This is a genomic window from Mesorhizobium sp. f-mel (genome assembly GCF_053850215.1).
Genome location: NZ_JBSPTO010000018.1, coordinates 55,339 through 113,009, shown reverse-complemented (window position 1 = coordinate 113,009; position 57,671 = coordinate 55,339). Strand labels below are relative to the sequence as shown.

The window sequence follows — 57,671 nt, the reverse complement described above, 5'->3', positions numbered from 1 at the left end:
TTTTCAGATCCCTGACCGACAGCAGGATGTCGCCCGGCCCCTTCGACGCCGGCGCCGTCTGCTTGCCGAGCAGGTTGCCGACATTCACCGGCACCTCGCGGAGCGCTTTTAGCCTTTCGCCAGGCTTCAGATCGAAATGCGGAACGGCTGCCATCAGGCCCTTCAGGTAAGGGTGACCTGGCCGGCGGAATATCGCCTCGACAGGTCCCGCTTCCATGATCTCGCCATGGTAGATGACCACCACCTCGTCGGCGACATTGGCGACCACGCCAAGGTCGTGCGTGATCAGTAGCATCGCCATGTTCAGCTTGGTCTGAAGCTCGCGCAGCAATTGCAGGATTTGCGCCTGGATGGTGACGTCCAGCGCCGTCGTCGGCTCGTCGGCGATCAACAAGGCGGGCCGGCAGATAAGCGCCATCGCGATCATGGCGCGTTGACGCAATCCTCCCGAAAGTTCAAAGGGATACATGTCATAGGCGCGCTTGGGATTGGGAAAGCCGACAAGGCCGAGCATTTCCTCGGTCCGCGCCTTGCGCTCCGCCCGAGCCATGGGCGTATGAATCTGCAGGGATTCGCTGACCTGGTTGCCGATCGTGTGCAGCGGCGACAGCGATGTCATCGGCTCCTGAAAGATCTTGCCGATGCGGCTGCCTCTCAACGCCCGGATATCGGGTCCGTCACGCGGCATCTGCAGGATATCCTGCGTCGTGCCGGGCTTTTCAGGATCGGAAAACAGGATACGGCCGCGAACATGGGCCGTGTTCGGCAAAATGCCCATCACTGCCTGGCTGATAACCGATTTTCCGGATCCGGACTCGCCCACAAGCGCGGTAACCTTGCCGGGCAGGACGCGAAGGTTTGCACGCCTGACGGCATGCAACGGTCCCCCGATAATGGCAAAAGAGATGCCAACATCCTCGATCCGTAGCAGATCAACGCCCGAATTCATTCTCACCAGCCCCACTCTGGCAGGTCCAAAAGGCGAGACTAGCGCATTGCCAGCCTAGAGCAACTTGGATTCGAAACAATCGCCAGTTCGCTGGCGGAACTGGCGACCGGACTGCATCAAAGGCGTTCGTATCAGATCGTGGCGGTTACTGGAGCTTCCTCGCGGCGCCCGCCGACAGCCGCGCTGCATCGCGATGAAGCAGCATGACCTGCTCGGCGTCGGATATTCGGTCGTAAATCGGCTCCAGCGTGCCGTCCTCATCGAGTGCGAGAGCACCCGACAGATCGGGTGAAAGCACCGTCAGCTTCTGTTTGATACCCGCCAGTCCCTCCTTGCCGAGCGTCAGCCAGCTGTTGGCGCCGCAATAGCCGGCGAAGTCCTTACTGGCGAGAATGCTGTGCGGATATTTCTTGGTCAGGGTCTGGAGGCGCTGGACCTCGTTTACGGCCGAGCCGAAGACAGAGAATGTTAGCCGGTCGGTAAGTCCGACATTGCCGAACATCACATTGCCGACATGCAGGCCGATGCCAAATTTTATGTCGCCCAATCCCTGCTCCTTTCTGCGCAGATTGAGATCCATCATGCGCGCGGTGGCCTTGTGCGTTGCCGCAAGAGCAGCCTGGCAGGCGATCTCGGACTGCGCACGGTGCCTTTCGCAAGGGAAGACGGCAATAAAACCATCACCTATGAAACTCATGATCTGCCCGCCTTTGCGATTGAAAGGTGCAGCAATGGCATCGAAAAACTGGTTCAGCGTATCGATGTAGATTTCGCGGCCGGAAGTTTCGGCAAGCCTTGTCGACCCGCGCATATCGGCCATGACCAGTGCGGCCCGGATTGTATCGCCCTCGCCGCGCTTGATCTGGCCGTCCAGCACGCGCCTGCCGGCGTCGCCGCCGAGATAAGTGGTCATCATGTTGTCGGCCAGCTTGGTGAGCACCGCCATCTTGGTTGCGATAGCGAGATGGTTCTGGATGCGCAGCAGCGCTGAAATCATGCTATCGCTGAAGCCTGAAGCGCTGTCGGTGGACCAGGACCCGATCATGCCCTGACTGGTATTGCCGTTGAAGGGATGGACGAAAGCCATGTAATCGGTCACGCCCATAAGCGTGAGTTCGTCGAAAATAGGAAATTCCGACGGCACCGACGGGTCGAGCCGGCGCCTCAGATGGTCGAGCTTGTTGCTGAGCAGATGGTAGTATGGGCTGGTCAGGAATCTGTCAGAATGAACGCCGTCCTTTTTGCGGAAGCCTTCCACTTCCATGCCCTGGCCGCGAAGCCAGGTGAAGCCAAGCGCGTCATAAAGCGGATGAAGCATCGAAAAGCTCAAATGCACCCGCTTCAACGGCAGGCCGGCAGCAGCCAGCCGTTCACAAAAGCCCTTTACCAATGTTTCCAGGTCGTCGCCCGCCAGCGCCGATTGGGTCAGCCAATCGGCAACCTTATCCATGAGAATGGTGGAAATTTCTGCTTGCGCTGTGCTCATGCTATCTCGAGACCCGTCGAAGACGAGCCATTCTCCTTTCTAACGACACCAAGATAAGACCCTCGAAGTCAATGGTGTCCTTTGGCGGCAAAAGCCGGCGAAGGGGCATTATGTGGCGAGGCTGCCGGCGGAGTGCAATCATGATCCTGCCATCAGGTAAAAAATTCGCCGGCTCAGACGCCGTCAGGCCTTCACCACAGTCTCTCGGGCTAGCCCGAGGCGGCCAAAAACATTGCGTGTGTCGACGATCAGAAGAGCGTGATCAGCGATCGCCTGATAGTCGATCGCGTCGTGGTCGGTTGCAATGACGACAGCGTCGAAATCCTTCAAGGCCGCCTCGGTCAATTCGACCGAGCGCCGCCCCTTGATCGCCATATGCTCCCGTGTGGTCGGGATCTCGGTAACATGCGGATCGTGGAATTCCGCCTTGCCGCCCCATTCCTCGATGAGTTCAATGAGCCGCAATGAGGGGCTTTCGCGGATGTCGGGCACATTCTTCTTATAGGCGAGCCCGATGATGAGAATGCGCGAGCGGCTGAGCGCCTTGCCGCAGCGCCGGTCCAGCGCCTTCGCCAGTTCATCGACCACATGACGCGGCATGGCCGTGTTGATCTCTGCCGCCAGTTCGATGAAGCGGGTCGGCAGTTCGTATTCGCGCGCTTTCCACGTCAAGTAGAAGGGATCGATCGGAACGCAGTGCCCGCCAAGTCCGGGGCCAGGATAGAAAGGCATGTAGCCGAAGGGCTTGCTCTTTGCCGCCTCGATCACCTCCCAGATGTCGATGCCCATCGCACCGAGCACGACCTTCAACTCGTTGACCAGGGCTATGTTGACCGAGCGGAAGATGTTTTCCGTCAGCTTGACCGCCTCGGCGGTCGCCGTGGTGGAAACCGGAACGACGGTCTTGACCACGCCCTGGTAGAAAGCCTGCACGAGCGTCGCCGCTTCAATGCCGTCGCCTGCCACGATCTTGGGGATCGTCGCGACTTCAAAGCTACGATTGCCGGGATCCTCGCGTTCGGGCGAGAAGCCGAGGAAGAAGTCTATCTTCGACTGCAAGCCGGTTTCTTCCAGTATGGGCTTGATCACGTCGTCGGTGGTGCCGGGATAGGTGGTCGATTCCAGCACGATGAGTTGGCCGAGACGCAGATGCTTCGCGATGGTGCCTGCCGTGTTCCTGACAAAGGAGAGGTCCGGCTCACGGTTTTTCGTCAGCGGTGTCGGAACGCAGATGATGATGACATCGCAGACGGCCAGTTCGGCAAAATCCGCAGTGGCGCGGAACCGTCCGTTCGCCACCTGGCCGGCAAGGGCTGTCGATGCCACCGCCTCAATGTAGGATTGGCCGTTGTTCAGGTTCTCGACCTTCTGGGCTTCGATATCGAAGCCGGAAACCGGGAAGCCGGCGCGTGCGATCGCAACCGCCAGCGGCAACCCGACATAGCCCAGTCCAATCACGCCGACTTGCGCGGCGCGCGTCGAAATCCGGTTCAGAAGACGGTCATATGTCGATCGTGAGGCGTCCAAAAATCTGCTTTCCGTCAATTCGGACAGGCCGTCCGCTCCCATGGCGAGGCTCACCTGGTTCCCCAAGAACCCCGAGGCATATTGCGGAAAATCGATTTCCGCAAGCCGTCGTCAGACCGGCACCTTCGCCTTCAGGCTTGCGGCGGCCATCGCATAGCCGCCGGCGGCGCCATCGATGAAATGAACGTGGTCGCGCTGCAGCGGCGAGGCGACCAGGCATGTCATCAAGGCCGATTTCTGGCGGTGCAGGCCATAGTTGCAGATGCCCGCCTCTTCCGCCTGTTTCAGCCGGTTCTCGATCCGTTGCAACACATCCGCGTCAACGTCGATGGTCATCTTCAAGCCGTCGTCGAACTTCCGGAAATCCGAATTGCTGGCCACGTCGCGTTTGTAGACCTTCGGATCGAAACTGCCGATCGTCCAGCCATACCTGTCGGTGACAGCCGTAAGCGTCATCAGAAACAATATCCACAGCTTCGACAGCCATCGCCATCCTGCCGGCGCCATGGCCCGCGCCTCGATATCGAGGCCGGCGGGCGGAAAACTGAAGCCCGGCCCGTTCACCGGCACCGGGTGGCCATCGCGTTCCTGCCTGCCGGCAAGAGCGATGATGTCGGAAGCCAGAAACTGAAAACCGCGCAAGTCGCGCGACGCCCCCGGTATGGCTATGATCGAGACGATTTCGCCATGCCGGGCTTCGATCGGGTCCCAGCGGCAGGAGAGGCCGGTCAGATCCGGCCGCGCGCCGGCTGGCGCAGGATCGACGCGGTAGCGCCCCGCTTTCATCTCGGCTTCCGCCCAACTGCCGCCACCGCCGGCGAACATGGCATAGAAGACCGCTTCGGAGGCCCGGAACCTCGCCACGCGAACGTCGAGGCCTTGCGCTCTTATATCCTTTATCGGCACGATTGCGGCTCGCAAGGTCAGGTCCAGTTCGTCCGCCACCCATCTCTGGACAACCGCCAGCGCGTTGCGGGTGATCTCCAGCGCCGAGCCGGGAAACGCCACGAGCGCGCCGTCGCCGCCGAAGACAAAGGGAAGATCTTGCCGACCCAGCGCATTGAGCAGCGCCGAAATGACGCTGGCGCCGGCCATATTGACGGTTTTATAGCGCCCAGCCCCGATCGCCTTGGTCGAGCCGACGATGTCGGCGGTGGCCAGCGCCCAGCCATCCGGGAGAGGCCGATAGTTATCGATATCGGCAACGCTTTCGAACTTTGCGAAGACCGGCAAGGAAGCGACAAACGGGTCGGACGCGGCAGCTGTTTCCATGAGCATCAGATAGCACATTCCACTGCTTGAGGGTGAAGTCGATCATGCTTCGAAATTGACTTGCACAGGCATTCCGATGATAGGGTCCGGCGATGCGAATTGCCTTCTACGCGCCGCTGAAGTCGCCCAATCATCCCGTTGCCTCCGGCGACCGCCAGATGGCACGGATGCTGGTCAAGGCGCTGGAGCATGGAGGGCATAGCGTCGAACTAGTATCCGAATTGCGCTTCTATCTACGCGAACCGGAGTCGAAAAGTTTCGCTGCGCTCAAGATCGAGGCCCGAGAGGAAGCCGCGCGGCTGACAAGGCTTTGGGATCGTGACGGCAAGCCCGATCTGTGGTTCTCCTATCATCCCTATTACAAGGCGCCCGACCTGATCGGACCCGAGCTGGCGTCGGCCTTTGCTATCCCCTATGTGACAGCGGAAGCCTCCTATTCGAGGCGGCGCAACGTCGGTTTGTGGGGCGATACCCAAGCGTTGGTGGCGCGAGCCGTCGAACAGGCAGCGCTGAACATCTGCTTCACGCAAAGGGATCGTCATGGACTGACAGATGCGATTCCCGACGCCGCTCTCGGTATGCTTTCGCCCTTCATCGACACATCGGAATTCCGGGAAATGCCGGCAAGGGGTTGTCCGACGCGCCTCGTTACCGTCGCCATGATGCGCCCGGGCGACAAAGTCGAAAGCTATCGCATGCTGGCGCAGGCGCTCGGTCCGATCGGCCACCTGCCCTGGACCATGTCGGTGGTCGGGGATGGGCCTGCCCGTGACGAGATCAAAGCGCAATTCGCCGGCTTGCCCGCCGACCGTATCGAATGGCTTGGCGCGATTGAGCCAGCCGCCGTGCCGGACGTCCTCTACGGTGGGGGAATTTACGTCTGGCCGGGTTACGGCGAGGCCTATGGTGTTGCCTATCTTGAAGCACAGGCCGCCGGTCTTCCGGTGGTGGCTCAGGACATCGCCGGCGTGCCGGAGGTCGTGCGGGATGGCCAGACCGGGTTTCTTACCCCGGCGGGCGATGTGGCGGCGTTCGCTTCTGCCATTGAAAGGCTTCTGGCCCGTAACGGCGAAAGAACCATCATGGCCGCGGAAGCCAGACGTTTCATCCTCGAAGAACGCTCCCTCGGTGTTGCAGCGGCGCGTCTGGCCGAACTTCTTGCGAGGATCCCGGTTTCATGACATCCGATCAGATCTGGCAGCCCTTGGTGGAAGAACTGGCGTGCCGGCAACGGGCGGACCGTAAGGCAGAGTTCTGGCTGCGTGACGATGACGCCGTGGAGCCGACGCCGGCGCTTGATCGGCTGCTCGACCTCACCGGTGAATTCGCGGTTCCGGTCACTCTGGCCGTCATTCCGGCCCTGACTGGTGAGAAGCTTGTCGCCCGGCTTAACGAGGCGCCGCATGCCACGGTCGCCATCCATGGTTGGACGCACCGAAATCATGCGCCCGAGGACCAGAAAAAGCAGGAGCTCGGCGCGCATCGGCCACGCGAGGTGGTGCTCGATGATCTGGCTCGCGGGCTGTCGCACGTAACCGGCCTGCACGGCGCACGTGCCGTTCCGATGCTGGTGCCACCCTGGAACAGGATCGACGCCGGCTTGGTGTCCGACCTTGGATCGATAGGATTTGCGGCATTGTCGGTCTATGGGCCGCCGAAGCCGGCTTCACTGGCGGTCATCAACAGCAATGTCGACATCATGGATTGGCATGGCACGCGCGGCTGCCGCGATCATGGCTCATTGGTTCAGGCTATCATCGCGCAATTGCAGCGTGCATTCGACGGCGGCGAACCGGTCGGCCTGCTCACCCACCATCTCGTACATGATGAATCGGCCTGGCTTTTCCTCGAACGGCTGTTCACAGTCACAGCACAGACTGAAGCCTGCGCATGGCTTCCGATCAGGACACTGATCGGGCGCAGCGCCGGTAGAGGAAAATAGCTCAGCGCTTTTTGTGCAATGAGACTGGAAATGTGAGCGTCTGGCCATCCCGCGCGGCAAAAGCGCCGGCAAACCTGTCTTTGGCCAGTTTCTCGATCTCGTCCAGTTCCTCGTCGGTGCGTGTCGGATCGTGGTGAAACAGCGCAAGCCCGCGCGCACCGGCCGCCTCACAGAGCTTGGCGCCCTGTTGCCATGTCGAGTGCCCGTAACCGCGGCGGCGTTCCATTTCCTCCTCGGTGTAGGTGCAATCGTAAATGACGAGGTCGGCATCTTCGATCAGGCCGAGCACCGCCTGATCGAGTTTGTCCGGCTCGTGCTCAGTGTCTGTTATCACCGCCACGACGCGGCCGCCCCATTCGACCCGGTAGCCTATGCAGCCGCCCGGATGGGTAAGACTGCCGGTTCGGACCACCACCCCTTCGCGCGGCCGAAGCACGTCTCCGGATACGAAATCGCGATAGTCGAGCCTTGCCTTGCAGAACTCCAGTTTCATCGGAAACCACGGCGGCCGCATGAACTTATCGACCATCTGCCGGGTCGTCATGTGTCCTGCAAGATGCCCGGACCAAAGCGTAACCTTAACGCTCCGGTCATAGATCGGCGCAAAAGACGGCAACCCGATGATGTGATCGTAATGGCAATGGGTGAAAAGCAGGTCGAAATCGGTCACGCCCAGAGCCTGAAGCGCCCCGCCGGCAGGTCGTAGGCCGGAGCCTGCGTCGAATAGAAGCGTATGCTTACCGCATCGCATCTCAATGCAGATTGTGTTGCCGCCATAGCGAGAGAATTCTGGCCCCGATACCGAAATGCTGCCGCGCACGCCCCAAAATCTGACCAGGAAAACGTCGTCGTCCATGCTACCCCTTCGCAGTCCCCGTCGCCCATCGTAGCCAAACAACTGCTGCTAGGCGAGACAGGTTTTCCCGGGTGACCTTCTCAGCAAGAGGCCGGTGCCATCACGACGGGGAGGATCGAGCGGACGTCATCCGTTATTTGGCGCTTCGTGCATCGATCAGATCCGCGGTCGTATGGCTTAGGCGATCGGCAAGAACCCGCAATATCTCGATGGTCATTTCCGGGAACTCCTTCATAAGCCTCAGGAAATGATCCTTGCTGATTCTCAACGCTTCCAGCGGACTTGCCGCTCTGACGGTGGCCGTGCGGGAGCTGTTGCACAATATGGCGATCTCGCCAACAATCGAATTTGGCTCCAGTTCGGCAACTTTTATCGGTCCGCTGTCGGAATCGACCAGGATATCCGCCCTGCCTGAAAGGATGACATAGGCGGCGTCTCCCTCGTCGCCCTGCCGGAAAAGGATCTGGCCGGCACTGTAGCTCACACGATCGGATGTGAACGCAAGCAGCTTGAGCTTTGTCGGCTCGATGGCAGAGAACAAGGGAACGCGTTGCAGCATTCCAACTTCGTCCTTGAGCAGCATTGTCGCAAACCTTCCCAAAATTCGCGTTTGCCAGACTAGAGCAACGGCCGCCCAGATGGAATTAGTTCTGTTTCCCGGAATGGCGAGACGACCACGCGAAAGGCGGCGAGCCCGATGTCGAGCGATCGGGCGATGCCGCCTGACAAATGGGCGCCCGCCAGCCGAAACCAGTAGAGCCGGTGAATTTGCGGCAAATGCTTCGGGTTTCGGCGCGGATGTATTCCCGCTACGCCCTTCGCTGAATCCCTCGACCTTGCAGCAAATTCCCACCGGCAGAATGATCCCATCTGAATGTCCGTTGCTCTATGACAGCAGTTCCTTGAAGATACCGTTCCCTGCCAAAAGTGTCTCGTGTGTTCCGTCTTCCACCAATTGACCCCCGTCGAAGACGATAACGCGATCGAACATCATTGCCATTGCCGGGTTCGTCAGGACCCACACAATTGCCGGTGAATGGCCGTCGCGCCTGGCTTCCTCGAGCACGTTTCGCAGCACCTTATCCTGCATGCGCTGGTCGAGCGCCGACAGCGGGCGGTTGAGAATGAGAAAATCGGGACGCTTGAGCAGGGCCCGGGCAACATCGAGCTTCTGTCGCTGTCCACCGGTCAGCCGCCTGCCGCCGGCTCCGACGTTGAAGTCCAGGCCGACATCCAGAAGTTCGGCGTAAAGCCCCAGTTCGTCAAGAATGTCATAGACGATGGTCCGTATGCCGTCCGGCGCGTCGGGATGGTTGTTGCCCACACGCCCGAACAGGACATTATCCATGACGGTGGCCGCCGCAATGTATTTGGCAGGATCATACCGTTCGATTGCATTTTGCAGCTCGGGCGGCAGGTTTTCATGGAACCGGTTGCGTGCAGCGACGATCTTGCTCATCAGCTCGTCGCTCAGCAGTCCGAAGCGGTGCCGGGGCTCGATATAGGCAAAGCTCAAGGAGACGATCATGGCGCGGTCGCTCTCCGAAACCGCCTCGTAGGGACGGTTCTTGAGCCGTTGCAGCAAGGTTTCGTAGGTGGGGATCTCCTCGGCGCTCATGAAGGCGAGCTGCTGGAAGAACTGGTGATCGGGCGGCAGGTCGGCAAACAGCTCGATCGCCTGTTCGGCGATCTCCATGCCCATTTCGTAGAGCGTGCGGTCGAGGCCGGCTTGCCTCAGCACAGAAGCAAAATAGGGATTGGCCGCTAGAGCCCTGTCGGCCAGTTCGGGGCCGGCGGCAGCGCCGAAGAGCAGGTTTTGGCCGATCGTTGCTTCCTTGTTGTAGGCGCCCGGTTCGAAAGGAACCACCAGTCCGCTCAGCCCTTCGCGTTCCAGCCGGCTTCGCAGCGCCGCACGCAGTTCGACGATCCGCCTGGCAAGCTCCGTATGACGCGTGAGGTCGGCCGAAGAGCGCAAGCCAAGATCCAGAATGTCGCGCGACAGAACAACTGCGTCGAGCACCCGGCGCACGGCTTCAAACAGGTCGTGCGGGCCGGTAGCGCCGGCGGCAGCATAGTCGATCCAGTCGCTGTGGATATCAAGTTCCGGATTGCCCGACCGGCGCGCCTCGTGGACGTTCCAGCGGTGCTGGTCTGCCGCAGCATCGTCATAAGTCACCGATGTCAGCGGCGCATGCTTCAACCCATAGAGCAGGTTATCGCGGAGGCTTGCCTGGAACAGGAAAACATCCGACGAGGCATAAGACATCCGCCGGCCGGTCACTGCTTCGGGGAGTTCAAGCAGGTCGTCGGCGCCCGAAACGACCCTTCCGCTGTCCGGCCAGTTCAACCGCGCGAAGGCTTCTGCAAGCGCCTCGGCTCCACCTGTTGCGGTACTGACCAGCGCCACCGTCTCACCCGGCTTGACCTGGAGGGAGATACGGTCGAGGAGCATTGCACCGCCATCGTCTGCAATGCACAGACCGATCGCCGACAGGGGTTTGGTCATCGGCTCGGGAGCGTCGATCGTCAATGCCCCGATTCTCGGCGCGATGAGACCATCGACGGTGAACTGTTCAACGACCTGCTGGTATTTGACCTGGACATCCTGCCGCGCCTGATCCCAGTCGATCAGTTCCTTCATCGGTCCGGGCAGTTCCTTGTAGGCGCTGATCACGGCCACTAGCTGGCCGACATCCAGCCGCCCCTGGATAACCAGGTACCCGCCTATCATGTAGAACAGAAAAGGCGTGATCTGCGCGAGAAAATTGTTGAGGAACTTTACCATGAATTTCCATTGGTAAAGATCGAAGCGGATCTTGAAGATGAGCCCGAGCCGGGCAGCTATGTCGGCGCGCTCGTAGTTTGATGTATCGTGGACGTGAACCGCGCCGATGCCGTCGACGATTTCGCCAATCCGGCCCGAAAGCGCGCGCGCCGTCAACTGCCGTTGGCGCCCGAGCACTATCAGCCGCCGCCGCATTCGCGGGATGAGCACGATCTGGAACGCCACGATCACGGCGGCTATCATTCCGAGCCAGAAGTTCTGGATCATGATGAACAGCATGGCCGTCAGCGCCTGGCCGCCGAGCAGCACCGGCTGCACGAAGGCATCGCCGATGAAGCCGCCCAGCGGCTCCACCTCGTCCTTCACCATGGTCGCCACTTCGGCGGATTTCACCCGCTTGAAGTAAACCGGCGGAAAGCGCAGCACACGATCGAGAAGATCGAAGCGGATACGCCGCAGCATGCGTTCGCCGAGGCGGCCCTTGTAGGTGTTGATGTAGAGTTTGAACAGGCCGTTGATAACGACTAGCAAGAGGAAGACAATGCTCAGGGCAAACAGCGTCTCCTTGCGGTCGAGCTGAAAACCGGAGAAGAACTGGACCTCTCCGATGAACGGCAGGTTGTAGTGCAGCCTCATGAACGGCTGGGTCGCGCCTGGTTGCTCGAAGCCGCTACCTTGGATCGGGCCGTTGACGATCAGCTTCGGCAGGTCGAAGGACATGAAATACGGGATCATCGAAAGCATGACGATCATCAATATCCAGAGCTGCTGCTTCTTGGTGTGCGTCCAGATATAGCGGGCTAGGCTGGGTTCCATATGCGGCTGTGGACCCTTCAGTTGAATGCATGCAGGATGTAAAAGCACCTGCTGGCGAATGGCGTATCGGCAATTTTTTCGTCGCCAACGACAAGCTCGAAGCTGCAGCGCACGGAGATTGTCCTGCGCTCGACGATGGCAGGAACCTGCGAGGCGGCGCGATCCAGTTCCGGCGCATGGTCGATGACAACGCCGTGGGCATTGTTGATCAGCGAAGAAAGCCTCTGGCCAAACGGTTCGCGGCTTCCGTAGGGTTCTGGCGAATAGCCGAGCAGCACGAGGCCGCAGCTGCGCCGCTGGTGCTGGCGGATGGACGCCGATGGTCCGGACAGATGCAACAGGCTCTCTCCGGCACCGGGCAATGGCGAAGCGGCTTGCTGCATAATCACGTCCGCGAATCAACAGCCTTGCGGGAGGCAAGATTGCGTTGTGTCGCCCGAAATCCCAACATACAAGACAAATATGATGGATGTCACGCAGCCACGCAATGCCGGCATGGACTGGCACGAGCAAGCCTTGGACCTCACGCGGGGAATTGCTGCCTATGTCAACTGCCCTCTCGTGGCAGGGCTGGCGCGCGTCATCGCCAAGCATCCGAAGGCCGATATCGCAAACGCCTTCAACCACAAGCAGGTCGCCTGCAAGATGTGGGCGCTCGACAGGTTGTTCGAAAGCTGCGGCGGTCGGTTCGGGCGCGTATGGGTTCTGGGCGGATGGTACGGCGTATTGCCTGCAATGCTTTTCAAGGACGCCCGCTTCGACATCGCGGCGGTCGACAGCATCGACATCGATCCCGAAGTCGCGCCGGTCGCGCGGACCCTCAACCGGGAAGCCGGCGACCGGTTCCGGGCGCTCACGGCAGACATGTACGTACTCGACTATGCGGCCGGGCGGCCCGACCTGGTGGTCAATACGAGCTGCGAACACATAGCCGACCTGCCCGCCTGGCTTGCTCTGCTTCCGCGGGGCACGAATGTACTGTTGCAATCGAACGATTATTTCAGCGAGCCGACGCACATCAACTGCGTGGCTTCACTTGCAGCCTTTGAAGCAATGGCGGCGCTACGGGAGGTGCGGTTCTCCGGCGAACTGCCGACAAAAAATTATACGCGCTTCATGCTGATTGGAACTGTTTGATGCATTTCGCCCAAAGCATGCCCTCGGGCCCGACCCGAGGGTGCGTAGCGGTTTTGGGACAACGATATGCATAAGACAACGACCTGAGCGCGTCGCGCGAATCTCACCAGACGCGACGGGCGTATGATCTATCGTCTGTTCGATCATGAACTTTTCCGAAACCGGGACCCACTTTTAGGGACCATTGTTCTATACCGCTCGCGCAGAATTTGCGCCGACCGACGCGCGCCTTCCAGATCGAGACGATGCGCGGATGGCGTCGGTCCCACAAGCGCCTGTTCGATCGCTTGCCCCAAACGTTCAGGCGTTAGGTCCTTTTCCATCAGCATGGTCGCAAGACCGAGTTCTTCGAGCATCAGGGTGCGAACCGTCTGTTCGGTTTCCCCGCCGGCGGCAAATGGAACGAGCAGGGAGCGACAACCTGCGCGCAGGACATCGCAGACCGTGTTGTAGCCCGCCTGCGAGACCGACAGGCGGGCGCCGGTCAGCAGGCTGGCGAAATCCTCGCGGAACCGGAAGATGGACAGGCCCGGCGAGGCATCCCGTGCGATCGCGTCGAACTCGTCCTTCGGCAGGTTTGGGCCGGTGATCAAACACCATTTCCAAGCGTTGTTGGCATTCCGCGCCGCTGCGATGGTGGAGCTGACAAGGCTCTTTCCGGCAGCCCCGCCGCCAACCGACACCAGAACGTCGAAGCGCTCGGAGGCCGCGGGCGATGGCGGCGCGGCAACGAGCCCTGTGTAGGTGACCTCGGCTTTGATCGCCCCAGCCAGTGGAAATGTCTTGTCGATGGTTGCGAAAGCCGGATCGCCGTGGATCATGACAAGGTCGAAATGCCTGTTGATGAGATCGACCGTTTCCTCGTTTCGGCCCGGCTTGACGCGCTCCTGAAGGATATCACGGACGGACGTCGCCAGCAGCGGTCTGGGTGACGTCGCGTCGATGGCCTCGATCAGCGGCAGGAGTTCGAAACGCATCTGCCGGCGTCCAAATGGAAACGCCTCGACAATGACGATATCAGGCCTGCAATCCCGGAATGCCTGCAGCAGCATCTCTGAACGCCATTTCTTGAAATCATCGTCGATGGGTTTGCCTTGCAGGTCGACAAGTCCGGAAAATCCTTCATCACCGGAGGTGACAGGCGGCAGGGTTACAGATTTTACACCCAGTCCCGGAAACCCCGCGATCGGCGCTCCGCCGGTCACGACGGTTACGTCAAACCCGTCATCGACCAGAGCCGCCGCAATGCGGCTGGCGCGCGCGAGATGGCCGATACCGAGCAGGTGCTGGACATAGAAGAAAGCGCGCAGCCGCTTCATTCGGCGGCCCGCCACTCCCGCTCGAACAGTTCCTTGAGCTGTCCAATACTTTCCATATGATCGAAATTGCCGCGCACGCGCCGCTCTGCGGCGTCGCCGAGGCGGGCGCGCAGCACGGGATCACGGATCAGGCGCTCCAGCGCCTGTGCCAGGGCAATTGGGTTTTCCGTCGGAACCAGCAGCCCGGTTTCATCCGGCGATAAAAGCTCCGGCACGCCGGAAATATCGGTCGACACGCAGGCAAGCCGCTGGCTAGCCGCCTCCACCAGAACATTCGGCAGACCGTCCCGGTCGCCATTTGCGGTGATCCTGCAGGCCAGGGCGAAGATGTCGGCGCAGCGGTAGTGCTCAAGCACCTCCTCCTGCGCAAGCGCGCCTTTCCAGGAGACGCGACCATCCAGTCCGAGCTTTTGCGCCAGCGTCCTGAACCGTTCCAGTTCCTCGCCGCCGCCGATATGCTCGAAACGCCACGCCAAATCACCAGGCAAGAGGGCAAGGGCCTCCAGCAACGTATCGTAACCTTTCTTTTCAACGGCGCGCCCGACACTCAGAACGATAACCGGTTCGTCCGGCGCCGAGCCGTCATGCTGTTTTCGCGCCTCGCCGAAACTGCCGAAGCGATCAAGGTCGAGCCCATGATAGCTCAGATGCACAGACGAGTTGCCGTTAGCGAGTTTTTTCAGACGGTCGAAGCCGGTTTTCGTGCAAGTGACCGTCCAGCGCGCCGAGGAAAGCTTGCCAGCCAGATCCCAGTCCGCCGAAGTCCAGATGTCCTTGGCGTGGGCCGAGCAGCTCCAGGGCAGGCCACGAAGCTGGCTGGCATAGCGCGTCACCGATGCCGGTGTGTGCGCGAAATGTGCATGCAGCCAGCCCGCGCCTTCCGGCCATTCGGCCGCCAGCACGAGCGCTTGCCCGAAGCGGCGCGCGCGATTGCGCGTAAAGTCGCGGCGGATATCGGTAGCCAGCGATCGGAGCGCGCGCCAGAAGCCCGGCCGCAGCAGATAAGCAAACAGCGAGCGAACCACGCGTAGCGGCTCTTCATGCAGATATTCCGGCAGATAATGGACGGGCGCTTTGATCTCGTCATGCACGGGGTGGCGTTTTGCGTCGGTCGGCCGCCTGAGCGAGACCAGTATCAGGTCGAACCCCGCACGCTCCAGACCGAGCAGTTCCTGCGCGATGAACGTTTCCGACAGCCGCGGATAGCCCTTCAGAACCACGACGATCTTGCGATGTTGCAACTCAGTTCATGCCTTCAATGACCGAAAGGTGATGGCCGCCCCGCCGGTCGAGCAGTTCCGCGACGATTTCGGAAATGTGAGGCAGCCCTTCCAGCGTCAGATGCGGATGGCTCTGCGATGGGCCGGGCCGGGCCGGCAGCACCTCCAGTGCATTGGCAAACCGCTGGGAATCCTCGGCTTCTTCCGGCAAAAGCATCTCGATAAGGCCGAGTTCGGCTGCGCGCCGTGCTCGGATCAGTTGTTCCTCGCGGGGCTTGACGCGCGGCACGATCAGCGCCGGCTTGTCGAACGACAGTATCTCGCAATAGGTGTTGTAACCGCCCATCGCCACGACCGCCTTGGCGCCGGCAATCAGCTCTTCCATGCGGTTGTCGAACTCGATGATCCTGATATAGGGGATCTTGGACCCCTTCTTGAGCAGCTTGTTGCGCTTGCGCGCCGGCATGTAAGGCCCAAGCACGATCAGAGCCCTATGCTGCAATTGCGGATCCTGCTGATAGGCATCGATGACGCTGTGGATCAGATCGGCGCCGTCACCGCCGCCACCGGTGGTAACGAGGATATAGTCGCCCTCGGGCCGGTGGCCGGGCAACTCGTTCTTCTGCAGGCTCCGTTGCAGAAAACCGACGAACTTCATCTTTGCCCTGACAGCCGGCGGCACATCCAAACCGGTCAACGGATCGTAGAAATCCGGCGGACCATAGACCCAGACCTTGTCGTAGAACAGGCCTATCTTGCGCATCACATCCCTGCGTGCCCACTCTGCTTCGAGCAGATGCGGGGCGTCCATCACCTCGCGCAGGCCAAGCACGAGCGTGGTGCCCCGCGTCTTGAGGTAGGACAGCGTGTCCTCGATCTCACCGCGCAGGCCGAGCGGTTCCTTGTCGACGATGAAGATATCCGGCCGGAAGGTCTCGGCCGTGTGGCGGATGATCGACTGGCGCATCCTTAGCGTCTCATGCAGATCGATATCCTTTTCCAGCGAGGTGTATTCGCCGTTGCGCAATTTGATGACGCTGGGGATCTTCACGAAGTCGACACGGGCGCGGTAGTCGAAGGCGCCAGCGATAGTCGCACCCGAAATGATAAGCACCTGAAGTCCACGGAAATCCTCGACCAGGGAATGCGCGATCGTCCGGCAGCGCTGCAAATGGCCGAGCCCGAACGTGTCGTGGCTGTACATGAGAATTCGAGCGTTTTGTACGTGCTGGGTCATTGTTGAACGTCTTTTAGAATTCTCGGCTTGAGGACCGTGGACGACCCCGCACGAAACCATCCTCGCGGGTCTACCGACCTGTTTTGAAACATGAGGGCGCAATTTTCAATTCGTATTACCCAAGAGGGTCCATATGCTGAAGCCAGGAAGCTGCGTCTGCTCAGCTGCCCGCTTGCCACGTGGTCCAGAAGAACCTGCATCATTTCATTGGTATTGATCATCTCGGATTCTGGTAGCGGAAATTCGGATAGGGCGGCGTTGGCAGAAATTGACGTTTTCAAGGTTGGGGTCGAGCGTTCGAATCACTTCACCCGCTCCAGTTTCCTTCCGGGGAATCAAACATCGAATAGCCGCGGTTCGGCGCGGCTTTTTGGTTTTTGGGGCAGCACCAAACTGGCTGATAGTGGACCTTTCATATTGGAGAGTCCTCACATTCCATGCTGGCGGGAGGGCGGCTCGAGAGGAATGGCTTCGCTCCTACCTTGGAATCGGGTCACAAGGAAGCGCCAGCGAGCTAAAGCCAGCGCATCCAATTGTGCAATGTCGATTCTTTCCTAACAAGCATGCGGACCGGCAGCCCTTTTTCCTAAAAGAGCACAGCTGCTCGCTTTGTGCTGCCGATAGCAGCGGCGGTCGCTACTACTGAGCCTCTTTTGGCTTGTCTACGAGTTTCTCGACCAGCCGCCGGAGCTCGGAAGGGGTAGTGTGCCCGGCAACAACCAGGGAGCGGAGCGTTTGAGCAGGGAATCAAGCATCGAAAAGCCGCGATTCGCCGCGGTTTTTTCGTTTTCGCGGCAGCACGGCATCACCCAGCAGACGGAGCGAGCTTGTCGCTTCGCCAGCTGCCCGTGGCCAGCAGGCGCTTTGTTCGCCGCGCCAAATACGTCCCCAAGTAGAGTCTAGGACCTTTGCCTTTCAATTTCGGACCAAGGTCCCTTGCGGACAGGTGGATTTAAATCAAACTGGCCGATAGTGGACCTTTCATATTAGAGAGTCCTCATATTCTTTCCTGGCGGGAGGGCGGCTCGAAGGAGGAATTTATGAAAACTCGAACCAGTCTGTTCGCAACGGTCGCCGCTCTCGCCCTTGTCGCGTCTCCAGTCCTCGCCGGACCCGGCGGCAATGGCGGCGGGAAGGGTAACGGCGCAAGCAACGGCAATGGCGGAAATTCGGCTGCGGCTGGATCGCAGGGACACGGAGCCGCAACGTCGGCGGCGGCCAAGGACAAGTCCACTCGGGGAATTGCCCATGCGATGGCTGTCGTTTCTACGACGCCGGCCTCACCGCAGGCCACCCTGTCCTTGCAGGCAGCCTTGGACAAGTTCCTGGCAAGAAAGGCCGATCCGGCAGAGACTTCCGACGACACCTCCGGCGAAATTCCTGACGCAGCCGAATAATATTGCAAATCATGCGCTGCTCGGCGGCGCATCGCACTGTCGAGATTCTTAGCCAGCTGGCAGGCTCCTTCATCTGTTCGGCCGATGCCATGGGTCAAGGAAAAGCCGACATTTGAGTCCGATCCTAAGGGATCCCTGGAACGGTCCTGCCCCTACAGACTGTCCAGAGAGCACCACCGGCTTCGGGCCGGTGGTGCGTTTTTGCGTGGGCGCTCAATTGGCCACTAACCGTGGCCGTTTTGGTTCCGGGCCGACCTGGCTGGGAACTACCTGGCGCCAGCGCCTCTGCGAAAATCCGACGGCGACATGCCGGCCAGCTTGCGAAACGATTTGTTGAAGGCGCTGAGTGAGCCGAAGCCGGAGTCCATGGCGACGCGCAGCACATTGGCGTCCTGGTGCATCAGCAGCGCCTGGGCGTAGCTGAGCCGCAACAGGTTGACATATTCGTTGAGCGTCATGCCGGTCGATTTCTTAAAAATGCTCATCGCGTATTTGGGATGGATATCTGCCGCCGCCGCGATATCAACGCAGTCGATATCGTAGAGAAAATTCTCCGCGATGAAGTCGCACATGCGCCCGACATTGCGCAGGGATTGCTGATCGAAGGGGCTGCCTGTCTCCTGCTCGATCGGAGTTTCGGGTACCAGCCGGTAAGGCTCGAAGCGCACCCGCTCCAGCCGCAGCAACAGCTCGTTGACGGCATGTTCGGCCTTGCCCGGATCGCCCGAGCGGACATAGCGGTTCCAGCGCTCGAAATTGTGGTCGTCCGACCGGTCGGTGGTGCCAGTCACTAGTGTCGCGCCCGTCATCAGCCGGTTGCGAACGTCCGCGGGCAAATGCAGCCGGAAGAAATGCACCAGCGGCAGATGCGCGCCGGCATAGACGGCATCGTCCGATGCGTCGTCCATCTGGTGCGGCAGGCCGCCCCAGAACAGGCACATGTCGCCCGCCGAAAGCGAGATCTCGTGCTCATCCATGCGGTAGTGCACGTTGCCGCGGACGATGAAATTCACCTCGACCTGGGCATGCCAATGCGGCTTCAGCATCACCAGAGGCTGGGTGTGAAACATCTGCAGCAGCAGCGGCAAGCCCTCCACGCTGCTGGCGCCAGGCTGGTAAAACGGTCTTTCCGGCATCTTACTTTCCGCCAATTTTTTATTCCCTTTGTCGCGGACAAGCCTTCGCCAGCGCCTAGTCTAGCCATGCTCGCGAAGAGAGAGCAAATGAAATGGGAGGATTTCAATGCGCATCACACTGACTTGCGCCGCGTTCGCGCTTGCCCTGGGCTCTGCCCCGGCCTTTGCGCAATCCGGCGAAATCACGATCTGGAGCTGGAACGTCGCCGCTTCATCGCTGAAGGCCACCATAGAAGGCTTCAACAAGCAGTTTCCCGACGTCAAGGTCACTGTCCAGGATCTCGGCAACCAGCCGACCTATGACAAGTCGATCGCCGGCTGCGCCGCCGGCGGCGAGGGACTGCCTGATATCGTGACGATCGAGAACGGTGAGGCCGAGAACTACTGGAGCCAGTTCCCGGACTGCTTCGTCGACCTTCACACGCTGGGCTACACGGCCGAAGACCAGGCAAAATTCCCCGATTTCAAGCGCACCGAGCTCGAAGTGGACGACAAGGCCTATGCGATGCCGTGGGATTCGGGCCCGGTCGCGATGTACTACCGCCGCGACTTCTACGAGAAGGCCGGCGTCGATCCCATCTCGATCAAGACCTGGGACGATTTTATTGCCGCCGGCAAGAAAATCCAGGCCGCCAATCCCGGCGTGACGATGACCAACGCCGATTTCAACGGCGACTCCGAATTCTTCCGCATGATTGCCAACGAGCAGGGTTGCGCCTATTTCGCCGCCGACGGCCAGTCGATCACCGTCAACCAGCCGGCCTGTGTGGCGTCGATGACCAAGATCAAGGAGATGAAGGACGCCGGCATCATCTCCTCGGCCGACTGGAGCACCAAGATCACCAACAACACCGCCGGCAAGGTCGCCAGCCAGATGTATGGCGGCTGGTTCGAGGGCACCATACGCACCGAGTCGCCCGACGGCAGCGGCAAATGGGGCGTCTACCTGATGCCGAGCCTTACTGCCGACGGCCCGCGCGCCGCCAATCTCGGCGGTTCGTCGCTCGCCATCACCTCGGTGTCCAACAACAAGGAGGCCGCCTACGCCTACCTGAAATACTCCCTCGCGACCAACGAGGGCCAGATAGCGATGCTGAAGGGCTTCGGCCTTGTGCCGTCGCTGATCTCGGCGCTCGATGATCCCTATGTCTCCGAAGGCCAGCCCTATTGGGGCGGCCAAGCGGTTTGGAAGGACATCCTCGGCACCTTGCCCAAGGTCGTCCCCAGCCGCGGCACGCCGTTCCAGAGCGACGCGGAACTCATCGTCCGCGCGGTGCAGACCAAATATCTGGGCGGCGGCTACCCCGACGCCAAGGCGGCGCTCGACGATGCCGCAAGCCAGATCGCCTCGGCGACCGGCCTGCCGGTCGAAGAGTGAGCTGAACGCGGCTCTCCCTTCTCCCTTTGTGGGAGAAGGCAAGACAGGGCCGGCGCCGACCTCGACACCAGGCCAGTAAACCTAGAAACGAGAAGGCAAGGAGGGCAACGATGCGCTATCAGAACGCCACGGCCTATCGCTTCCTCGCGCCCTATTTGCTGATCTTCTCGATTTTTTGGCTATGGCCGATCATCAGCTCCTTTCTGATCTCCTTCCAGGCGACGCGGACGGTGCCGTGGCGGTTCGCGCCGACCTTCAACTGGGGCCGGCTGATCGGCGATCCGGCCTTCTTCAACGCGTTGAAGAACACTTTCCTTATCCTCGTCATCCAGGTGCCGGTGATGATCACGTTGGCGATCGTGATGGCCGTGCTGCTCAACTCGCCGCTGCTGAAGGCCCGTGGCCTGTTCCGCTTCGCCTTCTTCGCCCCGGTCGTGGTCGGCGAAGTCGCCTATTCCGCGGTGTTCCGGCTGATGTTCAACCTCGATTACGGCATCATCAACAAGCTGCTGAACATCGTTGGCCTGCCCCACATCGACTGGTTTTCCAACGTCACGCCGGCGATGGCGGTCATCATGATCGCGGTGACTTGGCGCTGGGCCGGCTACAACGCCATCATCCTGCTCGCCGGCCTGCAATCGATCCCCCAGGATGTCTACGAGGCGGCGACGCTGGACCGTGTCAGTAAGCTCAAGCAGTTCTTCTACATCACCCTGCCGCTGCTCAAGCCGATCATCGTGTTCTGCGCCGTGCTGTCGATCATCGGCACCATGCAGCTGTTCACCGAGCCGTTCCTGATCACCGAGCGCGGTGGACCGGGCGGCGGCACCGAAACGCTCGGGCTGCTGCTTTACCGCCAGGGCTTCAGGTCTCTCAATTTCGGTTACGCCTCGGCCATCGCCTACACCATGGCCGGGCTGGCGATCGCCATCTCGCTGGTGCAACTGTGGCTGACGAGGGACCCGAAATGAGCTCGCATTCCCCTTCCCGTCGTTCCTCCGCCAGATTGGGACGCAGCATCGCGCTGCATCTCTTCCTGACCCCGCTGGCGCTGATCTGGCTGTTTCCGCTGTGGATGATGGTGATCTTTTCGACCATGCCCGACAGAGGCATCTTCAGCCCCAGCATCGAGCTTTTGCCGCACGGCAGTTTCCTCGACAATGTCAACAATTTGCAGCGCGACACGAATTTCATCGGCGCCATCGGCATCTCCGTCTCGGTGGCGGTGACCTATACGTTCCTGTCGGTGCTGCTCACTTCGATGGCCGGCTGGGCGCTGGCGCGCTACCAGTTCTTCGGCAAGGGCGTGGTCGTCGCGATCATCCTCGGCACCATCACGCTTCCCTATGCTGTCGTGCTGATCCCGCAATTCATCATGGTGGCGCGCGACTTCAAGCTCGCCAACACCTGGGTGGCGCTGATCGTGCCGCCGCTCTTCAATTCGCTCGGCGTGCTGTTCATGCGACAGAGCTTCTCGATGATGCCGGGCGATCTGTTCGACGCCGCTCGGGTCGAGGGGGTCAAGGAATGGCGGATCTTCCTGTTCGTAGCACTACCGCTGGCGCGGCCGATGCTGGCGGCTCTCGCCATCATCCTGTTCCTTGCCTCCTGGAACAACTATCTCTGGCCACTGCTCATCAATTCCAAGCCCGGCGCCATGACGGCACCGGTGGCGCTCGGCACGCTGATCGGCCTCACCAAAGTATCGTGGGGCGGCATCATGGCGGGCGCCGTGATGCTCACCGTGCCGATGCTCGTCGTGTTCGTGCTCTTGCAGCGCCATTTCGTCGCCGGCATCGCCGCCGGCGCCATCAAATAGGATCGGCATGGCCGCGGTCACACTCAAGAATGTCGTCAAGCGCTTCGGCGGCTTTCAGATCCTTCACGGCGCTGACATCGACGTCAATGACGGCGAATTCGTCGTCTTCGTCGGGCCCTCCGGCTGCGGCAAGTCCACGCTGCTCAGGATGATCGCCGGGCTCGAGGATATCAGTGGTGGCGAGATCGCCATCGGCGGCAAAGTGGTGAACGATGTCGAGCCGGCCGACCGCGGCATCGCCATGGTGTTCCAGTCCTACGCGCTCTATCCGCATATGAGCGTCGAGCAAAATCTGAGCTTCGGGCTGAGGATGAACGGCAATCCGAAGGCCGACACCGAGCGGCGGGTGAAGCGCGCGTCCGAAATCCTGCGCATCGCCGAGCTGATGAAGCGGCGCCCGCGGCAATTGTCGGGCGGCCAGCGCCAGCGCGTTGCCATCGGCCGCGCCATCGTGCGTGAGCCGCAGGTGTTCCTGTTTGACGAGCCGCTGAGCAATCTCGACGCCGAGCTCAGGGTGCAGATGCGGGTCGAGATCTCGCGTCTGCACAAGGAGCTCGGCGTCACCATGATCTATGTGACGCACGACCAGACCGAAGCGATGACGCTGGCCGACAGGATCGTCGTGCTCAACGCCGGAAATATCGAGCAGATCGGCGCGCCGCTCGACCTCTATGATGACCCCACCAATCGCTTCGTCGCCGGTTTCGTCGGTTCGCCGAAGATGAATTTCATGGCGGCAAAAGTGGTCGGGAACGACGACGTCGCCGTAACCGTCGAACTCGCCAACCATTGTGGCGCCAAACTACGGAAGCCGCTTTCGGGTGCCCCGCCTGCGGTCGGCAGCGAGGTCGTGCTCGGGGTCCGGCCGGAGCATTTCTTCGAGGCCGGCGAAGCCGATTGCGACATCGCCATCAAGGCAGATGTCGCCGAACATCTCGGATCGGTGAGCTACGTCTATGCCAATGCCGGACCGGAGGAACTGATCGTCGAGCGCGAGGCATCGCGGCAACGGGCGAACGGCGACCATATGGTGGTGTCGATCAAGGCCGACCGGTCGCTTCTCTTCGACAAGTCAGGTGCACGCATTCGCTAATGCATGTCGCCCAAAAGCATGCCCTCGGGCGGGAACCGAGGTGCGCAGCGGTTTTGGGACAACGACATGCACAAAACTAAGACACGCCAATTTTTCTTTCACCAACTCGCGACGCCGAAGCCACCCCAAGGAGATTTGAAATGACGTCCGAACCACGAAAAATCCGCTGGGGCATTCTCGGGCCCGGCACCATCGCCAAGGCGTTTGCCGGCGGCGTCGCCCATTCGCATACCGGCACTTTGGTCGCCATTGGCGCACGCAATCCCGGCAAATCAGGCCTCGCTGAAAACTTCCCCGGCGCGCGCATCCTCAACGGCTACGAGGCTTTGCTCGCGGATCCGGACGTCGATGCGATCTACATTTCGACACCGCATCCGAGCCACGCCGAATGGGCGATCCAGGCGGCCGAGGCCGGAAAGCATGTGCTTTGCGAAAAGCCGATGGGACTGACTGCCTTCGAGGCCGACGCGATGATACATGCAGCGCGCAAGGCCGGCACCTTTCTTGGCGAGGCCTTCATGTACCGGCTGCATCCGCAGACGGCAAAGCTGGTCGAGCTGGTCAGGTCCGGCGCGATCGGCGAGGTGCGCATGGTGAAGTCGAGCTTCGGCTTCGCCATGCCTGATTTCATGCCGGAGCACCGGCTTTATGCCAACGATCTTGCCGGCGGCGGCATTCTCGACGTCGGCGGTTATCCCGTTTCGATGGCGCGGCTGATTGCCGGGGCAGCATTGGGAAAACCCTTCGCCGAGCCGGACAAGGTGGTCGGCGCAGCCCATCTTGGCCAGTCCGGCGTCGACGAATGGGCCTCGGCGCTGCTGCACTTTCCCAGCGGCATCGTCGCCGAAGTCTCCTGCGGCATTTCGCTGGCCCAAGACAATGTCCTGCGCATCCTCGGCACCAAGGGCCGCATCGAGGTCGCGGATTTCTGGTATGCGGCCGGTAGGGAAGGCGGCACCGGCCAAATCTGCATCATCCGTCCGGACGGTGAGGAAGTGGTCGAGGTCAGGGAGGACCGCTGGCTTTACGCTTTCGAGGCCGACGCCGCCGGTGAGGCGATCCTGGCCGGAAAGCAGGAGTTCGCCTGGCCGGGCGTGGGCTGGGCCGACAGCCTCGGCAATCTGCGCGTGCTCGACAAATGGCGTGCCGCCATCGGCCTCGAATACGGGATCGAGAAGCCCGAACGACGCGTCAACACAATCTCCGGCCGGCGGCTGCGCTCCGGCGGCACCACCATCCCGAAGCGCGAAATTCCCGGCCTGCCGCGGCCGGCCTCGTGCCTGGCGCTCGGCTTCGAGGATTTTCGAACGTTCTCCTCGGGCATGATCCTGCTCGATGCCTATTTCGAAGCCGGCGGCAACGTCTTCGACACGGCCTATATCTATGGCAGCGGCTACACCGAAACGCTGCTCGGCCAATGGCTGAAAAACCGCGGTGTGCGTGAGCAAGCGGTGGTCATCGGAAAGGGCGCGCACACCCCGCTCTGCTATCCCGATGTTATCGGCAAGCAGCTCACCCAGTCGCTCGACCGGTTGCAGGCCGATCATGTCGATGTCTACTTCATGCACCGCGACGATCCGGACGTCCCGGTCGACGAATTCGTCGATGCAATGGATCGCGAGGTCAGGGCTGGCCGCATTCGCGGTCCGTTCGGCGGCTCGAACTGGACGAGGGAACGCATGGACGAGGCGATTGCCTATGCCGAGCGGACCGGCAAGCAAAAGCCGGGCGCGCTTTCGAACAATTTTTCGCTGGCCGAAATGCTGGTCCCGATCTGGCCGGGTTGCGTCACATCGTCGAGCGAGGAATGGAAGGCCTGGCTGACCGCCCGGCAGATGCCCAATTTCGCCTGGTCGAGCCAGGGGCGGGGGTTCTTCACCGGCCGTGCCGGGCGCGACCAGCGTGGCAATGAAGAGCTGGTACGGGTCTGGTACTCGGAGAAAAATTTCGGACGCCGCGACCGGGCGATCGAGCTCGCGAACAGGCTGGGCAAGAGCCCGATCCATGTCGCGCTCGCCTATGTCCTGGCCCAGCCGTTCCCGTCCGTCCCGCTGATTGGCCCGCGCACGCTCGACGAGCTGGACGACAGTCTGCAGGCGCTCGACATTGCGCTTTCGCCCGACGACATTGCGTGGCTGGATGGCGGTTCGGATCAGCACCCCGCGCGACGCACAGGCTGACCTACCTCGCCTTCTCCGCTTGTGGGAGAAAGAAGCTGCGCGAGGCGCAATGCTGCGGCTCTGTCCTACCTACCGCTCACCTTCGGCCGCCGATACTTCCACGGCATCTCCCGTTCCAGCTGCGTGGAGACGGCGAGCACGGTCGCTTCGTCGCCATAGCGGCCGACCAGCTGCACGCCGATCGGCACGCCGGCGGCGGACCAGCCGAGCGGCAGCGAAATCGCCGGCTGTCCCGAAATGTTGAAGGGGAAGGCGAAGACGGCGTCCGTCCACTTCGCATTGTAGCGGTCGATGTCCGGTTCCGACATGTCGTAATAGCCCAAAGGCCTCGGCAGCTGCGTCAAAGTCGGGGTGATGAACAGATCATAGGGCGCGAGATCGCCGACGATGTCACGGCCGACCTGCCGGATCGTTTCGACATCGGCGATGTGACGGATGCCGCTCGTCGCGCGGCCGCGCTCGATGATCGCCCAGGTCACGGGCTCGACATCGCTTGGCGTCACCGGCCTGCCGATGACCGTTTCATGATAGCCAAACGTCGCCGCCGTCTGCACGCAGGTCATGTTGGTGTAGGTCTTCCACACCGCGTTGGCGTCGAACGGCACATCGTGCTCCTCGACACAGTGCCCGAGGCGCTCCAGCGTAGCCACCGTCGCCAGCACCGTGGCCTTGACCTCCGGGTCAACAGCCGTGCCATTGGGCGGCGTGACGGTAAAGCCGATGCGCAGCCTTTCCGGCGCACGCGTCAGGAGGCTGAGCCAGCTGCCATCCGGGACCGGCGGCGTGTAGGCATCGCCCGGCAGCGCGCCGGCCACGGCATCGAGATAGGCGGCGGTGTCGCGCACCGTCCGCGAGCAGCACAGGAAATAGGCGCCGCCATACCAATAGTCGCCGAAGGGCGCCAGGCTGACGCGTCCGCGCGACGGTTTTAGGCCGACGATGGCGCAGCAGGAGGCCGGGATGCGGATCGAGCCGGCGCCGTCGCTGGCCTCGGCGATCGGCACCATGCGCGAAGCGATGGCCACCGCCGCGCCGCCGCTCGAACCGCCCGGCGTGATGCCTTCCTTCCACGGGTTCTTCGTCGCGCCGTAAAGCTTTGGTTCGGTGCTGATCGACCAGCCATTTTCGGGCGCATTGGATTTGCCGACCAGCACCAGGCCCGCCGCCTTCATGCGGCGCACGACCTCGGTGTCGAAGTCCGCGACGACATCTCTGAGGAAAGAACAGGCGTTGGTGTTCGGAGCTCCGGTCCAGGACGAGGCCAGCTCCTTTAGCAAGAATGGTACGCCGGCAAAGGGTGCGTTTCTGTCGACCATTTCAGCTGCGACCCGCGCCATGTCGTACAGGCGGTGGATCACCGCGTTTAGCGCCGGGTTCAGCCGTTCGATCGTGATGATGGCCGCCTCGACAAGTTCGGCCGGCGCAACCTCGCCGCACTTCACCAGCGCGGCCAGATCCAGCGCGTCGGACTCGGCGTAGGTTTCCAGGAAGCTGTCGGTGATTTCGGCCATGTCTCTCTATCGCGCGGCTACCGTCGCCGCCCCCTCACCCAGCCTCCGCTTCGCTCGGCTGACCTCTCCCCAAGGAGAGAGGAGCTCCCCAGCGCTGGCGCCAGCCTCTTCTCCCCAGCTGGGGAGAAGGTGGCAGCGAAGCGGCCTATGAGGGGGCATCCCTCATAGGCGAGAGACCATGATCACCTCAGGCTAGCTCGACGGTCCGCCCTTCTTCGATGCTCTGCTCGGCGGCAAGCACGATGCGCAAGCTGTTGACCGCGGCATCCATTTGCTCGGTCAGATCAAGATCCCCGCGGATGGCGCGCAGGAAGAATGCCTGCTCGCGGTCGCAAAGCTCCTGGTGACCGGGCTCGTCCTCCATGCTGACGATCTCGTCGGGCTTCTTGAAATTCTTGTCGCCGTCGACCTCGGCATAGTGGATCTTGAGCGCGTCGGTCTTGGTGTGTCGGTCGATATCGGCTGAGTTCGACACCTCGGCGAGTTCAGCTGCACTGCTTGCCGTCTGGCCGGCGACGATCGAGACCGCGCCCTTCGGGCCGATCACGTCCTTCACAAAATAGGCCGTCTCGCTCATCATCGGCCCCCAGCCCGCCTCATACCAGCCGACCGAACCGTCATCGAAGGTTACGTGCAGATGGCCATAATTCTGCTTGGCGGCATCGGCCCACAATTTCGCGCCGATACCGTGAACGCGGACCGGTTTGGCGCCGGTCAGCTGGCACATCACATCGACATAGTGCACGCCGCAATCGACAATCGGGATCAGCGAATCGATTAGGTTCTTGTGCCAGTGCCAGGCGCTGCCGCCGCTCTGCTGGTTGAGGTTGAGGCGCATGACCAGCGGCTTGCCGAGCGTCTTGCCGACCTCGATGAACTTGATCCATGACGGGTGGACGCGCAGGATATAACCGAGCACCAGTTTGCGGTTCTTGGCGCGGGCCGCAGCGACGACCTTTTCGGCGTCTTCGATATTGGTGGCGAGCGGCTTTTCCATGAACACGTGGCAGCCCGCGGCAATCGCCTTCAGCGCATATTCGGCATGCGTGTTGGGCCAGCTGTTGATGGAAACGGCATCCGGCCTGGTCTCGTTCAGCGCTTGGTCGAAATCCTCGTAGAGCGGATAGCCGGCTAATTCCGCCGGGATCTTTGTGTTGCTCTTGATCGTGCGGCTCATGATGCCGACGATCTCAAAACCGTCGAGCCTGTGATAGGCGCTGGCATGCGACGCGCCCATATTGCCGAGACCAATCACCAGCACTTTCACCTTCTCGGTCAAAGCCACCTCCCTTTTTTGATTTAGTTGGGGCGGCGACCCAGTCGCCGCCCATATCGTCACCAAGTGCCCTACTTGACCGCTGAGTCGAACAGATGCGCCTTGATCTTCTCGACGTCGAGCGCAGCAAAGCCCTCCGACAGCTTGGTGCCGTCGGCATCGGCCTTGACCTTGGCCTTGTCGAAATCATTGGCCTGGCCGATCAGTTCGTTGGTGCAGACGTCCTCGGCCTTCACCGGGTTGGTGATCTGGCCGATCTTGTGGATCTGGTCGAAGAAGCCCTGCCAGCTCGCCATGTCGTGCGAACCCCAGCCTTCGCGCTTATCCATGTCGCCACGGAAGACGTTGATCTGCTGCAGGATCGAGGTGGTGCCCAGCTCAGGCCCGAGATTCTTGGCCAGCGTCGGGAACTGCTCGAACACCGCTTCGACGGCCGCGCGCGGATTCTGGTAGCCGAATTCCAGGCCCATCGCCCAGCCGCGCAGGTATTTCTCCAGGAACGCCTTGCGGTCGGGATCATCGAGATCGGCCGACCGCACGACGAAAGTGTTCGCCGGCAGCTTCGAGTTCTGCACGCCGAGCCAGTATTCGAAGTCGAGGTTCTTGGCGATCCATTCGGCCCGCAGACCTTCCCACGACAGCGCCGCATCGCCTTGGCCGCCGGCCAGTGCGGTGCCCCAGGTCGGCCAGCCGGCCTCGACATATCGAACTTTCTTGATGTCGACGCCTTGCGAGGCCAGCAGCGGATCGGTGATCGACTGCCATGCGGCGGAGCCGAGCAGGATAGTCTTGCCCTCGAGCGTCTTCAGGTCGTTCGTTCCCTCGCCCTTGCGGAAGGCGAAGCTGAACGTGTCACGCGCCCCCATGTGAAACACGGATTTGAGCTTCATGCCGTTCTGGATGGCGAAGGAGAAGACGCCGGGCGAGGGAAAGCCCATGTCAGCCTGGCCGACATCGACGAACTTCACCGTCGCGGTGCCGTCCGACGGGCCCGGCTGCATGTCGGTGTCGAGGTCGCCGAAATAGCCTGCCTTCTTGGCCGCCCAATAGGGATAATCGTCGAGCACTTCGAGCGTGCCGCGCGGCGAAATCCAGGTGAACTTGCCGTATGGCTCGGCCTGTGCCCTGAACGCCGAGGCGCCGAGCGCGCTGGCGGTCACCACGCCTGCTCCGGTGACTTGCAGAAAATAGCGGCGGCTGATCCCCGCCTTGAAACCGATGTGACTTTCCTTGGTCATGGCATTTCCCTTTTTGTTGGCCGGTAGTTTCTCTCGCCCGCCTCCCAGGCGCCATCATTGCCCCGCGCGCTAAGTCCTCGTTTTATGCATGTCGTTATTCCAAAATTGCTGCGCACTTTTGGGCGACATGCACTACGCCTCCCAGCTCGCCCATTTCTTGCCGATCAGGAAGAACAGCACGTAGATCAGGATGCCGAGGGTCGAGAGGATCAGAACCACCGCGAAGAATTGCGGCATCTGAATCATCGACGAATAGGTGGTCAGCCGGTTGCCGAGGCCGAAGCCGCCGCCGACCATCTCGGCGCCCACCGCGGTCAGCAGCCCGAAGATCGCGCCGATCATTAGGCCAACAAGGATCATCGGCAGCGCCATCGGCGCGCGGATCTTCCAGAATATCTGCAAGGTGCTGGCGCCATAGGAACGCGCCAGCGCGATCTTGGCGCTGTCGACGCGGCGAAAGCCCGTCGCCGCATTGATCATCACCATCGGCCCGGCGGCAAGCGCGACCGCGATGATGCGCGGCGTGTAACCGAAGCCGAAGCGCAGGATAAGAAGCGGCACCAGCGCCAGCATCGGCGTGGTGACCAGGATCAGGATGTAGGGCGCAACGATCTTTTCGGCGAACGGGAATTGAGTGATCACCGCGGCCATCACCAGGCCGATAATGGCGCCGATCGAGAAGCCGGAGACCAGCTCGACCAGCGTGTAGCCGAGATGCGGCGCGATCAGCGGGAACTCGTCGTACAGCGCGTAGGCGATCGCGCTTGGCCCCGGCATGATGTAGTGCGGCACATTGAACAGCCGCAGCGCCAGCTCGATGCCGCCGATGATGACCACCGCGACAGCGATGATGGCAGCGACCTCGGCGCCTGACCTGATGCCGGGCCCGCTGGCAAACGCCGAAAGATTGGTCAGGCTGACGTCGTGACCTTCGCCGGCCTTGGCGCCTGCCTTGGTTTTGGAGAATTCCGGTATGGCGTCGCCTCCGCTCATGGCCTGATCCTCACAATTTCTGCGGTGCCGCGCTCCCGCGCCTTCGGTCGTATGCGTTCGCCGACGATGTCCATCTTGATCGTGTTGGTGAGGTCGAAGACTTCTTTTGTCGCCATGATCTCCAGCGAGCGCGGGCGTGCAAACGGCACGCGATATTCCTGGGCGACGCGCCCCGGCCGCGCGCTCAGCACCACCACCCTGTCGGACAGGAAGATCGCCTCCTCGATGCTGTGGGTGATGAAGACGATGGTGGTTTTGGTGTCGAGCCAGATCTCCTCGACGAGACGGTTCATCTCTTCGCGGGTGAAACTGTCGAGTGCACCGAACGGCTCGTCCATCAAAAGCACCGAGGGCTTCAGCGCCAGCGCCCGCACGATCGCAGCTCGCTGCTGCATGCCGCCCGAGAGCTCGCGCGGAAATTTGCCGCCGAAGCCGTCGAGCCCAACACGATTGACGAGATGGGCGATCCAGGCGCGATCCGGCTTCTCGCCCTTGATCTCGAAGGGAAAATGGATGTTGGCGTCAAGATTGCGCCAGGGCAGCAGGTTTGCCTCCTGGAAGACGATGCCGATATCCGGATGCGGCCCGGTGATCTCTCTGCCGTCGAGCCGGATTGTCCCGCTGGACAGGCGATGCAGGCCGGACATCGACCACAAAAGCGTGGTCTTGCCGCAGCCGGAGGGGCCGACGATCGAGACGATCTCATTGGCGTGAACGTCGAGGCTGCAGCGATCCAGCGCCAGAAGGTCGCCGGAAGCCATATGATAGATCTTGGTCGCGGCCTGCACGCCAAGCTTCGGGGTTTTTGCACTGCCCGCGTTCATGCGCCCCTCGCAGGTTGCGCGATGATCCATTGGGTCATCCGTTCGCAAAAATCAGTCTGTAACTATCCTACTTTACTGTCAAGCGGCGACCGCTGCTCTAGTCAGAGAGATCGTTTGTACCACGGTTACATCATTGTTTGGATTGCTTTTTCTATTTCTTGAAAAGCTTGTTGCTTTCCTACATACTTCGGACACCGGCCGCGTGAGGCGAAGCAGGCAAGCGGTGCGCAAACATGGTACAGGTCGACTTCCACGAACGGCAGGGATGACTCATGACCGAAGCTGACGGCCAGGGGCGGCCGACCTCGGACGCCGACCCGGATGGGCGGGATCCAGATGGGCGCGATCATGTCAGGCGCATCCCCGACATCATTTCGCTGGTCAAGGACTCTTACAGTGAATTGCGCCCGGCTGAGCGGCGCGTCGCCGATGTCGTGCTCGACGACGTCAGGTTCGCGGTCGACGCCTCCAATGCCGTGCTCGCCCAGCGCGCCCAGGTCAGCGAACCCACGGTGACCCGGTTCTGCCGCGCCATCGGCTGCGAGGGCGTGCGCGACTTCAAGCTGAAGCTGGCGCAGAGCCTCGTCGTCGGCGCGCTCTATCTGAGCAAGCCGCCGCCCACCAGCAGCGATAATGGCATGCCGTTCTGGAATGCCGTGTTCGGCGAGGCCCGCCGAGCGCTGCAGGAGGCCGAACGGCAGCTTGATCCGGCGCAGCTGGTGAAGGCCGCCGAGTTCATCGCCAAGGCGCGCCAGGTCACGGTGTTCGGCCTTGGCGGCAGCTCGTCGGCGCTGGCGCAGGAGACCCAGTACCGGCTGTTCCGCTACGGCATCACCGTCAGCGCCCAATGCGATCCGTATCTGATGCGGATGACCGCCTCGACCTTGAAGCCCAGCGATCTGGTGATCGCCATCTCGGCGACTGGACGCACGCGCGAGGTGATCGAGGCCGTCGAGCTCGCCAAACATTACCGCGCCAACGCGATCGGCGTGACCGCGCCCGACACCGACCTTGCCCGCGCCTGCGACGTCAGGCTGACGGTAGCGGTTCCCGAATATCCCGACACGCTGAAGCCGACCGCCTCGCGTTTTGCTTTCCTCGCCGCGATCGACCTGATGGCCGTGGCGGCCGCCTACAAGCTCGACGGCTCGGCCCGCGAAACGGTCCGCCGCATCAAATACAACGCCCAGATCCACAGGACGGGCAAGGAGATGGAACCGCTGGGGGATTGAGGGGCGCGGCTTCTCCTTTTCCCCTTGTTGTGGAGAAGGAAAGACGCGGCGGCGCCGACTTGGAAAGGTAGAAGGACCACAAATGCTCGACATGGCACCATCGAAACAGGCGGCCACCTGGTTTTCCTCCCTCGCCCGGTCGCTCGACGCGGGCGATGCCGAGGCCGCGGTCAATCTGTTCGTCGAGGACTGCTACTGGCGCGACCTGCTGACCTTCACCTGGAACATTAAGACGATGGAAGGCCGTGCGGCGGTCCGCGACATGCTGGAAGCCACGCTGTCGACGACAAAGCCGACAGCCTGGCAGCTTAGTGGCGAGGCGAGCTCCGACGAAGGCATCGTCGAGGCCTGGTTCACCTTCGAGACATCATCGGCGTGGGGCCAAGGCATCATGCGCCTGCAGGACGGCCGATGCCGAACGCTGTTCACGGCGATGAGCGACCTCAAGGGCTTTGAGGAGCGCAAAGGGCCGGCGCGGCCTTTGGGTGTACGCCACAAGGCCGACCCGGACCGCGAGACTTGGGCAGAGGCGAGAGCGCGCGAGGCGCGTGATCTCGGCGCCATTGAGCAGCCCTACTGTCTGGTCATCGGCGGCGGCCAGGGCGGCATCATGCTGGGGGCACGGCTCAGGCAGCTCGGCGTGCCGGCCGTCATCATCGAGAAGAATGCGCGGGCCGGCGATTCCTGGCGCAACCGCTATCGCTCGCTCGTGCTGCACGACCCGGTCTGGTACGACCATCTGCCCTACATCCCGTTTCCGGAAAACTGGCCGGTGTTCACGCCCAAGGACAAGATGGGCGACTGGCTGGAAATGTACACGCGCGTCATGGAGCTCAATTACTGGACCTCTACGAAATGCGTCAGCGCCAGCTATGACGAGGCCGAAAAGGTCTGGACGGTCGAGGTCGATCGCGCCGGCGAGCGCATCACGCTGAAGCCGAAGCACATTGTCTTCGCAACCGGCGCCTATGGCCCACCGAGGCAGATCGACCTCCCCGGCGCCGCGACCTTCCTGGGCGAGATCCTGCACTCCAGCCAGTATTCCAGCGGCGAGAATTTCCGCGGCAGACGCGTCGCGGTCCTCGGCGCGGCAAGTTCGGGGCACGATGTCGCGGTCGACCTCTGGGAAAGTGGTGCTGAGGTCACCATGATCCAGCGCTCGCCGACGACGGTGGTCAAATCAGACACGCTGATGGAGGTCGGGTTCGAGATCTTTTCGGAAAAGGCGCTGGCGCGCGGCATCACCACCGAAAAAGCGGACATGATCGTCGCCTCGACGCCGTTCGCGCTGCTGCCGCAAAGCCAGCGGGCGCTCTACGACATCATCAAGACGCGCGACGCGGCCTTCTACGACCGCTTACGCAACGCCGGCTTCGCCATCGATTTCGGCGACGACGAGACCGGGCTGCTGATGAAGGCCTACCGCACCGGCTCGGGGTATTACATCGACGTCGGCGCTTCCGATCTGATCATCGACGGCGAGATCGGCATCCGCAGCGGCGTCGAGATCAAGTCGCTGACGCCGACAGGCATCCTGTTCGATGACGGCACCGAACTGGCGGCCGATGCGGTCATCTCCTGCACCGGCTATCAATCGATGAACGAGACCGTGGCGGCGGTCGTCTCGCGCCAGGTCGCCGACAAGGTCGGCCCATGCTGGGGGATTGGCTCGGGCGTGAAAGGCGATCCCGGACCATGGCAAGGCGAATTGCGCAACATGTGGAAGCCGACGGCGCAGGAAGCGCTATGGTTCCACGGCGGCAATTTGGCGCTATCGCGCTTCTATTCGAAGTTCGTCGCGCTGCAGATCAAGGCGCGGATGGAAGGAATTCCGACGCCGGTTTATGGGGCGCCGGCGTGAAGCTGCAATCTCCCCCTCAAGGGCCCCTCAAGGGGGAGATGGCCGGCAGGCCAGAGGGGGTGGCCGCGCGTCGAGCGCCAACCTCCATCCGTTGCAGGAAGGCGAGCCCGGTCGAACCGACCCCCTCTGTCGCCTTCGGCGACATCTCCCCCACGAAGGGCCCTTCACGGGGAGATCACCCACGCCCGAAATGCCGGCTCACCACATCGACATGCGTCTCATGCGCATGCGCTTCGAAACGCTCGGTATCGCCGAAATCGTTAGCAGCCTCGTTCGGCCACCAGGTGCCGCCAATCACGATGCCGTCCGAGACCAGCCTTTGCTCGGCGACCAGCGAGGCGCCGACCGCATCGACAAAGGTGAAGCGCCCCGGCCGCAGCCGCAGCACCGCGACGTCGCCGATGGCACCGACCGCCAGCGTGCCAAGCTCGGGCCTTGCGATGGCCTCGGCCGGCCGCTGCGTTGCGGCGCGCAGCACCTCGACGAGCGGCATGCCGAGCGCCAGCAGTTTCGACATGCAGACCAGAATGTCGAAGGCGGGACCGTCGACGCAGTAAAGATGCACGTCGCTGCTGATCACATCCGGCGCCAGCCCCTCGCCGAGCATCGCTTTGGCGACCTCGAAGTCGAATGAGCCCATGCCGTGGCCGATATCGAAGATGACGCCGCGCTCGCGCGCCAGCCGCATGTCGGGCCGAACCGCGCCGGAGGCGAAGATCGGCGCGTTGGGAAACGGCCGGAAGCAGTGGGTGAGGATGTCGTCCTTGCGCAGCCGCGGCAGCACTTCCGAGCGGCCCGGCGGCGGCTCGTCGATATGCGCCATCAGCGGCAGGCCGGCCTGGTCGGCGGCCTCGAGCGCCAGATCGACCGGCGCGATGCCGCTGCTGCCGCCGGCGTGGCGACCCGAGCGGACTTTTACGCCGACGATCACGTCTGCGTGCTCGCGCACCGCCGCCACCGTCTCGCGCGGTTCACAGAGTCGGAGATCGCTGCACTCGCCGACCGAAACGGTCTGCGAGAAGCCGAAAATGCCGGCAAAGGAAATGTTGACATAGGCCAGGATGCGGACCTTCGAGCGCTCGATGACATGGCGGCGAAAGCCGAGGAAGTTGCCGGCGCCAGCACTTCCGGCATCGATGAAGGTGGTGGTGCCGCTTTTTGCGGCGAGGCGGTCGGCATCGACGCCGAGCGAAGTGCCGCCCCAATAGACGTGGCTGTGCAGGTCGATGAGGCCGGGCGCGACGATGGAACCCGTGGCGTCGATGACGCGTGCGGCACGCTCGAACGGAATGTCGGAATCGATCGCGGCGATGCGGCCACCGGCGATGGCCAGATCGCGTTGCGCGTCGAGGCCGGACGCCGGATCGATAAGGCGGCCGCCCTTCAGGAGAAGATCAAATTGCATCGGCGTCCGGCTCCGTTCCCGTTTTCTCGTCAAATCGGTCTGTAGGCGACAGCCTCGACCTCGATCTTGATGTCGATCATCAGCCGTGACTCGACCGTGGTGCGGGCCGGCGGATCCTTTGGGAAATGCCTGGCATAGACGGCATTGAAAGCGCTGAAGTCGCGCGCGTCCTCGAGCCAGACTGTCGTCTTGACCACGTCGTCCATGCTGCAGCCGGCCAGCGCCAGCGCCGCCTTGACGTTCGAAAGCACCTGCTCGGTCTGCTCGGCGATGCCGCCCACAACCACGGTGCCGTCGCTGCCGACCGGCACCTGGCCGGAGACATAGACCATGTCGCCGGCCCGAACCGCCGGCGACAGCGGCACATGGGATGTTCCAAAACACTGCTTGGGCAAGGAATGGCCTCCTGTTCAAAAAAATCGGCGCTTTGCCTTCCGGCAATCGCCGCAGAGTCCGCGCCGTTGGGCTCTTTCGCCGCGCCGGTTTGCCCGTTTCCTGCCGCAAGGTCTACGCCTGTCCGAGCGATTCTCATACAGGCCGTGTTGGAAAGCAACATTTTTTGGAATTCATGTTGCTTTATTACAAGAGCATCAGCATCCTGCGTGGCAGGTGGTTGCGTCAAGACATCCGGCAGGCGAGGATTGAATGGGGGACAAGCGAGGAGCCGCATGATCGATTTCGGTGGTCGCAGCGTGGTCGTGACAGGCGCGGCCGGTGGCGTCGGCAGCGCGCTGGTCGCCGTCCTCTCCGCCTCCGGGGCCCGGGTGGTCGCCTGCGATCGCGAAGGAACCGACCTGACTGGCGCCGGAATAGAAGAAGCGCATCATTTTGACCTGCTCGATGATGGCGCCGTGGCGGCATTTGCCAAGCGCATCGCGGAAAGCGCTGCGCCGGCGGCGGTCATCTCGAACGCCGGCTGGACGCGGGCGGAAACGCTCGCCGATGTCTCGACGACGGCCCTCGATCACGAGATGGACCTGAATTTCCGCAGCGCCGCCCTGCTGTCGCAGGCATTGCTCCCGGTCATGCGCAACCAGCCGCAGGGCGCGGCCTTCGTGTTCATCTCCTCGGTCAACGCACAAGCCCATTTCGGCAATCCCGCCTACGCCGCCGCCAAGGCAGCACTCAACGCCTGGATGCGCGCCATCGCCACCGAGGAAGGCCGCAACGGCATCCGCGCCAACGCCGTCATTCCCGGCTCGATCCGCACCGGAGCCTGGGAGCATCGCCTCGCCCACAAGCCGGAGATCCTCGCAGCCGTCGGCAAGCTCTATCCGCTCGGCAGGCTGGTCGAGCCCGTCGAGGTCGCCCGCGCCGCGGTATTCCTGGCGTCGCCCTTTGCCAGCGGCATTACCGGCACCACCTTGAATGTCGACGCCGGCCTGATGGCCAGCAATCTGCCGTTTCTGGATCTGATCGGCGGTTGAGCGGATCAAGCAGACCCTTCAACCGACCGAAACAGGGGAGCAAAAGTGACCTTCGACAAGAATCCGTTTCCGCCCGGCGACGCCGACCGCCATGCGCTTTGGGAAATGCTGGTGCGGCGCGACATCGAGGCCTTCCTCGGCCAGGACTGGTCGATGGTCGAGGATGATTTCGTGGCCACGAGCTTCTTCGGCATGCACGCCCATTTCCTCAGCGATGCGGACGCATGGCGGCTGCAGTTCCCGACACTCGCCTCCTATCGCGACGAGTGGCTGCGCCAGGCCAAGGAAACCGCCGCGACGACATTTGCCGAACCGTTGCGCGAGGCGCTGTTCCGCATCACCAACATGCGCGATATCGACGTCGACGGCGACCGCGCCGTGCTGCACAAGAAGTTCAACGGCTCGGTCGCCAAGCCCGACGGCGGCGCCGAGAAGCTGAAATGGCAGACCCTCTATTTCTGCACCAAGGTGGAGGGAAGCTGGAAGATATCAGGCTTCGTCGGCTACATGCCGCACCCACTTGGAGGCTAGGGGCCGCGCCATCACGACGATGCCGGAACCTTTTGATGCCAGCGGGACAGCGCCCCCCTCTGTCCTGCCGGACATCTCCCCACATGGGGGGAGATCGGCCGTCATGCCGGCTTTCGCCAATCTCCATCGTCGCAGAAGTGAGCGGGGCGCTGAAGCTGCCAATCTCCCCCCTTCGTGGGCCCTTCGTGGGGGAGATGCCCGGCAGGGCAGAGGGGGGCGCGAAGGATCGCTACAGAACGGCTTTAGTTCTGCCCCCGCTCAGCGGTCGATCCGCGTCGACAGGATGATCGAGGACGATGTCCGCTCGACCCCGTCCATCGCGCCGATCTGGTCGAGGAGCGTGTCGAGATCCCTGATCGACGGCGCGTCGACGATGACGATCATGTCGAAATTGCCGCTCACCGAATGCAGCGTCCGCACCGGCGGCAGCGCCTGCAGGCTGCGCACCACCTTGTCGGCAAGCTTGGGCGTGACGGTGAGCAGGACATGCGCCCGCACCAGTCCCTGTTCATAATCCGGCGCAAGCCTGACGCCATAGCCGGTGATGATGCCGCGCTGTTCCAGTCGCTCGATCCGGCTCTGCACCGTCGTCCGCGACACGCCCAGCAGCCGTCCCAGCTCGGCCGTCGAGGCGCGCGCATTCGCGCGCAGCAGGGAGAGCAGGGCCTGTTCGGCGTTGCTAAGCACTTTCGACGAACCTCATCGGCATTTTGATCAACATGACACTTCGTTTCGCACAATTCCACCCTTCCTTTCGACAGGCAAGCTGCGATTCTGTGCTTCGCAATCAATGTTCGGGCGAGGGAACTGTCATGAAGAAAATCATCGTCGTCGGTGCCGGCAAGATCGGCTCGACCATCGCCGAGATGCTGGCGTCCACGGGCGACTATCAGGTCACCCTCGTCGACCGCTCGGCGGCGCAGCTCGGCGCGGCCGAACTGCCTGAAACGGTCAAGACGCTTGAACTCGACATCGAAGCATCAGGCACGCTCGAAGCGGCTCTGGCCGGCAAGTTCGCCGTGCTCAGCGCCGCACCCTTCCACCTGACCACGCGCATCGCCGAAGCGGCGGCCAGCGCCAGCGTTCACTATCTCGACCTGACCGAGGACGTCGTCGCGACCCGACGCGTCAAGCAATTGGCGCGCTCCGCCAGCAGCGCCTTCATTCCGCAATGCGGGCTGGCGCCGGGCTTCATCTCGATCGTCGCCAACGATCTCGCCAGCCGCTTCGACACCCTGGAAAGCGTGCGCATGCGGGTCGGGGCGCTGCCGCAATACCCGTCGAATGCGCTGAACTACAATCTGACCTGGAGCACCGACGGCGTCATCAACGAATATTGCGAGCCTTGCGAGGCGATCGTCGAGGGCGAGCTGATCGAGGTGCCGCCCTTAGAAGAACGCGAAGAATTCTCGCTCGACGGTGTCACCTACGAGGCGTTCAACACCTCCGGAGGGTTGGGCACGCTGGCCGAAACCCTGAAGGGCAAGGTGCGCACGCTCAACTATCGCACCATCCGCTATCCCGGCCATGCCGCGATCATGAAGGCGTTGCTCAACGATCTCGGCCTGCGCCATCGCCGCGACGTGCTGAAGGATATTTTCGAGAGCGCCCTGCCGGCGACGCTGCAGGACGTGGTCATCGTCTTCGTCACCGTCAGCGGCCGCAAGAACGGCCGCCTGCTGCAGGAGACCTACGCCAACAAGATCTACGCCAAGCGCGTCGGCGAGATGGTGCGCAGCGCCATCCAGATCACCACGGCGTCGGCCATCTGTGCGGTGCTCGACATGCTGGCCGACGGCACCTTGCCGGCGAAGGGCTTCATCAAACAGGAAGACATCGCGCTCGACGCCTTCCTAGCCAACCGCTTCGGCCACGCCTATGCGCAACACGAGATGGTTAGCCGGCTGGCGGGTTAGGTTACCGGCGACGCCTTCGTCATCCTGGGGCGAAGCGACGCGGCGCAGCCCCAGGATGAGATGTAAGGGCGCATCCACGGTGCAGAATTCTGCTCCGTCGCATTCTTCGGCCGCTTCACGACATGGATCCCAGGGTCTTCGCTCCGCTTTGCGTTCGCTACGCCTTGGGATGACGAAGCATAGGGCCGCTCTTATCAACGTCCCTGCCACCTGCATCTAGATATGCAGCGCATGCCCGAGCGCCTTCAGCGCCGCTTCCTGAAAACCCTCACCTTGCGTCGGATGGGCATGGATGGTGCCGGCTATATCCTCCAGCCGCGCGCCCATTTCGAGCGCCAGGCCGAACGCCGTCGACAGTTCCGACACGCCGTGACCGACCGCCTGGATGCCGAGCACCAGATGGTTGTCCGCGCGGGCAACGATCCGGACAAAGCCCTCCTCACCCATCTTCGTCATCGCCCGGCCATTGGCGGCGAAGGGGAATAATCCGACCTTGATTTCGCCGCCGAGCCCCTTTGCCTCCTCCGGCGACAGGCCTGCGGTGACCAGCTCCGGATCGGTGAAGCAGATAGCGGGAATGCAGCGTTTGTCCCAGCCGCGCTTGTGGCCGGCGACGATCTCGGCGACCATTTCGCCTTGCGCCATCGCCCGGTGCGCCAACATCGGCTCGCCGGTGACGTCGCCAACGGCAAAGATGCCGCGCATCGAGGTGCGGCACTGGTCGTCGATGCGGATGAATTTTCCCGCCATGTCGAGGTCGATCTGCTCCAGCCCCCAGTCTTCGACCACCGGCTTGCGCCCGACGGTGACCAGAATCCTGTCGGCAACGATCTTGCCATTCTTGCCGTCCTTCGTCTCGACCAGCAGCGCATCGCCCTTGGTCGACAACCCCTTGGCCTTGGCGCCGACAAGCACCTCGATATCGCGCTCGGCGAGCCGCTTCACCACCGGCCGGGTCAGTTCGGCATCATATTGCGCCAGTACGCGCGGCAAAGCCTCGACCACGGTCACCTTGGCGCCCATCTTGGCCAAGGCGATGCCGAGCTCCAGCCCGATATAGCCGCCGCCGACGACGGCAAGTCTTTCCGGCACTTCGCTCAGCCCCAGCGCTTCGGTCGACGAGATCACCGGTCCACCGAACGGCAGCGACGGCAGCTCGACCGGCGCCGAGCCGGTCGCGATGACCACCGTCTCGGCGCGGACCACCTGCATTCCGGTCTCGGTCTGGACTTCGACGGTCTTGCCGTCACGGAATTTCGCCCAGCCGTGCACGGTCTTGACCCCGGCCTTCTTGAGCAGGCCGGCCACGCCGCTATTCAGCCGGCTAACAATACCATCCTTCCAGGCGATGGTCGTTTCGAGATCAATGGATGCTGTTCCAATCGAAATGCCGAGCGGACTCTTGCCGCCCGCCATATGCGAGATTTTCTCGAACTCCTCGGCCGCATGGATCAGCGCCTTGGACGGAATGCAGCCGACATTGAGACAAGTGCCGCCCGGCTTGCCGAACTCGACGATAACCGTGTCGATGCCAAGCTGGCCGGCGCGGATGGCACAGACATAGCCACCGGGGCCAGCACCGATAACGAGCAGCTTGCAGGAGATTTCCTTCATAGGGTTCCTCTCAAGGCGTCGCAGCGGTGCAAAATTTTTCCTGCCGGAGGGACAGCACCCCCTCTGTCCTGCCGGACTGTCCGGTCGGACAAAGGGGGGTGGAAAGGATCGCTGCCGCTCTCATTTCTTGCACCACCAGCCTCAATCCACAAAAATCAGCGCCGGGGACTCCAGCAGCGCCTTGATCCGTTGAATAAACACCGCGGCGTCCCAGCCGTCGATCACCCGGTGGTCGAAGCTGGAGGACAGGTTCATCATCTTGCGTGGGATGAACTGGGTGCCGTCCCACACCGGCCGCACCATCATTTTGTTGACGCCGAGGATCGCCACTTCCGGATGATTGATCACCGGCGTCGTCGCGACACCGCCCATGGCGCCGAGCGAGGTGATGGTGATGGTCGAACCCGAGAGCTCGTCGCGCGTCGCCGTGCCTGATTTGGCCGCCTCGGCGAGTCTGTTGAGCTCGGCGGCGCAGTCCCAAATGTCGCGCGCCTCGGCGTGTTTGACCACCGGCACCACCAGCCCCGAAGGCGTCTGCGCGGCAATGCCGATATGGACGCCGCCATGCTGGTGGATGATGCCGGCTTCGTCGTCGAACAGCGCGTTGAGGTTGGGCTGGTCGGCGATCGCCCTGACCATCGCCCGCATCAGGAACGGCAGCAGCGTCAGCTTCGGCCTTTCCGCGCCGGTGCGCTTCTCCTTGTTGAGCGCGGCGCGCAAATCCTCGAGTGCGGTAACATCGATCTCCTCGACATAGGTGATGTGCGGAATGCGCGACTTGGCCAGCGTCATCTTCTCGGCAATTTTCCGCCTGAGCCCGATGATTTTTATGTCCTCGATCGTCTCGTTACGGGCGAGGCCGGAGATTTTCGCGATCTGCGGCCCGCGCGCCAGAAACGCCTCGATGTCCTCATGCTGGATACGGCCGGCCGGGCCGCTTCCTGTGACCTGACGCAGATCGATGCCGGCCTCTTTCGCCCTGAGCCGAATGGCCGGCGACGCCAGCGGCTTTTCGCCTTCGAGGCGTGGCGCGCCGGAGACGGCCGCGAGACCCCCACCGACCGCAGTACCCCCAACCCCTCCCCACAAGGGGGAGGCGGATTCCGCCGCCGGTTCATCCTCACGCGCGGAAACTTTTGCGGACGGGCGCGCGACCGATTTGGCATCGGCTTTGGCGGCCGAAGCTCGTCCCCCTCCCCCTTGTGGGAAGGGGCCCGGGGTGGGGGTAGCCTCGGTGGCTTTCGCCTCACCTCCCGACGATTCCGCAGCGGCCTTCACATTGCCTTCGCCGGCCACCTTCAATCTGACGATGGGAGAGCCGATCGCCACCGTGTCGCCGATCTCCGCACCGAGCCAGACGATCTCGCCGTCAACGGGGGAGGGAATCTCGACCGTCGCCTTGTCGGTCATGACAGCGGCAAGCACAGCGTCCTCGCGCACGAGATCGCCGACCTTGACCTGCCATTCGACGAGCTCGGCCTCGGCGACGCCTTCGCCGACATCGGGCAGCTTGATCACATATTCGCCCATTGTCAGGCCTCCATCGTTTCGACGAGCGCGCGGCCGAGCCGGACGGGACCGGGAAAATAGTCCCACTCCTGCGCGTGCGGATAGGGCGTGTCCCAGCCGGCCACCCGCGCCACCGGCGCCTCCAGATGATAGAAGCAGTTCTCCTGCACCAGCGCCGAAAGTTCGGCGCCGAAGCCGGATGTCAGCGTCGCCTCGTGCACGACCACGCAGCGCCCGGTCTTGTTGACCGAGGCGACGATCGTCTCGAGATCGAGCGGCAGCAGCGTTCTCAGATCGATGATCTCGGCATCGATGGCGGTCTCCTCGGCCGCCGCCTGCGCGACATAGACCATGGTGCCGTACGCAAGCACGGTGACAGCCGCCCCCGGTCGCCGGATCACCGCCTTGCCGAGCGGCACCGTATAATGGCCGTCGGCGACCTCGCCGAGCTCATGCTTCGACCACGGCGTCACCGGGCGGTCGTGATGACCGTTGAACGGGCCGTTGTAGAGCCGCTTCGGCTCCAGGAAGATCACCGGGTCGGGATCCTCGATCGCTGCAATCAAAAGGCCCTTGGCGTCATGCGGGTTGGACGGCACGACGACCTTCAGGCCGGAGACGTGGGTGAACAGTGCCTCCGGGCTCTGGCTGTGCGTCTGGCCGCCAAAAATACCGCCGCCGGTCGGCATCCTGACCACGATCGGGCAGGTGAAGTCGCCGTTCGAGCGGTAGCGCAGCCGCGCCGCCTCCGAGACGATCTGGTCATAGGCCGGATAGACATAGTCGGCAAACTGCACCTCGACGCAAGGTTTCAGGCCGTAGGCGGCCATGCCGATGGCCGAGCCGACGATGCCGGATTCGCTGATCGGCGTATCGAAGCATCGGCTTTTGCCGTACTTGGCCTGCAAACCTTGCGTGCAGCGGAAGACGCCGCCGAAGAAGCCGACATCCTCGCCGAACACAATGACGCGTTCGTCGCGCGCCATCGACACGTCCATGGCGTCGCGGATCGCCTCGATCATTGTCCGTCTTGGCATCGTCAGACCCCGGCCTGCTGGCGCTGGCGCCTGAGATGCGGCGGCATCTCGGCATAGACGCCCTCGAACATGTCGCGCGCCGAGGGCTTGCCGCCGGCATGCAGCGTGCCGTGGCGCTCGGCCTCCCTTTGCGCCGCGATCACCGTTTCGAGGATCTCCGCCTCGGCCTGCGTATGGCGCTCGTCCGACCAGACACCGCGCTGGATAAGGTGGTTCTTCAGCCTGACGATCGGATCACCGAGCGGCCAGGCGTCGGATTCGGCTTTCGGCCGGTAGGCGGAGGGATCGTCGGAGCTCGAATGCGCGCCGACACGGTAGGTGACATATTCGACCAGCGTCGGGCCGAGATTTTTCCGCGCGCGCTCGGCCGCCCATTTCGCCACCGCATGGACGGCGAGATAGTCGTTGCCATCGACCCGCAGCGACGGAATGCCGAAGCCGAGACCGCGGGCGGCGAAAGTGCCGGAGCCGCCCCGGGCGATGCCTTGGAAGGTCGAGATCGCCCACTGGTTGTTGACGACGTTGAGCACGACCGGCGCCTTGTAGGTCGAGGCGAACACCAGCGCCGAATGGAAGTCGGACTCGGCCGTCGAACCGTCGCCGATCCAGGCGGCGGCGATCTTCGAATCATTGCTGATCGCCGAAGCCATCGCCCAGCCGACCGCCTGGATATATTGCGTCGCCAGATTGCCGGAGATCGAGAAGAAGCCGTGCTCCTTCGACGAATACATGATCGGCAGTTGCCGCCCCTTCAGCGGGTCGGCCTCGTTCGAATAGATCTGGTTCATCATCGTGACCATCGGGTAGCCGTCGGCGATGAGCAGGCCTGCCTGCCGATAGGTCGGAAAATTCATGTCGCCTGGCGCCAGCGCCTTGCGGAAGGCGCAGCTCACCGCCTCCTCGCCCAGATGCTGCATGTAGAAGGAGGTCTTGCCCTGCCGCTGCGCCATCTGCATGCGCGCATCGAAGCTGCGCAGCGTCATCATGTGGCGCAGTCCTTCCAGCAATTCGTCGTCGGAAAGCAGGCCAGCCCAGGGTCCGACCGCCTCGCCCGCACGGTTGAGCACGCGGATGATCGAGAAGGCCATGTCGCGGATGGTGCGCGGATCGACGTCGATCTCGGGACGCGGCACCGAGCCGGCCTTAGGAATGGTCACATCAGAGAAATCCGGCGTCCCGCCCGGCCGCACCTCGGGTTCCGGCACATGGAAGCGCAACAGTCCCGCATCAGCCATGACCTTCGTCCTCCAATGTTGCCCGGTGCGATCTTTGCACACCGGCAGACCAGTGCCAATTCGTCGGCGGTGCTTCAACCGGGAACGACCACAGAAAGCCGCCTCCCCGATACCGCCAGCCAAGATGCAGATATGTCGCCGAAATTTCTTGTCGATCTTCTGGTGCCGCGCGCAACTAGGCGAATGGTCCGGCCTGATTTGGCGCAAGAGCCGGTATTTTTGGGCTTGCAACGGGTTCCTCGCCCCCATGAAATGGGGGAGAGGTGGCTCGGCAAAGCCGAGACGGAGAGGGGGGAAGGCGCGACCTGAATGATTCAGAGGCTCGCCAGCGTGGTTGCCCCCTCTCCGACCGCTTAACGGCCACCTCTCCCCCGCTTTGCGGGGCGAGGACTGCAAGATCGGCAAACCTCTCGAAATTCCTATACCCGGGGAGATGTCGGCGGGACAGAGAGGGCGCTGTGCTATAGGTGTTTCGGAAGATAGCGGCGTCCTTTTGTTCACCCGGCGCCCGCATTCATGCTAACCAGAGCCCATGGCACAGAAGAAAGGTTATGAGGTCGATTCGTGGCTGGCGCGGCCGGATCCGCGCATCTCGGTCGTCCTTCTCTATGGTCCCGATCGTGGGCTCGTCGCCGAGCGTGCAAAGGCCTTTGCCGGCAAAACCGGCCTGCCGCTCGACGATCCGTTCTCGGTGGTCAGGCTCGACGGTTCGGAAGTAGACCGCGACGAGGGCCGCCTGCTCGACGAGGCGCGCACCGTGCCGATGTTTTCGGACCGGCGCCTGCTCTGGGTGCGCAATGCCTCCGGCCAGAAGGCGCTTGCCGACGACGTCAAGGCGCTGACCGTTGAGCCGCCACGCGACGCCATCATCCTGATCGAGGCCGGCGACCTGAAGAAAGGCGTCGGCCTGCGCGCCATCGTTGAGGCGGCAGACATTGCCATGGCCTTGCCGTGCTACGCCGACGAGGCCCGGGACATCGATACGGTCATCGACGACGAATTGCGCAAGGCCGGCATGTCGATGACGCTGGAGGCCCGTCAGGCGCTGCGCCGTAACCTCGGTGGTGACCGGCTGGCCTCGCGCGGCGAGATCGAAAAGCTGCTGCTTTATGCCCACGGTCAGGCCGAAATCGGCCTCGACGACGTCAAGGCGACATCGGGCGACGTCTCCGGCCTCTCCTTCGACGACGCCGTCGATGCCTTGCTCGAAGGCAAGGTCGGCGACTTCGACATGGCCTTCACCCGCCACTGCCAGTCCGGCGGCCAAGCTTTTCTGGTGCTTTCCTCGGCGATGCGGCAGCTGCAGGCGATCCAGGCGATGCGCGGCCTGATGGACACCGGCGGCCGCAACGCCGCTTCAGTCGTTGCCGCGGCGCGCCCGCCGGTTTTTTTCTCGCGGCGCAAGCTGGTGGAGAAGGCCCTCGATCGCTGGAACAGCGAGGCGCTTGCCCGCGCCTTGACCAGGCTGCAGACGGCGGTCCTGCAGACCCGCCGCCGGCCGGACCTCTCGGTCGCGCTGGCACGGCAGGCGCTGCTCGGCATTGCTGTTGAGAGCGCAAGGCTGGCGCAGAGAGCCTAATCTCCCCCCTTGAGGGGGAGATGTCGCCGAAGGCGACAGGGCAGCGCTTGGAACGCCGACATCTTCTTCGCTTCCGCAAGGCGCCGGCGCTTGATGCTAGGCGATCCCTTCTAGGCCTGCCGGCCATCTCACCCCGCAAGGGGGAGATCAGCAGCCTCGGCGATTTCGCCAATCACCAGCGCTGAAAAATGGAAGGGCTGGCAATCGCCAGGCTTCGTTGTGTTTCCAGGACGAGGATGTCCGCCTAGGCCGTGCTTAATCCTAAGCCAGAAGTTTATTTGCCGGCTAAAAACATGAGTACCTCAAGCACCTACCGCTCCTGCTTCAACCGACGGCAGAGCTCGTCGAGCTGCTCCAGCGTCCGGTAAGCGACGCTGATCACGCCGCCGCGTTCCTTGTGCTCGATCGTGACGATCATGCCGATCGTGCCGGTCATCAGCTTTTCCAGCGCCAGCGTATCGGCATCCTTCTGTGCCGGTGCTGCAGGCTGTCGCTTTACCGTTGGAGCGCCGGCCGGCATCTGCGCCAGCGCTTCGGCCTGGCGCACCGAGAGCCCATCCTCGACGATCCGCTTGGCCAGGCCCGCAGGATCCTGCGCCGTCACCAATGTACGGGCGTGGCCGGCCGACAGCGCGCCATCGACCAGCATGTCGCGAATCACGTCCGGCAGCTTCAGCAGCCTGAGCGTGTTGGCGACGTGGCTGCGGCTCTTGCCGATCACCTGGCCGAGATCGGCCTGGGTGTAGCCGTGATCGTCGATCAGCTGCTGGTAGCCCATCGCCTCCTCGACTGGGTTGAGGTCGGTTCGCTGGACGTTTTCGATGATCGCCAGTTCGAGCGCGGTGCGATCGTTGACATCGCGCACAATGATCGGAATCTCGGTCAGCCCGGCGCGCTGCGCCGCGCGCCAGCGCCGCTCGCCGGCGATGATCTCGTAGCGGCCAGCTTGCGTCGGCGACGGCCGCGCCACCACCGGCTGCACCACGCCATGTTCACGGATCGACTGGGCAAGATCGGTCAGGTCGGCGTCGCCAAAATGCCGGCGCGGATTCTTTGGGTTCGGGCTCAGGAACTCGATCGGCACCTTGCCGTCGGCATTCATGCTCTGCTTTTCCGGCGCTGCCGGACGATCGATTTCGCCGATCAGCGCCGCCAGTCCCCGCCCCAGTCTTTTTCTTGAAAGGTCTTCGCTCATCGTCTGTCCAGATCGTTTCGGTATGGATTCAGCTTCTAGGCGGCGCGCAGTTTGCGCTCGCGGCGGATCACCTCGGAGGCAAGCTGCAGATAGGCCTGGCTGCCGGAGCATTTGAGGTCGTAGAGGATCGCCGGCTTGCCGTAGGACGGCGCCTCGGAGACACGCACATTGCGCGGGATCACGGTTTCATAGACCTTGTCGCCCATATGCGCCCGCACGTCCTGCACCACCTGGTTGGCGAGGTTGTTGCGCCCGTCGAACATGGTTAGCACGATGCCCTGGATCGTCAGCTCGGGATTGATAGAGCGGCGAACCTGCTCGACCGTCTCCAGCAGCTGGCTCAAGCCTTCGAGCGCGAAGAACTCGCATTGCAGCGGCACCAGCACGGAATCGGCTGCCGCCATCGAGTTCAGCGTCAGAAGATTGAGCGACGGCGGGCAATCGATCAGCACATAACCAAAATTGGCCGAGCGCTCCGCCGAGGCGCGTAAGGCGTTGCGCAGCCGCAGTACCCGGTCCGGCGCCGAGGCGATCTCCATCTCGATGCCGAGCAGATCGAGCGTCGACGGCACGATCGACAGGCCCGGCACCGCCGTCGGGATCGCCGCCGCCTCCAGATCGAGCTCGCCGGTCAGCACGTCATAGGAGGAAACGGTGCGGTCGCGCCGGTCGATTCCGAGGCCGGTGCTGGCATTGCCTTGCGGATCGAGATCGACGATCAGCACCCGCTCGCCGATCGCCGCGAGCGCCGTCGCCAGATTGATGGCCGTCGTCGTCTTGCCGACGCCGCCCTTCTGGTTGGCTACGGTGATGATTCGGGGGCCATTCTTCATCATGGGTCTATGCCAGAAATTCATTCCGAGGTCGCCGATCTCAAGTCAGTTGGCGCAAATCAGACAGTTCGAGGATGACGCCATGAGCGTCGGTCGCGCTGGCATGTTCTATCAGATCGAACGACCATCGTTGAGCGCTTTCTGCCACTTCGGCGCGGTAATCCCGGCCTTTGTGGAACAGGCCGCGCGCGCCCGCCGTCAGCCACGGCGCCGACAGCTCGAGCAGGACCGGAAGCGACGCCAGCGCCCTGGCCGTGACGATTTGAGGTGTCGATACAAGCGCATAGGCGTCGTCAATACGCCGCGCGATAATGCGGGCGGGCAGGTTGAATTGGCCGACGACCGCTTGCAGGAACGATGCCTTTTTCCGATTGCTTTCAACCAGATCGATGCTGGCGCCGTCACGCTCGGCGAGCAGAAAGCCAATGACCAAGCCGGGAAAACCGCCGCCCGAGCCGAGATCGACCCAGCGCTTCGCTTCCGGTTTGATTCGCGCAACCTGCGCGCTGTCGAGGATGTGCCGGCGCCAGACATCGTCCTGGGTCGATTGCGCGGCCAGGTTTATTCGGCGGTTCCATTTCTGGAAGACCGTCTCGAAGTCCATCAGGCGGTCGAATGTTTCACGTGAAACCGGGCCGGCAGCCTCTTGCAGGCTCGCCCATGAGGCAGCGCTCACGCAACATTCCTTCGCCCGGCGGCCTCGGCGTTGCGGACATGCGCGACGATGATCGCCAGCGCCGCCGGGGTCATGCCTTCCATGCGTTGCGCATCGGCGATGGAGCGCGGCTGGCGCGCCAGCATCTTCTGCTTCAACTCGTTGGACAGACCCGGAACAGAGGCAAAGTCCAGCGACGCGGGGATCAATCGGCTCTCCTCATGTCTGATTTGTGTGACATCTGCCTGCTGCCGGTCGAGATAGACCGAATATTTCGCCTCCGTTTCGAGGCGTTCGGCCGTCTTGGCGTTGATTGCCGCAAACTCCGGAGCAATTCGGGCCAGCCAGGCGACGTCGACGCCCGGATAGGCCAGCAACTCATAAGCGGAGCGGCGCACACCGTCCCTGTTGATCTCGAGCCCATGACGCGCCGCCTCGTTGGGGGTCATGGTCGTGCCAAGCGCAACCTTGCGCGCCTTTTCAAGGTCCTGCACGACATCGCTAAACCGATGCATCCGTTGCCGCGAGGCGATGCCGAGCTTCGTGGCTAGCGGCGTCAGCCGCTCATCGGCGTTGTCGGCCCGCAGCGACAGCCGGAACTCGGCCCGTGAGGTGAACATGCGGTAGGGTTCGGCGATGCCGCGGCTGGTCAAATCGTCCACCATCACCCCAATATAGGCCTCGGTTCGGCTGAGCACGATCTGATCGCTCGTCGATGCCTGCCGCGCGGCGTTGAGGCCAGCGAGCAGCCCCTGCGCGCCGGCCTCCTCGTAGCCGGTCGTGCCGTTGATCTGCCCGGCCAGGAAAAGGCCACCAATTAGCTTTGTTTCCAGCGTCGGCTTGAGCTCGCGCGGATCGACATGGTCATACTCGATGGCATAGCCGGGCTGCAGCATGGTGGTACGCTCAAGGCCGGGAATGGTCTTCAGAATGTCGAGCTGCACGTGCTCGGGCAGCGAGGTGGAAATGCCGTTCGGGTAGACGGTGTCGTCGTCCAGCCCTTCCGGCTCGAGGAAAATCTGGTGGCCCTCGCGGTCGCCGAACTTGACGATCTTATCCTCGATGGACGGGCAGTAACGCGGCCCTACGCCTTCGATTGAGCCGGAATACATGGCGGAACGGCTCAGATTGGCGCGGATCAGCTCATGCGTCGCCGCAGTCGTGCGCGTGATGCCGCAATGGATCTGCGGGTTGTCGATGCGGTCCGTCATCAGCGAGAACGGCACCGGATGCTCATCCGCCGCCTGGCTCTCCAGCGACGCCCAATCGATGGTTCTACCATCCAGCCGCGGCGGCGTGCCGGTCTTCAGCCGCCCTAGCTTGAAGCCCGCGCGCGCCATGGTGGCGGACAGGCCGAGGCTGGCCTGTTCGTTCATGCGGCCGGCGACGATCTTCTTCTCACCGATATGGATCAGCCCGCGCAGAAAGGTGCCGGTGGTCACCACCACGGCGCCACAGGCAAGCCTGCGACCACCCGTCAGCAGCGCGGCTGCGATGCGCCCATTGTCGATGTCGAAATCCAGAACCTCGCCCTCGACCACATCGAGACCGGCCTGCTCGCGAATCGCCGCCTGCATGGCGAGCCGATACAGTTTTCTGTCCGCCTGCGTCCGCGGCCCGCGAACCGCCGGTCCCTTACGACGATTGAGCAAGCGGAACTGGATGCCGGCCGCATCGGCGACGCGCCCCATCAATCCGTCCATGGCGTCGATCTCGCGAACCAGATGCCCCTTGCCGAGCCCACCGATCGCCGGATTGCAGGACATGACGCCGGTCGTCTCGAAGCGCAGCGTCACCAAAGCCGTTTTCGCGCCGGCGCGCGCGGCAGCGCTGGCCGCCTCGCAACCAGCATGGCCGCCGCCCACCACAACCACATCAAAGCGATCGGTCATTTCAGAATCCCGAATTCAAGTCGACCGACACATGTCGCCGACAGCCTGCGCTGTCAAGGACGCTCGACGAATCGTTTCACGTGAAACAATGCAACTGCTGCGCTGGCACTGCGGTCTTGGCGGGCGGCGACCAGTCCATCGCGGAGTATCGCGAACCTTCGGAGATTGGCCAAGGTATCCCCCTTCGTCATCCTAGGGCGGAGCAGGGGCGAAGCGACGTCGCGGAGACTCTGGGATCCATGCCCTTACCTGACGGCCGTGCACCGGGACCCGAACAGACTGCCCGGCAGCGGCGTTGCGAATGCAACCGACATTTCCAAGCCGCCGCATTCTTCGGCTGGCGTTACGGCATGGATCCTAGGGCCTATGCTCCCGCCTCGCGTTCGCTCCGCCCAAGGATGACGAAGCCATGGAGGGCCTACGCCGATCACAGACGCGAGGGGCCGAGACCGGTCTCCTCCTGCCGCAACGCTCAGCGTTTCACGTGAATCACCCGAAGGCGGCCGGTCTGCAATGTTTCACGTGAGTCATTTGCCGATACAGAACTGCGCAAATATGACGTCGAACATGTCCTCGACGTCGACGGCGCCAACAATCCGGCCGAGCCTATCCGCCGCAAGCCGCAATTCCTCGGCCCGCAGCTCCTGCCCGCGCTCATTGCCTGTCACTGCCGCAAGCAGGAAGCGTTTCGTCTCGTTGAGAAGCTCGACGTGCCGCAGCCGCGACGGCAGGATATCGCCTACCTGGCCAATTTGCGCCGCGGCGCGATGGCCGATCTCCGCCAGCAACTCCGCCAGCCCCGTACCGTCCCTGGTCGATATAACCGCATCATAAGGTGTCCCAAGCAAGGACGCCCGCGGCTTGCCTTGCAACAGATCGACCTTCGTCCCGACCCTCAATGATGGAACACCGGCCGGCAGTGCGCCCGCTGCAATCGGCACCGCCATATCCTCCAGCACGAGCAGCAGATCGGCGGTTCCGGCCTTGCTCCTTGCCCTTTCGATGCCAATCGCCTCGATCCTGCCAGGCTTCTCCCGCAGACCGGCAGTATCCGTCACTCTTATGCGCATCCCCTCCAGGTCCAGCACCACTTCGAGCAGATCGCGGGTCGTGCCGGGCTCTTCCGTGACGATCGCCGCCTCGCGCCGGGCCAGTGCGTTGAACAGGCTCGATTTGCCGGCATTCGGCGCGCCGAGGATGACGACCTCGAACCCATCGCGGATGATTTCGGCGGCCCGGAACCCCCGGACATGCCGTTCGATCTCGTCGATCATCGCCCACACGTCCGACCAGACCGTCTCTGCAACGGAACCCGGCACATCGTCTTCATCGGCAAAATCGATCTCGGCTTCGATCATCGCCCGCGCATGGATAAGCCGACGGCGCCAGCCCAAATAGAGCTCGCTCTGCACACCCTCGGCATTCTGAACGGCAAAGCGCCGCTGTGCCTCCGTCTCGGCGTTGACGAGATCGGCCAGCGCCTCGGTCTCGACCAGATCGACCTTGCCGTTGAGAAAGGCGCGGCGAGTGAATTCACCCGGCTCGGCATGCCTGACGCCGTCAAAGCCGGCCATCGTCTCCAGCATCTTTGCCACAACGGCGCGCCCGCCATGGACATGGAATTCGGCGATATCTTCGCCAGTGAAGCTGTTGGGGCCGGCAAAGAGAACGACCAGGCCGTTGTCCAGCACCAATCCGTCGGGCGTCATGAACTTCCGATAGGTCGCAACACGGTTCTCAACCATGGAACCGGCAATTGTTTCGATAATGAATCGACTTTGTGGGCCGGAAATGCGGATCACGGCAACGCCGGCGGGCAGGCGACCGCTCGACAGGGCAACAATGGAATCACCTGAAATCATTTGCCGACCCAGCACAACCGCCCTAGCTTCGCTTATTCATCGACAATTGCCGAGTTATCGACCGTGACATTGCCCGCGCAAAATCTGCTTGCCGAAGAGGCCAGCCCCTATCTGCAGCAGCATAGCGGCAACCCTGTGCATTGGCGGGCATGGTCGCCGGCGTCGCTCGCCGAAGCAAGAACGCTTGAGCGGCCAATCCTGCTCTCGGTCGGCTACGCCGCCTGCCATTGGTGCCATGTCATGGCCCATGAGAGCTTCGAGAACGACGACGTCGCCGCCGTCATGAACCGTCTCTTCGTCAATATCAAGGTGGATCGCGAAGAGCGGCCGGACATCGATCAGATCTATATGGCGGCGCTGTCCTCGATGGGCGAGCAGGGCGGTTGGCCGCTGACCATGTTCTTGACGCCGGATGGGAAGCCATTCTGGGGCGGCACCTATTTTCCGCGCGAGGCACGCTACGGCCGCCCGGGCTTCGTCCAGGTACTCGAGGCGGTCGACAAGGCGTGGCGGGAGAAGAAAGAAAGCGTTAACCAAAGCGCTGACGGGCTGACCACGCATGTCGAGGCGCGGCTGGCCGGCTCGCATGCCAAGGCCGTGCTCGACCGCGACACGCTGGCGACACTCGCCAACGGCATCGAAGGCATGATCGACAGGGATTTGGGCGGCCTGCGCGGCGCGCCCAAATTCCCCAATGCGCCGTTCATGCAGACGCTCTGGCTGTCCTGGCTGCGCGATCGCCACACAGCCCATCGCGACGCCGTCCTGCTCAGCCTCGAAAAGATGTTGGCGGGCGGCATCTACGATCATATCGGCGGCGGTTTGAGCCGCTACTCGACCGACGCCGAGTGGCTGGTGCCGCATTTCGAAAAAATGCTCTACGACAACGCCCAGCTCATTCGGCTGTGCAATTGGGCCTATGCCGCGACCGGCAACGAATTGTTCCGGGTACGAATCGAAGAGACGATCGGCTGGCTCTTGCGCGAGATGCGCGTCGACGGCAGTGCATTCGCTGCCAGCCTCGACGCCGACAGCGAGGGCGAGGAGGGGCTGTTCTACACCTGGAGCAGGGATGAAATAGAAACCGCTCTTGGCGACGAATCGGCTTTATTTTTCAAACACTTCACAATTGTCGCCCCGCATGGCTGGGAGGGCAAGCCGATCATCCACCAGACCGAAGCCCAGCAAACGCAAAGCGTGGCCGATCGCGACCGGCTCACTCCCTTAAAAGAGAAGATGCTAGCAGCCCGGGAGCAGCGCGTCAGACCCGGGCGTGACGGAAAAATCCTGACCGATTGGAACGGCCTGGTAATCGCGTCTCTCGCCGAAGCCGGTCGTTCCCTGAAACGGATCGACTGGATCGAGGCGGCGGAGCAGGCCTTCGCTGCCATTGCCAGCGCGGGTCGAGACAGTCGCTTGCCGCATTCGATGCTTGGCGCAAACAGGCTTTTCCCGGCGCTGTCGAGCGACTACGCCGCCATGGTCAACGCCGCGATCTCCTTGTTTGAAGCTACCGGCACATCGAGTTACACCGAGCTGGCCGGCCAATTCATCGCGCAGCTCGATCAATGGCATAGCGATGAGAACAACACCGGCTACTACCTCACCGCGTCGGACAGTGCCGACGTGCCGATCCGTATCAGGGGCGATGTCGACGAGGCCATCCCGTCAGCCACCGGCCAGATCATCGAGGCCATGGTCCGATTGTCCTCGCTTTCGGGCGATCTTGAATTACAGGAAAAGACCTGGAAGGTCGCCGAACACGCGGCCGGCCGTGCGGCGCATCAGGCATATGGCCAGGCAGGTATCGTCAACGCCTGCGCCTTGGCGATCGAGCCGTTGAAACTGGTGCTGGTGGACGACCAAGAGAACCCCGGGCTTGTTCCGGTTGCGAATCGAAATCCGGACCCCCGCCGGGTCGACACTATCGTGTCGGTCGGCTCGGCGACAAGCCTGGCGACGCTGCCAGGCGGCGTTTTGCCGCCAACGATCGAGCCCGGCGCCTGGCTGTGCACCGGGCAGGTCTGCCTACCGGTGATAACGGACGCTGAGGAGCTCGAGCGGCAGTTGCGGCGCGGATAGGTGAGGGGCTGCCTCGCCTGACCCTTACGTGTTCATCGAATCGAAGAAATCCGCATTCGTCTTGGTCTGCTTGAGCTTGTCGATCAGGAACTCGATGGCGTCGGTTGTGCCCATCGGTGCCAGGATGCGGCGCAGCACGAAGATCTTCTGCAAGTCCTGGCGCGCGACCAGAAGGTCTTCCTTGCGGGTGCCGGACTTGAGGATGTCCATGGCCGGGTAGATGCGCTTGTCCGCCACCTTGCGGTCGAGCACGATTTCCGAATTGCCGGTGCCCTTGAACTCTTCGAAGATGACCTCGTCCATGCGGCTGCCGGTGTCGATCAGCGCGGTGGCGATGATGGTCAGCGAGCCGCCTTCCTCGATGTTGCGGGCTGCGCCGAAGAAGCGCTTCGGCCGCTGCAAGGCATTGGCGTCGACGCCGCCGGTCAGCACCTTGCCGGATGACGGCACCACGGTGTTGTAGGCACGGCCGAGGCGGGTGATCGAATCCAGCAGGATGACGACGTCGCGCCCGTGCTCGACCAGGCGCTTCGCCTTCTCGATCACCATTTCGGCGACCTGGACGTGGCGCACCGCCGGCTCGTCGAAGGTCGAGGAGACGACCTCGCCCTTCACCGAGCGCTGCATATCGGTGACTTCCTCCGGCCGCTCGTCGATCAGCAGCACGATCAAATAGCATTCCGGATGATTGGTGGTGATCGAATGGGCGATGTTCTGCAACAGCACCGTCTTGCCGGTTCGCGGCTGCGCCACGATCAGGGCGCGCTGGCCTTTGCCGAGCGGCGCCACCAGGTCGATGACGCGCGCCGAGATGTCCTTCGAGGTCGGAACGTCCATTTCCATCTTCAGCCGCGAGGTCGGATAAAGCGGCGTCAGATTGTCGAAATGGATCTTGTGGCGGATCTTTTCGGGGTCGTCGAAATTGATCGTGTTGACCTTGAGCAGCGCGAAATAGCGCTCGCCTTCCTTCGGGCTGCGGATCGGGCCTTCGACGGTATCGCCGGTCTTCAGCGAGAACCGGCGGATCTGCGACGGCGAAATATAAATATCGTCGGGGCCCGGCAGGTAATTGGCATTGGCCGAGCGCAGGAAGCCAAAACCGTCCTGAAGCACTTCGACCACACCGTCGCCGATGATCTCGATATCCTGGGTCGCCAGCCGCTTCAGGATTGCGAACATCAGCTCCTGCTTGCGCATCACACTGGCGTTCTCGACCTCGAGCGATTCGGCATAAGCGATCAGCTCTGGCGGTTTCTTGTTCTTGAACTCGGTGAGTTTCATTTCTTGCATCATTAGACGGACTCTGAGTGACTAAGCATGGGGAAAATATCGGCGGGATGCGACAAATGCCGGGCGCGGCCGAAGCGATGAATGGGGCGGCGCATGACGGGAAGGAAGACCCGTCTTTTATCGTCGGTCGACTAAAAGAGCAAGCCGCCTTTTGTGAGCGCCGCGCGTCTCTCTCGACGCGCAAAGGACGCTGTAAGACTTTTTGAGTTCCGCATCGTCCTTTCCGAAAATCGATCCCGATTTTCGGGTCGATGCGGTGGCGTCAAAACGGCTTCACGATGACCAGCACGACGATGACGATCATCAGTAATGTGGGGAACTCGTTGACGATCCGCCAGTGCCTCGCCGGTTTTTCATTGCGGTCCTCGGCGAATTTGCGCACCGCGCCGGCCAGATAGCCATGAACGGCCGAGAGCCCGAGCACCGCGGCGATCTTGGCATGCAGCCATCCGCCCTGAAAACCAAAGCCTTTCCAGGCCAGCCAGAGCCCGAATACCCAGGTGATGATCATGGCCGGATTGATGATGCCGCGCAGCAGCCGGCGCTCCATCACCTTGAAGGTTTCCGACTGGACGGAGCCTTTCTCCGCATCGGCATGATAAACCAGCAGCCGCGGCAGATAGAGCATGCCCGCCACCCAGGAGATGACGGCAATGACATGGATCGCCTTTGCCCAGGGATAGAAATCATCTGGCCCAAACAGGAACAGAAGCCCAGCCAACACGAGGAAAACCGCAATCGCTATCGCCGCGCGGCGCATTGCGCCAGCACCACCTTCCGCGGTGCCATTCCCCATCATCGTCATGATGCGCTCCGCACCAGTTTCACCATCGCCTCGACATGCGCGATCGGCGTTTCCGGCGTGATGCCGTGCCCGAGATTGAAGATCAGCGGTCCATCGCCCAGTGCTTTCAAGATAGCGTCGACGCCGTCGGCTAGAGCCTTGCCGCCGGCCACCAGCCGTAACGGATCGAGATTGCCCTGTACGGCGCCGTCGCGCTGCAGTTCCTTTGCCGTCGTCAACGGCACGGTCCAGTCGAGCCCCAGCCCCGTCACGCCGGTCTTCTGGCGATAGCTCCGGTAGTGGGCGCCGGCGCCCTTGGGAAACCCGATGATCGGAACGTT

The 57,671-nt window shown here is 62.5% G+C and carries 48 protein-coding genes and 1 pseudogene (2 of these 49 only partly in view); 16 read left to right on the top strand and 33 right to left on the bottom strand.

Annotated features, from left to right (window positions below):
- The 4 genes from ACWUKX_RS21045 to ACWUKX_RS21030 form a co-directional block, all read right to left on the bottom strand.
- Nucleotides 1–949, bottom strand: the 5' portion of a protein-coding gene (locus ACWUKX_RS21045) for an ABC transporter ATP-binding protein (RefSeq protein ID WP_456008753.1). It extends 947 nt beyond the left edge of the window; 949 of the gene's 1,896 nt are visible here — the first part of the coding sequence; it begins with the start codon at nt 947–949; its stop codon lies off the left edge, out of view.
- 145 nt (nt 950–1,094) lie between these two features.
- A complete protein-coding gene (locus ACWUKX_RS21040; RefSeq protein WP_456008751.1) occupies nt 1,095–2,435 on the bottom strand; it encodes an adenylate/guanylate cyclase domain-containing protein in 1,341 nt (446 codons plus the stop codon).
- Nucleotides 2,436–2,618: 183 nt separating this feature from the next.
- A complete protein-coding gene (locus ACWUKX_RS21035; RefSeq protein ID WP_127314061.1) occupies nt 2,619–3,962 on the bottom strand; it encodes a nucleotide sugar dehydrogenase in 1,344 nt (447 codons plus the stop codon).
- A 111-nt stretch (nt 3,963–4,073) separates the two neighbouring features.
- Complete coding sequence (locus ACWUKX_RS21030) at nt 4,074–5,234, bottom strand: DUF3095 domain-containing protein (protein ID WP_456008764.1); 1,161 nt, start codon at nt 5,232–5,234, stop codon at nt 4,074–4,076.
- Between the two features lie 92 nt (nt 5,235–5,326).
- Between ACWUKX_RS21030 and ACWUKX_RS21025 the strand changes: the two genes are divergently transcribed.
- Nucleotides 5,327–6,415, top strand: a complete 1,089-nt coding sequence (locus ACWUKX_RS21025) for a glycosyltransferase family 4 protein (protein WP_456008749.1) — start codon at nt 5,327–5,329, stop codon at nt 6,413–6,415.
- A complete protein-coding gene (locus tag ACWUKX_RS21020; protein WP_456008747.1) occupies nt 6,412–7,176 on the top strand; it encodes a polysaccharide deacetylase family protein in 765 nt (254 codons plus the stop codon). Before ACWUKX_RS21025 ends, ACWUKX_RS21020 begins: the two co-directional genes overlap by 4 nt.
- A gap of 1 nt (nt 7,177) precedes the next feature.
- On the opposite strand, the gene ACWUKX_RS21015 is transcribed toward ACWUKX_RS21020, so the two are convergent.
- The 4 genes from ACWUKX_RS21015 to ACWUKX_RS21000 form a co-directional block, all read right to left on the bottom strand.
- Nucleotides 7,178–8,032 carry an MBL fold metallo-hydrolase gene (locus ACWUKX_RS21015; RefSeq protein WP_455839187.1) on the bottom strand — a complete coding sequence of 285 codons (855 nt, stop codon included), beginning with the start codon at nt 8,030–8,032 and terminating at the stop codon, nt 7,178–7,180.
- A gap of 133 nt (nt 8,033–8,165) precedes the next feature.
- Nucleotides 8,166–8,615 carry a cyclic nucleotide-binding domain-containing protein gene (locus ACWUKX_RS21010; protein WP_029349567.1) on the bottom strand — a complete coding sequence of 150 codons (450 nt, stop codon included), beginning with the start codon at nt 8,613–8,615 and terminating at the stop codon, nt 8,166–8,168.
- Between the two features lie 303 nt (nt 8,616–8,918).
- Entirely contained in the window at nt 8,919–11,633 is a 2,715-nt protein-coding gene (locus ACWUKX_RS21005) for an ABC transporter transmembrane domain-containing protein (RefSeq protein ID WP_456008746.1), read from the bottom strand.
- A gap of 17 nt (nt 11,634–11,650) precedes the next feature.
- Nucleotides 11,651–12,016 carry a hypothetical protein gene (locus ACWUKX_RS21000; RefSeq protein ID WP_456008745.1) on the bottom strand — a complete coding sequence of 122 codons (366 nt, stop codon included), beginning with the start codon at nt 12,014–12,016 and terminating at the stop codon, nt 11,651–11,653.
- A gap of 79 nt (nt 12,017–12,095) precedes the next feature.
- Here ACWUKX_RS21000 and ACWUKX_RS20995 point away from each other — a divergent pair, with 79 nt between their 5' ends.
- Complete coding sequence (locus ACWUKX_RS20995; protein WP_456008744.1) at nt 12,096–12,770, top strand: class I SAM-dependent methyltransferase; 675 nt, start codon at nt 12,096–12,098, stop codon at nt 12,768–12,770.
- Between the two features lie 143 nt (nt 12,771–12,913).
- Here the strand turns inward: ACWUKX_RS20995 and ACWUKX_RS20990 are convergent, their stop codons facing one another.
- The 4 genes and pseudogenes from ACWUKX_RS20990 to ACWUKX_RS20975 form a co-directional block, all read right to left on the bottom strand.
- Nucleotides 12,914–14,089: a glycosyltransferase family protein gene (locus ACWUKX_RS20990; protein ID WP_456008742.1), complete on the bottom strand. Its 1,176-nt coding sequence runs from the start codon at nt 14,087–14,089 to the stop codon at nt 12,914–12,916.
- On the bottom strand, nt 14,086–15,330 hold the full coding sequence (locus ACWUKX_RS20985) for a glycosyltransferase (RefSeq protein ID WP_456008741.1): 1,245 nt from the start codon (nt 15,328–15,330) through the stop codon (nt 14,086–14,088). Before ACWUKX_RS20985 ends, ACWUKX_RS20990 begins: the two co-directional genes overlap by 4 nt.
- A gap of 1 nt (nt 15,331) precedes the next feature.
- A complete protein-coding gene (locus tag ACWUKX_RS20980; protein WP_456008740.1) occupies nt 15,332–16,546 on the bottom strand; it encodes a glycosyltransferase family protein in 1,215 nt (404 codons plus the stop codon).
- Between the two features lie 639 nt (nt 16,547–17,185).
- Nucleotides 17,186–17,266, bottom strand: a pseudogene (locus ACWUKX_RS20975) (DUF2726 domain-containing protein); the annotation flags it as partial.
- Nucleotides 17,267–17,586: 320 nt separating this feature from the next.
- Between ACWUKX_RS20975 and ACWUKX_RS20970 the strand changes: the two are divergent.
- The gene (locus tag ACWUKX_RS20970; protein WP_127208210.1) at nt 17,587–17,943 is read left to right on the top strand and encodes a hypothetical protein; all 357 of its coding nucleotides are present in this window, start codon (nt 17,587–17,589) and stop codon (nt 17,941–17,943) included.
- 266 nt (nt 17,944–18,209) lie between these two features.
- On the opposite strand, the gene ACWUKX_RS20965 is transcribed toward ACWUKX_RS20970, so the two are convergent.
- A complete protein-coding gene (locus ACWUKX_RS20965; RefSeq protein ID WP_456008739.1) occupies nt 18,210–19,079 on the bottom strand; it encodes a helix-turn-helix domain-containing protein in 870 nt (289 codons plus the stop codon).
- A gap of 106 nt (nt 19,080–19,185) precedes the next feature.
- Between ACWUKX_RS20965 and ACWUKX_RS20960 the strand changes: the two genes are divergently transcribed.
- The 5 genes from ACWUKX_RS20960 to ACWUKX_RS20940 all read left to right on the top strand — a co-directional run bounded on the left by ACWUKX_RS20960 (nt 19,186) and on the right by ACWUKX_RS20940 (nt 25,549).
- Nucleotides 19,186–20,457, top strand: a complete 1,272-nt coding sequence (locus ACWUKX_RS20960; RefSeq protein ID WP_456008738.1) for an ABC transporter substrate-binding protein — start codon at nt 19,186–19,188, stop codon at nt 20,455–20,457.
- 110 nt (nt 20,458–20,567) lie between these two features.
- Nucleotides 20,568–21,428 (top strand): carbohydrate ABC transporter permease, encoded by an 861-nt coding sequence (locus ACWUKX_RS20955; protein ID WP_456008737.1) that lies wholly within the window; start codon nt 20,568–20,570, stop codon nt 21,426–21,428.
- Complete coding sequence (locus ACWUKX_RS20950) at nt 21,425–22,276, top strand: carbohydrate ABC transporter permease (RefSeq protein ID WP_456008736.1); 852 nt, start codon at nt 21,425–21,427, stop codon at nt 22,274–22,276. Before ACWUKX_RS20955 ends, ACWUKX_RS20950 begins: the two co-directional genes overlap by 4 nt.
- A 7-nt stretch (nt 22,277–22,283) precedes the next feature.
- The gene (locus ACWUKX_RS20945; protein WP_456008735.1) at nt 22,284–23,369 is read left to right on the top strand and encodes an ABC transporter ATP-binding protein; all 1,086 of its coding nucleotides are present in this window, start codon (nt 22,284–22,286) and stop codon (nt 23,367–23,369) included.
- 140 nt (nt 23,370–23,509) lie between these two features.
- Nucleotides 23,510–25,549 carry an aldo/keto reductase gene (locus ACWUKX_RS20940; protein ID WP_456008734.1) on the top strand — a complete coding sequence of 680 codons (2,040 nt, stop codon included), beginning with the start codon at nt 23,510–23,512 and terminating at the stop codon, nt 25,547–25,549.
- A 65-nt stretch (nt 25,550–25,614) separates the two neighbouring features.
- On the opposite strand, the gene ACWUKX_RS20935 is transcribed toward ACWUKX_RS20940, so the two are convergent.
- The 5 genes from ACWUKX_RS20935 to ACWUKX_RS20915 all read right to left on the bottom strand — a co-directional run bounded on the left by ACWUKX_RS20935 (nt 25,615) and on the right by ACWUKX_RS20915 (nt 31,391).
- Nucleotides 25,615–27,060: an amidase gene (locus tag ACWUKX_RS20935; RefSeq protein WP_456008733.1), complete on the bottom strand. Its 1,446-nt coding sequence runs from the start codon at nt 27,058–27,060 to the stop codon at nt 25,615–25,617.
- A 187-nt stretch (nt 27,061–27,247) separates the two neighbouring features.
- Nucleotides 27,248–28,339 carry a Gfo/Idh/MocA family protein gene (locus ACWUKX_RS20930; RefSeq protein WP_456008732.1) on the bottom strand — a complete coding sequence of 364 codons (1,092 nt, stop codon included), beginning with the start codon at nt 28,337–28,339 and terminating at the stop codon, nt 27,248–27,250.
- Nucleotides 28,340–28,407: 68 nt separating this feature from the next.
- Nucleotides 28,408–29,574: an ABC transporter substrate-binding protein gene (locus ACWUKX_RS20925; RefSeq protein ID WP_456008731.1), complete on the bottom strand. Its 1,167-nt coding sequence runs from the start codon at nt 29,572–29,574 to the stop codon at nt 28,408–28,410.
- A 132-nt stretch (nt 29,575–29,706) separates the two neighbouring features.
- On the bottom strand, nt 29,707–30,567 hold the full coding sequence (locus ACWUKX_RS20920) for an ABC transporter permease (protein ID WP_065006517.1): 861 nt from the start codon (nt 30,565–30,567) through the stop codon (nt 29,707–29,709).
- The gene (locus tag ACWUKX_RS20915) at nt 30,564–31,391 is read right to left on the bottom strand and encodes an ABC transporter ATP-binding protein (protein WP_455848888.1); all 828 of its coding nucleotides are present in this window, start codon (nt 31,389–31,391) and stop codon (nt 30,564–30,566) included. The genes ACWUKX_RS20920 and ACWUKX_RS20915 overlap by 4 nt, the downstream gene beginning before the upstream one ends.
- Nucleotides 31,392–31,663: 272 nt before the next feature.
- On the opposite strand from ACWUKX_RS20915, the gene ACWUKX_RS20910 reads away from it, so the two are divergent.
- Nucleotides 31,664–32,623, top strand: a complete 960-nt coding sequence (locus ACWUKX_RS20910) for a MurR/RpiR family transcriptional regulator (protein WP_456008730.1) — start codon at nt 31,664–31,666, stop codon at nt 32,621–32,623.
- Between the two features lie 82 nt (nt 32,624–32,705).
- Nucleotides 32,706–34,484, top strand: a complete 1,779-nt coding sequence (locus tag ACWUKX_RS20905) for an NAD(P)-binding domain-containing protein (protein ID WP_456008729.1) — start codon at nt 32,706–32,708, stop codon at nt 34,482–34,484.
- A gap of 175 nt (nt 34,485–34,659) precedes the next feature.
- Here ACWUKX_RS20905 and ACWUKX_RS20900 read toward each other — a convergent pair whose 3' ends face one another.
- Together ACWUKX_RS20900 and ACWUKX_RS20895 are read right to left on the bottom strand one after the other, a co-directional pair.
- Nucleotides 34,660–35,889, bottom strand: a complete 1,230-nt coding sequence (locus tag ACWUKX_RS20900; RefSeq protein ID WP_456008728.1) for an amidohydrolase/deacetylase family metallohydrolase — start codon at nt 35,887–35,889, stop codon at nt 34,660–34,662.
- Between the two features lie 29 nt (nt 35,890–35,918).
- Nucleotides 35,919–36,221, bottom strand: coding sequence for a RidA family protein (locus ACWUKX_RS20895; RefSeq protein WP_245497241.1), 303 nt, complete (start codon nt 36,219–36,221; stop codon nt 35,919–35,921).
- 336 nt (nt 36,222–36,557) lie between these two features.
- On the opposite strand from ACWUKX_RS20895, the gene ACWUKX_RS20890 reads away from it, so the two are divergent.
- Complete coding sequence (locus tag ACWUKX_RS20890) at nt 36,558–37,316, top strand: SDR family NAD(P)-dependent oxidoreductase (RefSeq protein ID WP_456008727.1); 759 nt, start codon at nt 36,558–36,560, stop codon at nt 37,314–37,316.
- 45 nt (nt 37,317–37,361) lie between these two features.
- Nucleotides 37,362–37,847 carry a hypothetical protein gene (locus ACWUKX_RS20885; protein ID WP_456008726.1) on the top strand — a complete coding sequence of 162 codons (486 nt, stop codon included), beginning with the start codon at nt 37,362–37,364 and terminating at the stop codon, nt 37,845–37,847.
- Nucleotides 37,848–38,105: 258 nt separating this feature from the next.
- Here the strand turns inward: ACWUKX_RS20885 and ACWUKX_RS20880 are convergent, their stop codons facing one another.
- Entirely contained in the window at nt 38,106–38,534 is a 429-nt protein-coding gene (locus ACWUKX_RS20880; RefSeq protein ID WP_456008725.1) for an Lrp/AsnC family transcriptional regulator, read from the bottom strand.
- A 125-nt stretch (nt 38,535–38,659) separates the two neighbouring features.
- Between ACWUKX_RS20880 and ACWUKX_RS20875 the strand changes: the two genes are divergently transcribed.
- Entirely contained in the window at nt 38,660–39,763 is a 1,104-nt protein-coding gene (locus ACWUKX_RS20875; RefSeq protein WP_456008724.1) for a saccharopine dehydrogenase C-terminal domain-containing protein, read from the top strand.
- Nucleotides 39,764–39,979: 216 nt separating this feature from the next.
- Here ACWUKX_RS20875 and lpdA read toward each other — a convergent pair whose 3' ends face one another.
- From lpdA to ACWUKX_RS20855, 4 genes are all read right to left on the bottom strand, one after another.
- Nucleotides 39,980–41,377, bottom strand: a complete 1,398-nt coding sequence (lpdA, locus tag ACWUKX_RS20870) for a dihydrolipoyl dehydrogenase (protein WP_456008723.1) — start codon at nt 41,375–41,377, stop codon at nt 39,980–39,982.
- Between the two features lie 141 nt (nt 41,378–41,518).
- Nucleotides 41,519–42,907 carry a dihydrolipoamide acetyltransferase family protein gene (locus tag ACWUKX_RS20865; protein WP_456008722.1) on the bottom strand — a complete coding sequence of 463 codons (1,389 nt, stop codon included), beginning with the start codon at nt 42,905–42,907 and terminating at the stop codon, nt 41,519–41,521.
- 2 nt (nt 42,908–42,909) lie between these two features.
- Entirely contained in the window at nt 42,910–43,923 is a 1,014-nt protein-coding gene (locus ACWUKX_RS20860; protein WP_456008721.1) for an alpha-ketoacid dehydrogenase subunit beta, read from the bottom strand.
- 2 nt (nt 43,924–43,925) lie between these two features.
- Nucleotides 43,926–45,158: a 3-methyl-2-oxobutanoate dehydrogenase (2-methylpropanoyl-transferring) subunit alpha gene (locus tag ACWUKX_RS20855; RefSeq protein ID WP_127314033.1), complete on the bottom strand. Its 1,233-nt coding sequence runs from the start codon at nt 45,156–45,158 to the stop codon at nt 43,926–43,928.
- Between the two features lie 532 nt (nt 45,159–45,690).
- On the opposite strand from ACWUKX_RS20855, the gene holA reads away from it, so the two are divergent.
- Nucleotides 45,691–46,737 carry a DNA polymerase III subunit delta gene (holA, locus tag ACWUKX_RS20850; RefSeq protein WP_456008720.1) on the top strand — a complete coding sequence of 349 codons (1,047 nt, stop codon included), beginning with the start codon at nt 45,691–45,693 and terminating at the stop codon, nt 46,735–46,737.
- Nucleotides 46,738–47,047: 310 nt separating this feature from the next.
- Here the strand turns inward: holA and ACWUKX_RS20845 are convergent, their stop codons facing one another.
- From ACWUKX_RS20845 to mnmE, 5 genes are all read right to left on the bottom strand, one after another.
- Nucleotides 47,048–47,932, bottom strand: a complete 885-nt coding sequence (locus ACWUKX_RS20845; RefSeq protein WP_456008719.1) for a ParB/RepB/Spo0J family partition protein — start codon at nt 47,930–47,932, stop codon at nt 47,048–47,050.
- 35 nt (nt 47,933–47,967) lie between these two features.
- Nucleotides 47,968–48,768 (bottom strand): ParA family protein, encoded by an 801-nt coding sequence (locus tag ACWUKX_RS20840; RefSeq protein WP_084646769.1) that lies wholly within the window; start codon nt 48,766–48,768, stop codon nt 47,968–47,970.
- A gap of 37 nt (nt 48,769–48,805) precedes the next feature.
- Nucleotides 48,806–49,441 carry a 16S rRNA (guanine(527)-N(7))-methyltransferase RsmG gene (rsmG, locus tag ACWUKX_RS20835; protein ID WP_456008718.1) on the bottom strand — a complete coding sequence of 212 codons (636 nt, stop codon included), beginning with the start codon at nt 49,439–49,441 and terminating at the stop codon, nt 48,806–48,808.
- Nucleotides 49,438–51,312 carry a tRNA uridine-5-carboxymethylaminomethyl(34) synthesis enzyme MnmG gene (gene mnmG / locus ACWUKX_RS20830; RefSeq protein ID WP_456008717.1) on the bottom strand — a complete coding sequence of 625 codons (1,875 nt, stop codon included), beginning with the start codon at nt 51,310–51,312 and terminating at the stop codon, nt 49,438–49,440. Before mnmG ends, rsmG begins: the two co-directional genes overlap by 4 nt.
- Before the next feature lie 527 nt (nt 51,313–51,839).
- Nucleotides 51,840–53,174 (bottom strand): tRNA uridine-5-carboxymethylaminomethyl(34) synthesis GTPase MnmE, encoded by a 1,335-nt coding sequence (gene mnmE / locus ACWUKX_RS20825; protein WP_456008715.1) that lies wholly within the window; start codon nt 53,172–53,174, stop codon nt 51,840–51,842.
- 63 nt (nt 53,175–53,237) lie between these two features.
- Here mnmE and ACWUKX_RS20820 point away from each other — a divergent pair, with 63 nt between their 5' ends.
- A complete protein-coding gene (locus tag ACWUKX_RS20820; RefSeq protein ID WP_456008714.1) occupies nt 53,238–55,256 on the top strand; it encodes a thioredoxin domain-containing protein in 2,019 nt (672 codons plus the stop codon).
- Nucleotides 55,257–55,280: 24 nt separating this feature from the next.
- On the opposite strand, the gene rho is transcribed toward ACWUKX_RS20820, so the two are convergent.
- From rho to hemE, 3 genes are all read right to left on the bottom strand, one after another.
- Nucleotides 55,281–56,546, bottom strand: coding sequence for a transcription termination factor Rho (rho, locus tag ACWUKX_RS20815; protein WP_027153631.1), 1,266 nt, complete (start codon nt 56,544–56,546; stop codon nt 55,281–55,283).
- Nucleotides 56,547–56,808: 262 nt separating this feature from the next.
- Nucleotides 56,809–57,351, bottom strand: a complete 543-nt coding sequence (gene hemJ / locus ACWUKX_RS20810; RefSeq protein ID WP_029348031.1) for a protoporphyrinogen oxidase HemJ — start codon at nt 57,349–57,351, stop codon at nt 56,809–56,811.
- Nucleotides 57,348–57,671, bottom strand: partial view of a uroporphyrinogen decarboxylase gene (gene hemE, locus ACWUKX_RS20805; RefSeq protein WP_456008712.1) — the final stretch only. Its footprint extends 705 nt past the window's final position; only the last 324 of its 1,029 coding nucleotides appear in the window; its start codon lies off the right edge, out of view; the stop codon is at nt 57,348–57,350. Before hemE ends, hemJ begins: the two co-directional genes overlap by 4 nt.

Bases quoted from the DNA above. Each gene is read 5' to 3' on its own strand.
- mnmG (WP_456008717.1), bottom strand. From the start codon at position 51,312: ATGACCGATCGCTTTGATGTGGTTGTGGTGGGCGGCGGCCATGCTGGT.
- hemJ (WP_029348031.1), bottom strand. From the start codon at position 57,351: ATGACGATGATGGGGAATGGCACCGCGGAAGGTGGTGCTGGCGCAATG.
- ACWUKX_RS21020 (WP_456008747.1), top strand. From the start codon at position 6,412: ATGACATCCGATCAGATCTGGCAGCCCTTGGTGGAAGAACTGGCGTGC.
- ACWUKX_RS20925 (WP_456008731.1), bottom strand. From the start codon at position 29,574: ATGACCAAGGAAAGTCACATCGGTTTCAAGGCGGGGATCAGCCGCCGC.
- ACWUKX_RS20915 (WP_455848888.1), bottom strand. From the start codon at position 31,391: ATGAACGCGGGCAGTGCAAAAACCCCGAAGCTTGGCGTGCAGGCCGCG.
- ACWUKX_RS20950 (WP_456008736.1), top strand. From the start codon at position 21,425: ATGAGCTCGCATTCCCCTTCCCGTCGTTCCTCCGCCAGATTGGGACGC.
- ACWUKX_RS20865 (WP_456008722.1), bottom strand. From the start codon at position 42,907: ATGGGCGAATATGTGATCAAGCTGCCCGATGTCGGCGAAGGCGTCGCC.
- ACWUKX_RS20875 (WP_456008724.1), top strand. From the start codon at position 38,660: ATGAAGAAAATCATCGTCGTCGGTGCCGGCAAGATCGGCTCGACCATC.
- ACWUKX_RS21000 (WP_456008745.1), bottom strand. From the start codon at position 12,016: ATGCAGCAAGCCGCTTCGCCATTGCCCGGTGCCGGAGAGAGCCTGTTG.
- ACWUKX_RS20960 (WP_456008738.1), top strand. From the start codon at position 19,186: ATGCGCATCACACTGACTTGCGCCGCGTTCGCGCTTGCCCTGGGCTCT.
- ACWUKX_RS20955 (WP_456008737.1), top strand. From the start codon at position 20,568: ATGCGCTATCAGAACGCCACGGCCTATCGCTTCCTCGCGCCCTATTTG.
- ACWUKX_RS20965 (WP_456008739.1), bottom strand. From the start codon at position 19,079: ATGCCGGAAAGACCGTTTTACCAGCCTGGCGCCAGCAGCGTGGAGGGC.
- ACWUKX_RS20860 (WP_456008721.1), bottom strand. From the start codon at position 43,923: ATGCCAAGACGGACAATGATCGAGGCGATCCGCGACGCCATGGACGTG.
- holA (WP_456008720.1), top strand. From the start codon at position 45,691: ATGGCACAGAAGAAAGGTTATGAGGTCGATTCGTGGCTGGCGCGGCCG.
- ACWUKX_RS20905 (WP_456008729.1), top strand. From the start codon at position 32,706: ATGCTCGACATGGCACCATCGAAACAGGCGGCCACCTGGTTTTCCTCC.
- ACWUKX_RS21025 (WP_456008749.1), top strand. From the start codon at position 5,327: ATGCGAATTGCCTTCTACGCGCCGCTGAAGTCGCCCAATCATCCCGTT.
- ACWUKX_RS20935 (WP_456008733.1), bottom strand. From the start codon at position 27,060: ATGGCCGAAATCACCGACAGCTTCCTGGAAACCTACGCCGAGTCCGAC.
- ACWUKX_RS20980 (WP_456008740.1), bottom strand. From the start codon at position 16,546: ATGACCCAGCACGTACAAAACGCTCGAATTCTCATGTACAGCCACGAC.
- ACWUKX_RS21005 (WP_456008746.1), bottom strand. From the start codon at position 11,633: ATGGAACCCAGCCTAGCCCGCTATATCTGGACGCACACCAAGAAGCAG.
- ACWUKX_RS21030 (WP_456008764.1), bottom strand. From the start codon at position 5,234: ATGGAAACAGCTGCCGCGTCCGACCCGTTTGTCGCTTCCTTGCCGGTC.
- ACWUKX_RS20840 (WP_084646769.1), bottom strand. From the start codon at position 48,768: ATGATGAAGAATGGCCCCCGAATCATCACCGTAGCCAACCAGAAGGGC.
- ACWUKX_RS20845 (WP_456008719.1), bottom strand. From the start codon at position 47,932: ATGAGCGAAGACCTTTCAAGAAAAAGACTGGGGCGGGGACTGGCGGCG.
- mnmE (WP_456008715.1), bottom strand. From the start codon at position 53,174: ATGATTTCAGGTGATTCCATTGTTGCCCTGTCGAGCGGTCGCCTGCCC.
- ACWUKX_RS20990 (WP_456008742.1), bottom strand. From the start codon at position 14,089: ATGAAGCGGCTGCGCGCTTTCTTCTATGTCCAGCACCTGCTCGGTATC.
- ACWUKX_RS20970 (WP_127208210.1), top strand. From the start codon at position 17,587: ATGAAAACTCGAACCAGTCTGTTCGCAACGGTCGCCGCTCTCGCCCTT.
- ACWUKX_RS20855 (WP_127314033.1), bottom strand. From the start codon at position 45,158: ATGGCTGATGCGGGACTGTTGCGCTTCCATGTGCCGGAACCCGAGGTG.
- ACWUKX_RS20995 (WP_456008744.1), top strand. From the start codon at position 12,096: ATGATGGATGTCACGCAGCCACGCAATGCCGGCATGGACTGGCACGAG.
- lpdA (WP_456008723.1), bottom strand. From the start codon at position 41,377: ATGAAGGAAATCTCCTGCAAGCTGCTCGTTATCGGTGCTGGCCCCGGT.
- ACWUKX_RS21015 (WP_455839187.1), bottom strand. From the start codon at position 8,032: ATGGACGACGACGTTTTCCTGGTCAGATTTTGGGGCGTGCGCGGCAGC.
- ACWUKX_RS20910 (WP_456008730.1), top strand. From the start codon at position 31,664: ATGACCGAAGCTGACGGCCAGGGGCGGCCGACCTCGGACGCCGACCCG.
- ACWUKX_RS20940 (WP_456008734.1), top strand. From the start codon at position 23,510: ATGACGTCCGAACCACGAAAAATCCGCTGGGGCATTCTCGGGCCCGGC.
- rho (WP_027153631.1), bottom strand. From the start codon at position 56,546: ATGCAAGAAATGAAACTCACCGAGTTCAAGAACAAGAAACCGCCAGAG.
- ACWUKX_RS20890 (WP_456008727.1), top strand. From the start codon at position 36,558: ATGATCGATTTCGGTGGTCGCAGCGTGGTCGTGACAGGCGCGGCCGGT.
- ACWUKX_RS21010 (WP_029349567.1), bottom strand. From the start codon at position 8,615: ATGCTGCTCAAGGACGAAGTTGGAATGCTGCAACGCGTTCCCTTGTTC.
- ACWUKX_RS20900 (WP_456008728.1), bottom strand. From the start codon at position 35,889: ATGCAATTTGATCTTCTCCTGAAGGGCGGCCGCCTTATCGATCCGGCG.
- ACWUKX_RS20920 (WP_065006517.1), bottom strand. From the start codon at position 30,567: ATGAGCGGAGGCGACGCCATACCGGAATTCTCCAAAACCAAGGCAGGC.
- ACWUKX_RS20895 (WP_245497241.1), bottom strand. From the start codon at position 36,221: ATGGTCTATGTCTCCGGCCAGGTGCCGGTCGGCAGCGACGGCACCGTG.
- ACWUKX_RS21040 (WP_456008751.1), bottom strand. From the start codon at position 2,435: ATGAGCACAGCGCAAGCAGAAATTTCCACCATTCTCATGGATAAGGTT.
- ACWUKX_RS20945 (WP_456008735.1), top strand. From the start codon at position 22,284: ATGGCCGCGGTCACACTCAAGAATGTCGTCAAGCGCTTCGGCGGCTTT.